50 protein-coding genes, 12 tRNA genes and 1 pseudogene (1 of these 63 only partly in view) are annotated in these 56,616 nt (G+C 49.6%); 32 read left to right on the top strand and 31 right to left on the bottom strand.

Annotated features, from left to right (window positions below; genetic code table 11):
- On the bottom strand, positions 1-1,404 hold the 5' portion of the coding sequence (gene miaB / locus EQP46_RS22875) for a tRNA (N6-isopentenyl adenosine(37)-C2)-methylthiotransferase MiaB (protein WP_129495798.1). The gene continues 21 nt to the left of window position 1, outside the view; only the first 1,404 of its 1,425 coding nucleotides appear in the window; it begins with the start codon at positions 1,402-1,404; its stop codon lies off the left edge, out of view.
- Positions 1,405-1,696: 292 nt separating this feature from the next.
- On the opposite strand from miaB, the gene EQP46_RS22870 reads away from it, so the two are divergent.
- Entirely contained in the window at positions 1,697-2,857 is a 1,161-nt protein-coding gene (locus EQP46_RS22870) for a 2-octaprenyl-3-methyl-6-methoxy-1,4-benzoquinol hydroxylase (RefSeq protein WP_129495797.1), read from the top strand.
- Positions 2,858-2,947: 90 nt separating this feature from the next.
- Here EQP46_RS22870 and EQP46_RS22865 read toward each other — a convergent pair whose 3' ends face one another.
- The 14 genes from EQP46_RS22865 to lolB all read right to left on the bottom strand — a co-directional run bounded on the left by EQP46_RS22865 (position 2,948) and on the right by lolB (position 10,197).
- Positions 2,948-4,435: a protein adenylyltransferase SelO gene (locus EQP46_RS22865; RefSeq protein WP_129495796.1), complete on the bottom strand. Its 1,488-nt coding sequence runs from the start codon at positions 4,433-4,435 to the stop codon at positions 2,948-2,950.
- 169 nt (positions 4,436-4,604) lie between these two features.
- Positions 4,605-4,679: transfer RNA gene (locus EQP46_RS22860), tRNA-Gln, on the bottom strand.
- A 36-nt stretch (positions 4,680-4,715) separates the two neighbouring features.
- Positions 4,716-4,800: transfer RNA gene (locus EQP46_RS22855), tRNA-Leu, on the bottom strand.
- A 71-nt stretch (positions 4,801-4,871) separates the two neighbouring features.
- Positions 4,872-4,956, bottom strand: a tRNA-Leu gene (locus tag EQP46_RS22850).
- A gap of 77 nt (positions 4,957-5,033) precedes the next feature.
- Positions 5,034-5,118: transfer RNA gene (locus EQP46_RS22845), tRNA-Leu, on the bottom strand.
- 80 nt (positions 5,119-5,198) lie between these two features.
- Positions 5,199-5,275 (bottom strand) — tRNA-Met (locus EQP46_RS22840).
- An 11-nt stretch (positions 5,276-5,286) separates the two neighbouring features.
- Positions 5,287-5,361: transfer RNA gene (locus EQP46_RS22835), tRNA-Gln, on the bottom strand.
- Positions 5,362-5,396: 35 nt separating this feature from the next.
- Positions 5,397-5,481: transfer RNA gene (locus tag EQP46_RS22830), tRNA-Leu, on the bottom strand.
- Between the two features lie 42 nt (positions 5,482-5,523).
- Positions 5,524-5,600 (bottom strand) — tRNA-Met (locus tag EQP46_RS22825).
- A gap of 231 nt (positions 5,601-5,831) precedes the next feature.
- Entirely contained in the window at positions 5,832-6,923 is a 1,092-nt protein-coding gene (ychF, locus tag EQP46_RS22820; RefSeq protein WP_129495795.1) for a redox-regulated ATPase YchF, read from the bottom strand.
- A gap of 26 nt (positions 6,924-6,949) precedes the next feature.
- Positions 6,950-7,540, bottom strand: a complete 591-nt coding sequence (pth, locus tag EQP46_RS22815) for an aminoacyl-tRNA hydrolase (protein WP_017009051.1) — start codon at positions 7,538-7,540, stop codon at positions 6,950-6,952.
- A gap of 201 nt (positions 7,541-7,741) precedes the next feature.
- Positions 7,742-8,686 carry a ribose-phosphate pyrophosphokinase gene (locus tag EQP46_RS22810; RefSeq protein ID WP_129495806.1) on the bottom strand — a complete coding sequence of 315 codons (945 nt, stop codon included), beginning with the start codon at positions 8,684-8,686 and terminating at the stop codon, positions 7,742-7,744.
- Between the two features lie 42 nt (positions 8,687-8,728).
- Positions 8,729-9,583, bottom strand: coding sequence for a 4-(cytidine 5'-diphospho)-2-C-methyl-D-erythritol kinase (ispE, locus tag EQP46_RS22805; RefSeq protein ID WP_129495794.1), 855 nt, complete (start codon positions 9,581-9,583; stop codon positions 8,729-8,731).
- Positions 9,580-10,197 (bottom strand): lipoprotein insertase outer membrane protein LolB, encoded by a 618-nt coding sequence (lolB, locus tag EQP46_RS22800; RefSeq protein WP_129495793.1) that lies wholly within the window; start codon positions 10,195-10,197, stop codon positions 9,580-9,582. The genes ispE and lolB overlap by 4 nt, the downstream gene beginning before the upstream one ends.
- A gap of 399 nt (positions 10,198-10,596) precedes the next feature.
- On the opposite strand from lolB, the gene hemA reads away from it, so the two are divergent.
- From hemA to kdsA, 6 genes are read left to right on the top strand one after another with little or no spacing between them, the layout of a single operon-like run.
- The gene (gene hemA, locus EQP46_RS22795; RefSeq protein WP_129495792.1) at positions 10,597-11,856 is read left to right on the top strand and encodes a glutamyl-tRNA reductase; all 1,260 of its coding nucleotides are present in this window, start codon (positions 10,597-10,599) and stop codon (positions 11,854-11,856) included.
- A 15-nt stretch (positions 11,857-11,871) separates the two neighbouring features.
- Positions 11,872-12,960 (top strand): peptide chain release factor 1, encoded by a 1,089-nt coding sequence (prfA, locus tag EQP46_RS22790; RefSeq protein WP_129495791.1) that lies wholly within the window; start codon positions 11,872-11,874, stop codon positions 12,958-12,960.
- Entirely contained in the window at positions 12,960-13,805 is an 846-nt protein-coding gene (gene prmC / locus EQP46_RS22785) for a peptide chain release factor N(5)-glutamine methyltransferase (protein ID WP_129495790.1), read from the top strand. The genes prfA and prmC overlap by 1 nt, the downstream gene beginning before the upstream one ends.
- A 36-nt stretch (positions 13,806-13,841) precedes the next feature.
- Positions 13,842-14,225 carry a SirB2 family protein gene (locus EQP46_RS22780; RefSeq protein ID WP_129495789.1) on the top strand — a complete coding sequence of 128 codons (384 nt, stop codon included), beginning with the start codon at positions 13,842-13,844 and terminating at the stop codon, positions 14,223-14,225.
- A gap of 2 nt (positions 14,226-14,227) precedes the next feature.
- Positions 14,228-15,037, top strand: a complete 810-nt coding sequence (locus tag EQP46_RS22775) for a SirB1 family protein (RefSeq protein ID WP_129495788.1) — start codon at positions 14,228-14,230, stop codon at positions 15,035-15,037.
- 13 nt (positions 15,038-15,050) lie between these two features.
- A complete protein-coding gene (kdsA, locus tag EQP46_RS22770; RefSeq protein WP_129495787.1) occupies positions 15,051-15,905 on the top strand; it encodes a 3-deoxy-8-phosphooctulonate synthase in 855 nt (284 codons plus the stop codon).
- Between the two features lie 116 nt (positions 15,906-16,021).
- On the opposite strand, the gene EQP46_RS22765 is transcribed toward kdsA, so the two are convergent.
- Positions 16,022-17,896 (bottom strand): methyl-accepting chemotaxis protein, encoded by a 1,875-nt coding sequence (locus EQP46_RS22765; protein ID WP_129495786.1) that lies wholly within the window; start codon positions 17,894-17,896, stop codon positions 16,022-16,024.
- Between the two features lie 389 nt (positions 17,897-18,285).
- Here EQP46_RS22765 and EQP46_RS22760 point away from each other — a divergent pair, with 389 nt between their 5' ends.
- The 5 genes from EQP46_RS22760 (at position 18,286) to EQP46_RS22740 (ending at position 23,247) form a co-directional block, all read left to right on the top strand.
- Entirely contained in the window at positions 18,286-19,629 is a 1,344-nt protein-coding gene (locus EQP46_RS22760) for a Na+/H+ antiporter NhaC family protein (RefSeq protein WP_129495785.1), read from the top strand.
- 222 nt (positions 19,630-19,851) lie between these two features.
- A complete protein-coding gene (ushA, locus tag EQP46_RS22755) occupies positions 19,852-21,528 on the top strand; it encodes a bifunctional UDP-sugar hydrolase/5'-nucleotidase UshA (RefSeq protein ID WP_129495805.1) in 1,677 nt (558 codons plus the stop codon).
- A 209-nt stretch (positions 21,529-21,737) separates the two neighbouring features.
- Positions 21,738-22,220, top strand: coding sequence for a Cys-tRNA(Pro) deacylase (ybaK, locus tag EQP46_RS22750; RefSeq protein WP_017012661.1), 483 nt, complete (start codon positions 21,738-21,740; stop codon positions 22,218-22,220).
- Positions 22,217-22,636: a lysozyme inhibitor LprI family protein gene (locus tag EQP46_RS22745; protein ID WP_129495784.1), complete on the top strand. Its 420-nt coding sequence runs from the start codon at positions 22,217-22,219 to the stop codon at positions 22,634-22,636. Before ybaK ends, EQP46_RS22745 begins: the two co-directional genes overlap by 4 nt.
- A complete protein-coding gene (locus tag EQP46_RS22740; protein WP_129495783.1) occupies positions 22,633-23,247 on the top strand; it encodes a LysE family translocator in 615 nt (204 codons plus the stop codon). Before EQP46_RS22745 ends, EQP46_RS22740 begins: the two co-directional genes overlap by 4 nt.
- 62 nt (positions 23,248-23,309) lie before the next feature.
- Here the strand turns inward: EQP46_RS22740 and smrA are convergent, their stop codons facing one another.
- Both smrA and EQP46_RS22730 read right to left on the bottom strand, forming a co-directional pair.
- Positions 23,310-23,894, bottom strand: a complete 585-nt coding sequence (gene smrA, locus EQP46_RS22735; RefSeq protein WP_129495782.1) for a DNA endonuclease SmrA — start codon at positions 23,892-23,894, stop codon at positions 23,310-23,312.
- A gap of 266 nt (positions 23,895-24,160) precedes the next feature.
- Positions 24,161-24,301, bottom strand: coding sequence for a DUF3149 domain-containing protein (locus tag EQP46_RS22730; RefSeq protein WP_017009034.1), 141 nt, complete (start codon positions 24,299-24,301; stop codon positions 24,161-24,163).
- A 354-nt stretch (positions 24,302-24,655) separates the two neighbouring features.
- Between EQP46_RS22730 and EQP46_RS22725 the strand changes: the two genes are divergently transcribed.
- From EQP46_RS22725 to EQP46_RS22715, 4 genes are all read left to right on the top strand, one after another.
- Positions 24,656-24,732 (top strand) — tRNA-Pro (locus EQP46_RS22725).
- 37 nt (positions 24,733-24,769) lie between these two features.
- Positions 24,770-24,875: transfer RNA gene (locus EQP46_RS24140), tRNA-OTHER, on the top strand.
- A gap of 48 nt (positions 24,876-24,923) precedes the next feature.
- A tRNA-Pro gene (locus EQP46_RS22720) sits at positions 24,924-25,000 on the top strand.
- Between the two features lie 207 nt (positions 25,001-25,207).
- Positions 25,208-25,284 (top strand) — tRNA-Pro (locus EQP46_RS22715).
- Positions 25,285-25,630: 346 nt separating this feature from the next.
- Here EQP46_RS22715 and EQP46_RS22710 read toward each other — a convergent pair.
- From EQP46_RS22710 to EQP46_RS22700, 3 genes are all read right to left on the bottom strand, one after another.
- Positions 25,631-26,497 (bottom strand): TraB/GumN family protein, encoded by an 867-nt coding sequence (locus tag EQP46_RS22710; RefSeq protein WP_129495781.1) that lies wholly within the window; start codon positions 26,495-26,497, stop codon positions 25,631-25,633.
- A gap of 55 nt (positions 26,498-26,552) precedes the next feature.
- A complete protein-coding gene (locus EQP46_RS22705) occupies positions 26,553-26,987 on the bottom strand; it encodes a DUF411 domain-containing protein (RefSeq protein WP_102389735.1) in 435 nt (144 codons plus the stop codon).
- Positions 26,988-27,195: 208 nt separating this feature from the next.
- Positions 27,196-29,856 carry a cation transporter gene (locus tag EQP46_RS22700; RefSeq protein WP_129495780.1) on the bottom strand — a complete coding sequence of 887 codons (2,661 nt, stop codon included), beginning with the start codon at positions 29,854-29,856 and terminating at the stop codon, positions 27,196-27,198.
- A gap of 222 nt (positions 29,857-30,078) precedes the next feature.
- On the opposite strand from EQP46_RS22700, the gene cueR reads away from it, so the two are divergent.
- Both cueR and EQP46_RS22685 read left to right on the top strand, forming a co-directional pair.
- Positions 30,079-30,489: a Cu(I)-responsive transcriptional regulator gene (cueR, locus tag EQP46_RS22690; protein WP_129495778.1), complete on the top strand. Its 411-nt coding sequence runs from the start codon at positions 30,079-30,081 to the stop codon at positions 30,487-30,489.
- Between the two features lie 132 nt (positions 30,490-30,621).
- Positions 30,622-31,809: an alpha/beta hydrolase family protein gene (locus tag EQP46_RS22685; RefSeq protein WP_161972885.1), complete on the top strand. Its 1,188-nt coding sequence runs from the start codon at positions 30,622-30,624 to the stop codon at positions 31,807-31,809.
- Positions 31,810-31,886: 77 nt separating this feature from the next.
- On the opposite strand, the gene EQP46_RS22680 is transcribed toward EQP46_RS22685, so the two are convergent.
- The 3 genes from EQP46_RS22680 to EQP46_RS22670 all read right to left on the bottom strand — a co-directional run bounded on the left by EQP46_RS22680 (position 31,887) and on the right by EQP46_RS22670 (position 34,651).
- Positions 31,887-32,741 carry a co-chaperone YbbN gene (locus EQP46_RS22680; RefSeq protein ID WP_129495776.1) on the bottom strand — a complete coding sequence of 285 codons (855 nt, stop codon included), beginning with the start codon at positions 32,739-32,741 and terminating at the stop codon, positions 31,887-31,889.
- 465 nt (positions 32,742-33,206) lie between these two features.
- Positions 33,207-34,034 carry an SDR family oxidoreductase gene (locus tag EQP46_RS22675; RefSeq protein WP_129495775.1) on the bottom strand — a complete coding sequence of 276 codons (828 nt, stop codon included), beginning with the start codon at positions 34,032-34,034 and terminating at the stop codon, positions 33,207-33,209.
- 20 nt (positions 34,035-34,054) lie between these two features.
- Entirely contained in the window at positions 34,055-34,651 is a 597-nt protein-coding gene (locus tag EQP46_RS22670) for an arylesterase (protein ID WP_129495774.1), read from the bottom strand.
- On the opposite strand from EQP46_RS22670, the gene EQP46_RS22665 reads away from it, so the two are divergent.
- Positions 34,650-35,327 (top strand): ABC transporter ATP-binding protein, encoded by a 678-nt coding sequence (locus EQP46_RS22665; RefSeq protein ID WP_129495773.1) that lies wholly within the window; start codon positions 34,650-34,652, stop codon positions 35,325-35,327. The two genes, EQP46_RS22670 and EQP46_RS22665, sit on opposite strands and share 2 nt — an antisense overlap.
- Positions 35,324-37,765, top strand: a complete 2,442-nt coding sequence (locus tag EQP46_RS22660) for an ABC transporter permease (protein ID WP_129495772.1) — start codon at positions 35,324-35,326, stop codon at positions 37,763-37,765. Before EQP46_RS22665 ends, EQP46_RS22660 begins: the two co-directional genes overlap by 4 nt.
- Before the next feature lie 106 nt (positions 37,766-37,871).
- Here EQP46_RS22660 and EQP46_RS22655 read toward each other — a convergent pair whose 3' ends face one another.
- Positions 37,872-38,768, bottom strand: coding sequence for a TIGR01777 family oxidoreductase (locus tag EQP46_RS22655; protein ID WP_129495771.1), 897 nt, complete (start codon positions 38,766-38,768; stop codon positions 37,872-37,874).
- A gap of 195 nt (positions 38,769-38,963) precedes the next feature.
- On the opposite strand from EQP46_RS22655, the gene EQP46_RS22650 reads away from it, so the two are divergent.
- The 4 genes from EQP46_RS22650 to EQP46_RS22635 are packed head-to-tail and all read left to right on the top strand — an operon-like array spanning position 38,964 to position 41,243.
- Positions 38,964-39,698 carry a DUF1538 domain-containing protein gene (locus EQP46_RS22650; RefSeq protein ID WP_026024399.1) on the top strand — a complete coding sequence of 245 codons (735 nt, stop codon included), beginning with the start codon at positions 38,964-38,966 and terminating at the stop codon, positions 39,696-39,698.
- Positions 39,695-40,501: a DUF1538 domain-containing protein gene (locus tag EQP46_RS22645; protein ID WP_129495770.1), complete on the top strand. Its 807-nt coding sequence runs from the start codon at positions 39,695-39,697 to the stop codon at positions 40,499-40,501. The genes EQP46_RS22650 and EQP46_RS22645 overlap by 4 nt, the downstream gene beginning before the upstream one ends.
- Positions 40,501-40,851, top strand: a complete 351-nt coding sequence (locus EQP46_RS22640; protein WP_129495769.1) for a P-II family nitrogen regulator — start codon at positions 40,501-40,503, stop codon at positions 40,849-40,851. Before EQP46_RS22645 ends, EQP46_RS22640 begins: the two co-directional genes overlap by 1 nt.
- Complete coding sequence (locus EQP46_RS22635; protein ID WP_129495768.1) at positions 40,848-41,243, top strand: CBS domain-containing protein; 396 nt, start codon at positions 40,848-40,850, stop codon at positions 41,241-41,243. Before EQP46_RS22640 ends, EQP46_RS22635 begins: the two co-directional genes overlap by 4 nt.
- A gap of 143 nt (positions 41,244-41,386) precedes the next feature.
- Here EQP46_RS22635 and EQP46_RS22630 read toward each other — a convergent pair whose 3' ends face one another.
- The 5 genes from EQP46_RS22630 to metN form a co-directional block, all read right to left on the bottom strand.
- Positions 41,387-41,659 carry an Rdx family protein gene (locus tag EQP46_RS22630; protein WP_129495767.1) on the bottom strand — a complete coding sequence of 91 codons (273 nt, stop codon included), beginning with the start codon at positions 41,657-41,659 and terminating at the stop codon, positions 41,387-41,389.
- Between the two features lie 9 nt (positions 41,660-41,668).
- Positions 41,669-42,433, bottom strand: coding sequence for a sulfite exporter TauE/SafE family protein (locus EQP46_RS22625; RefSeq protein WP_129495766.1), 765 nt, complete (start codon positions 42,431-42,433; stop codon positions 41,669-41,671).
- A 123-nt stretch (positions 42,434-42,556) separates the two neighbouring features.
- A complete protein-coding gene (metQ, locus tag EQP46_RS22620) occupies positions 42,557-43,369 on the bottom strand; it encodes a methionine ABC transporter substrate-binding lipoprotein MetQ (RefSeq protein ID WP_129495765.1) in 813 nt (270 codons plus the stop codon).
- A gap of 109 nt (positions 43,370-43,478) precedes the next feature.
- Positions 43,479-44,171 carry a methionine ABC transporter permease gene (locus EQP46_RS22615; RefSeq protein ID WP_129495764.1) on the bottom strand — a complete coding sequence of 231 codons (693 nt, stop codon included), beginning with the start codon at positions 44,169-44,171 and terminating at the stop codon, positions 43,479-43,481.
- Positions 44,161-45,195, bottom strand: a complete 1,035-nt coding sequence (gene metN / locus EQP46_RS22610; protein WP_129495763.1) for a methionine ABC transporter ATP-binding protein MetN — start codon at positions 45,193-45,195, stop codon at positions 44,161-44,163. Before metN ends, EQP46_RS22615 begins: the two co-directional genes overlap by 11 nt.
- A 373-nt stretch (positions 45,196-45,568) precedes the next feature.
- Between metN and EQP46_RS22605 the strand changes: the two genes are divergently transcribed.
- The 6 genes from EQP46_RS22605 (at position 45,569) to EQP46_RS22580 (ending at position 51,812) form a co-directional block, all read left to right on the top strand.
- Positions 45,569-45,946 carry a hypothetical protein gene (locus EQP46_RS22605; RefSeq protein ID WP_129495762.1) on the top strand — a complete coding sequence of 126 codons (378 nt, stop codon included), beginning with the start codon at positions 45,569-45,571 and terminating at the stop codon, positions 45,944-45,946.
- A gap of 130 nt (positions 45,947-46,076) precedes the next feature.
- Positions 46,077-47,540: a PepSY-associated TM helix domain-containing protein gene (locus tag EQP46_RS22600; RefSeq protein ID WP_129495761.1), complete on the top strand. Its 1,464-nt coding sequence runs from the start codon at positions 46,077-46,079 to the stop codon at positions 47,538-47,540.
- A gap of 377 nt (positions 47,541-47,917) precedes the next feature.
- Positions 47,918-49,027: a TRAP transporter substrate-binding protein gene (locus EQP46_RS22595; RefSeq protein WP_129495760.1), complete on the top strand. Its 1,110-nt coding sequence runs from the start codon at positions 47,918-47,920 to the stop codon at positions 49,025-49,027.
- Positions 49,028-49,102: 75 nt separating this feature from the next.
- Positions 49,103-49,669: a TRAP transporter small permease subunit gene (locus EQP46_RS22590; protein ID WP_129495759.1), complete on the top strand. Its 567-nt coding sequence runs from the start codon at positions 49,103-49,105 to the stop codon at positions 49,667-49,669.
- Positions 49,666-51,045 (top strand): TRAP transporter large permease, encoded by a 1,380-nt coding sequence (locus tag EQP46_RS22585; protein WP_129495758.1) that lies wholly within the window; start codon positions 49,666-49,668, stop codon positions 51,043-51,045. Before EQP46_RS22590 ends, EQP46_RS22585 begins: the two co-directional genes overlap by 4 nt.
- Positions 51,046-51,203: 158 nt before the next feature.
- A complete protein-coding gene (locus EQP46_RS22580; RefSeq protein WP_194956912.1) occupies positions 51,204-51,812 on the top strand; it encodes a LysE family translocator in 609 nt (202 codons plus the stop codon).
- 97 nt (positions 51,813-51,909) lie between these two features.
- Here EQP46_RS22580 and EQP46_RS22575 read toward each other — a convergent pair whose 3' ends face one another.
- Positions 51,910-53,010, bottom strand: a complete 1,101-nt coding sequence (locus EQP46_RS22575) for a response regulator (RefSeq protein WP_129495756.1) — start codon at positions 53,008-53,010, stop codon at positions 51,910-51,912.
- A 147-nt stretch (positions 53,011-53,157) separates the two neighbouring features.
- Here EQP46_RS22575 and EQP46_RS22570 point away from each other — a divergent pair, with 147 nt between their 5' ends.
- Positions 53,158-56,196, top strand: coding sequence for a hybrid sensor histidine kinase/response regulator (locus EQP46_RS22570; RefSeq protein ID WP_129495804.1), 3,039 nt, complete (start codon positions 53,158-53,160; stop codon positions 56,194-56,196).
- A 164-nt stretch (positions 56,197-56,360) separates the two neighbouring features.
- Positions 56,361-56,616: pseudogene (locus tag EQP46_RS22565) on the top strand (helix-turn-helix domain-containing protein); the annotation flags it as partial.

The following is a 56,616-nucleotide window of genomic DNA, read 5'->3' as shown; positions in this document are numbered from 1 at the left end:
GCCAAGATCATCTTCTTTGCGCGTCTTTGCCATCATCTCAGAAGGAGAGATAGCGATACGCAAGTTCATGTCTTTTTCAGTACGAATCAATTCACCACGTAGTGAGTTGGTCAATACGTCTGTGATCTTCACGTCTACAAATTGACCGATCAAATCTACAGAACCTTCAAAATTCACCACGCGGTTGTTTTCAGTACGGCCGCGAAGCTCCATGAGATTCTTACGAGATGGACCTTCAACCAAGATACGTTGCTCTGTGTCCAGCATTTGGCGCGCAAAGATCATGGTCTGTGCGTTGATTTGCTGTTGCAGCTCGTACAAGCGCTCTTTCTTCACTTGTTCAGGCGTGTCATCTGGCATGTCTGCCGCTGGTGTGCCTGGGCGTGGTGAGTACACGAAGCTAAAGCTCATGTCGAAGTTAATGTCGCGGATAAGCTTCATGGTCGCTTGGAAATCTGCGTCTTCTTCACCAGGGAAACCAACGATGAAGTCAGAACTCATGGCGATGTCAGGGCGCGCTTCACGCAACTTACGGATCTTCGATTTATATTCGATCGCAGTATGTGGACGCTTCATCATGGTCAGAATACGGTCTGAACCACTTTGCACTGGCAAGTGCAGGTGGCTAACCACTTCAGGTGTATCGCGGTACACGTCAATGATGTCGTCAGTAAACTCGATTGGGTGGCTGGTGGTGTAGCGAATACGGTCGATACCGTCGATCGCCGCCACATAGCGTAGCAATTCTGCAAATGAACAAATCTCACCATCGTGCATTTCGCCGCGGTAAGCATTCACGTTTTGACCCAATAGGTTAACTTCACGCACGCCTTGCTCTGCAAGCTGTGCGATTTCGTAAAGTACGTCGTCAAGTGGACGGCTGACTTCTTCACCGCGGGTGTAAGGTACAACACAGAATGTGCAGTACTTTGAACAACCTTCCATGATGGAAACGAATGCGGTTGGGCCTTCTGCACGGGGCTCTGGCAAGTTATCGAACTTTTCGATCTCTGGGAAAGAAATGTCCATCACTGGGCCATGGTCTGCGCGAGATTGTTTAATCATCTCAGGCAAACGGTGCAGCGTTTGAGGGCCAAAAATCACATCAACATAAGGTGCGCGTTCGCGAATGTGGTCGCCTTCTTGCGTTGCCACACAACCGCCAACACCGATCACAAGATCAGGGTTCTGATCTTTTAAGTTTTTCCAGCGTCCCAATTGGTGGAACACTTTCTCCTGAGCTTTCTCACGGATCGAACAGGTATTAAGCAGCAGTACGTCTGCTTCTTCCGGCTCTTCGGTCAACTCGTAGCCGCCGGCCGCATTGAGAAGATCTGCCATTTTTGATGAATCGTATTCATTCATCTGACAGCCCCAGGTTTTGATCAGCAGTTTCTTAGCCATGTAACTCATTGCTCATGTTGATGTTTCTACGTCTTTCGGCTGAGAGGTCTACACACGATGCAATTTCAGGGTGTTTAGTGTCAGCCGAAAATGTTTATTCTGTTTTTGGTTAACCCGCAGAGAAACTGCGCTGGTTAACAGCAAGCCGCGTATTGTACTGCTTTAGACATTCTGTGACCAGATCACCTTCTCCCCAAATTTAATGGTGGATTTCACGCGGAGATAAGCCCCTGAATGTCGCATTTAATCTGGTTGTCAGTAGAATGCAGGAAGGATTTAAAGAGATTGTCTTATGAAACAATTCGATATTATCGTGGTTGGCGGCGGCATGGTGGGCGCCGCAACGGCACTTGGCCTTGCTAAGCAGGGAAAGCGTGTTGCCATGGTGGAAAGAGAAGCGCCCAAGCCTTTTTCCGCTGAGCAGCCTATGGATTTGAGGGTTTCCGCGATTTCACCGTCTTCGGTTTCTTTGCTCAAATCGCTCAAAGTGTGGGATGCCGTGCTTAAGATGCGGCTTTGCCCTTACCGTCGATTGGAAACGTGGGATCACCCAGATTGTCGGATCCGCTTTAGCAGTGACAGCATGGATTTGATGGAGTTGGGTTTTATTGTCGAAAACCGCATTCTCCAATTGGCACTGTGGGAAGCGTGTGAAGCCCATGAGAATTTAACCTTGTTCTGTCCGAATACAATCAAAACCCTATGGGCGGAACAAGACGGGCATGCTGTTGAACTGGATAACGGTGAGCAGCTACTCGGTCTCTGGCTCGTCGGTGCAGACGGTGCAAACTCTCGCGTTCGTGATTATGCCAACATTGGCGTAACGGCATGGGATTATCGACAACACTGCATGCTGGTGAACGTAAGCACCGAACTGCCGCAGCAAGACATTACGTGGCAGTGGTTTACGCCAGAAGGCCCGCGCTCATTTTTGCCGCTACCGGGTCATCAAGGTTCGCTGGTGTGGTATGACAATCCCACACGCATCAAGCAGCTTGGTGCGATGTCGCCAGACGCGCTAAAACAAGAAATTGTGTCGCATTTCCCACCAGAGCTTGGCGAGATTGAGGTTATCGCGCAAGGCGCATTCCCACTCACCCGTCGTCATGCTCAGCGTTATTACAGCAAAGGCGTTGTGCTCTTGGGGGATGCAGCGCATACCATCAACCCACTTGCAGGGCAGGGGGTTAACCTCGGGTTCAAAGATGTCGATGCCTTGCTCGATGTGGTTGCGGATGCTGGCACTGAGTGGGCTGATAGCGCTGTTTTTGCTGCTTATGAGCGAAAACGTAAGCCTGATAATCTCTTGATGCAGGCGGGCATGGATGTGTTTTACGGTGGGTTCAGTAACGATATTGCGCCGTTGAAGCTGCTGCGCAATATAGGTTTAAAGGTTGCCGAAAACAGTGGGCCGATAAAAACGCAGGTGCTGAAATATGCCATGGGCCTTTAGCCCTTAAGGGTTACCGTTGTGCAATTGAAAATGGAGCGATGATGCCCCATTTTTTATGGATATGGGTTAGCGCTATGCCTCAAGGCGGTATTAGGTTCCACAGAAGGTACGCAATACACATTGCTCTGGTCGCGGTGCGTCTTGAAGGTCGGTGTTTTGATCGCTGACCACGTAAGGGTTTTTCAAAGCATGACTGAGTCGATGAAATAACGTGAAGTCATTGCGTTCTGTGGCGTCTTCAATGGCTTTCTCCACCTGGTGGTTCCTTGCAATCAATGCAGGATTAGCGTTTCTCATGGCGGATAACGTTGCTTGGTCTCGGGCGCTAAATTGTTGCCATTTCGCCAGCCATTCCTTTCCTTTTTCTGCATGATCGAAATAACGCAGCAGGGTATCTTCTGCGCTGCCTTCTGCCACTTTGGTGAGCGCATCAAAGAACAAGGTAAAGTCGATACGTTCGTCCTCGAGCATTGGCAGCACGTCATCAACAAATGCCTCTGCGGCATCTGAATCACTGGTTATCCCAAGCTTTCGCTTTAGTCCTTCTTGGAACGCCAATTGGAAGCGTGGAACGAACGCGCCAATGTGTGCCTCGGCAATGTTCACTGCCTTGTCAGTGTCTTCATCAAACAGCGGCAATAAGGTTTCTGCGAGTCGCTGTAAATTCCAATAGCCAATGGAGGCTTGTTGCTTCCACGCATAGCGACTGTCTCGGTCGATGGAGCTGAAGACTTGATTGGCTTTGAAATCATCCATAAAGGCACAGGGGCCGAAATCGATAGACTCACCAACAATGGCGGCGTTATCGGTGTTCATGACACCATGAATAAAGCCCACAAGCATCCATTGTGAAATCAAATCAGCTTGGCGAAGAGAAACGGCTTCGAGGAAAGCAGGGTATTTGTCATCTCTGTCTTTGATGTCGGGGAAATGCGCTTCAATCGCGAAATCAGCAAGTGCCTGTACGCCTTCTTTTCCCAGTTTCGAATAGGCGTATTGGAACGAACCGACACGCAAATGGCTTTCAGCTGTTCTCACCTGAATCGCACCGGGTACCATTTGGTAATCACGCATGATGCTGTCACCCGTTGTCACCAAGGCCAATGTGCGTGTCGTAGGAATGCCAAGACCTGCCATGGCTTCGCTGATGAGGTATTCGCGGATAACTGCACCGAGCGTGGCTCTACCATCACCGCCGCGAGAAAAAGGGGTTCGCCCTGAGCCTTTAAGTTGCACATCCACGCGTTTGCCGTCAGCCGTTGTCAGTTGGCCGAGCATGTGCGCGCGACCATCGCCAAGCAGGGGAGAAAAATGCCCAAACTGGTGGCCGGAATACGCCATGGCAATCGGAGAAGCACCGTCATAATCGTGATTGCCCGATAAGAAACCGAGCGCATCTTCACTGTCGAACCATTCAGTAGAAAGGCCATATTCTTCAATCAGCCCTTTGTTGAGGGTGAGCATTGTTGGGCTTTCACTACGCTTGGGTGCTAAAGCGACATACATATCGTCAGGCAGGCTGGTATAGCGCTGCGTGGAAATAGGGTTAGTGTTTGGAAAATGGGTGCGATTCGTCATACTGCTGCTTCCCTGCGTAAATGCGTAGGTCGATAAGCGTTGAGAAGTAAGACTACAGCGTATGTGAAATGATTCAACCATACGAATAAAAAGGAAAAACGAGAGAAGGAACAAGAAGAGGGGGGCTAAAACAAAAAAAGCCCACCCGAAGGTGAGCTTTTAAATGTTGTGGCTGGGGTACCTGGATTCGAACCAGGGAATGGCGGCATCAAAAGCCGCTGCCTTACCGCTTGGCGATACCCCAACAGAATTCACGCATTGAAGCATGACTCTTAAAATATGGTGCGGAAGGAGAGACTTGAACTCTCACACCTTGCGGCGCCAGAACCTAAATCTGGTGCGTCTACCAATTTCGCCACTTCCGCATTGTTATCAGAATTTTTACTTGCCTGATTTCTTTATTCTGCCAGAAAGCAGCTATAAAGAGCAAGAGGATTGGTGCGGAAGGAGAGACTTGAACTCTCACACCTCGCGGCGCCAGAACCTAAATCTGGTGCGTCTACCAATTTCGCCACTTCCGCAATCCTAGTAGTTTCAGTTTTTTAGTCTTGTCTGAAACCTTCTCTTCACCGTTGAAGGCTGAGAGGAACAAGATATATGGTGCGGAAGGAGAGACTTGAACTCTCACACCTTGCGGCGCCAGAACCTAAATCTGGTGCGTCTACCAATTTCGCCACTTCCGCAAATTTTTCAGACTAAAGCTAACGCTTCGGAACACGTGACAGTGTCAGTCTGTTTTGAAAGCCAAAGGCCTTCGAATTAATGGTGGCTACGACGGGATTCGAACCTGTGACCCCATCATTATGAGTGATGTGCTCTAACCAACTGAGCTACGTAGCCAAGCCAGAATATGGCTGGGGTACCTGGATTCGAACCAGGGAATGGCGGCATCAAAAGCCGCTGCCTTACCGCTTGGCGATACCCCAACAGCAATCACGCTATAAGCGTGATCCTTTAAATATGGTGCGGAAGGAGAGACTTGAACTCTCACACCTTGCGGCGCCAGAACCTAAATCTGGTGCGTCTACCAATTTCGCCACTTCCGCATATTGTTGCTTTCATTAAGAAAGCGTCGCACGTTGAAAAGATGGTGGCTACGACGGGATTCGAACCTGTGACCCCATCATTATGAGTGATGTGCTCTAACCAACTGAGCTACGTAGCCATCTTTTTCGTTCAGGGACATGCCCTGAGTGCGGGGCGCATTATGCGAAGAACCTCGGGTGTCGTCAACCTTTTTTCCATGCTTTTTTTATCATATTGGTGACTTCGCTGTGATTTTGAGCAGGGGGAGGTGTTTTCTTATTCATTTGGTCTGCAAATGGCGAAACTAGGGAGATCTAAAACGAAAAAAGCTGGCAAAAGCCAGCTTTTAAAATCGCGTTAACGATGGGAATTAAACGTTAAAGCGGAAGTGGATAACATCGCCATCTTTAACAATGTATTCTTTACCTTCCAAACGCCATTTACCAGCGACTTTCGCGCCAGCTTCACCGTTGTTGTCGATGAAATCGTTGTAGCCAATGATTTCAGCACGGATAAAGCCTTTTTCGAAGTCGGTGTGGATTTTACCAGCAGCTTGCGGCGCAGTCGCACCCACTGGAACAGTCCATGCACGCACTTCTTTCACGCCAGCGGTGAAGTAAGTCTGTAGCGTGAGTAGTTCATAGCCTGAACGGATAACACGGTTAAGACCTGGCTCTTCCAGACCCATTTCTTCAAGGAAAACAGCCGCTTCATCAGCATCTAGCTCTGAAAGCTCGCCTTCAATCTCCGCACAAACAGCAACAACGGTTGCGTTCTCAGCAGCAGCGATTTCGCGCACTTTGTCGAGGTATGGGTTGTTTTCAAAGCCGTCATCGTTCACGTTCGCGATGTACATGGTTGGCTTCATGGTCAAGAAGTTCAGGTAATCAACCGCTGCTTTTTCTTCTTTGGTCAGCTCAACTGAACGCAGCATGTTGCCTTCTTCCAGTACAGGAAGTAGCTTTTCAAGCACTGCAATTTCAATTTTCGCATCACGGTCGCCGCCTTTTGCCTTCTTCGCTTGGCGTTGCATTGCACGCTCACACGCTTCAAGGTCAGCCAGTGCTAGCTCTGTGTTGATGACTTCGATGTCATCTGCTGGATCAACTTTACCCGCTACGTGGATAATGTTGTCGTTTTCAAAACAACGAACAACGTGACCAATCGCATCGGTTTCACGGATGTTTGCTAGGAATTTGTTACCTAGACCTTCACCTTTTGACGCGCCTGCAACCAGACCTGCGATGTCTACGAATTCCATCGTGGTTGGCAGAATACGTTGAGGGTTAACGATTTTTGCCAGTGCATCCAAGCGAAGATCCGGCACAGGTACCACACCCGTGTTTGGTTCAATGGTACAGAACGGGAAGTTTGCCGCTTCGATACCGGCTTTCGTCAGAGCGTTGAACAGAGTTGATTTACCTACGTTTGGCAAGCCAACGATACCGCATTTAAAACCCATGAGATGGTAACCTTTCGTTTATGGCGCTATTGCGCTTTAAATGTATGAAGGCGGTTTTGCGCCTTGGCCAAATCGTCTTTGAGCAAAATGTCGATACAGCGTACCGCTTCATCAACTGCTTGTTCGATTTGGCTTTGTTCGTTTGCAGGCGCTTTGGTTAATACAAACCCTGCAACTTTGTCTTTGTGACCGGGATGCCCGATCCCAATTCGAAGACGGTAGAATTCTTTGTTGTTGCCCATTTTACTGATGATGTCGCGAAGACCATTGTGACCGCCATGGCCACCGCCTTTCTTAAATTTAGCGACACCCGGAGGCAAGTCTAGCTCGTCATGGGCAACCATAATTTCTTCTGGCTTAATCTGGAAGAATTTTGCCAGTGGTGCCACGGCCTTGCCCGATAGGTTCATAAAGGTTGTCGGGATCAACAAGCGGAGATCTTCACCACCGATGCTGATTCTGGCAGTCAGCCCAAAGTACTTTTTGTCTTCTTTGAGTTGCACGTTATGAATACGGGCTAACTCTTCGACTACCCAAGCGCCCGCATTGTGGCGGGTTTTTGCATATTCTGGCCCTGGATTAGCCAGCCCCACTAAAAGGCGAATTTGGTCGCTCACGATGAGATTCTCGTTGTTATTGTTTAACACGTCAGGCGCGAGGAAGTCCCGAGAGGCTCACTCGTCAGCGCTAAAGGCGGCATATCCTACCACTATACCCAAGCAACTTGAAGATGCAGGACATGGCGAGATGGACTGCGGATAACGCCAGAAACAAAAACGCCCTGCATGAGCAGGGCGTTTTTTCTCGTAAGTATTCGATTAATCGAACATTGCTGAGATTGATTCTTCGTTGCTGATACGGCGAATAGCTTCAGCCAGCATGCCAGACAGGGTCAGTTGAGAAACACGACCTGTTGCTTGCATTTCAGCAGTCAGTGGGATGGAGTCGGTTACGATAACTTCGTCAATCACTGATTCTTTGATGTTTTGTGGCGCGTTGCCAGAGAACACTGCGTGGGTTGCGTATGCGAATACACGCTTCGCGCCACGGTTTTTCAGTGCTTCTGCAGCTTTACACAGTGTGCCACCGGTGTCGATCATGTCATCAACGATGATGCAGTCACGGCCTTCAACGTCACCGATAAGGTGCATAACCTGAGAAACGTTCGCACGTGGACGGCGTTTGTCGATGATCGCGATGTCTGTGTCATCCAGAAGTTTTGCCGTTGCACGCGCACGTACAACACCACCGATGTCTGGAGAAACAACAACAGGATCTTCCAGTTTCTTCGCCAGCATGTCTTCCAACAGAACAGGTGTACCGAAGATGTTGTCTACTGGTACGTCGAAGAAGCCTTGGATTTGCTCTGCATGCAGGTCAACCGTCAATACGCGGTCAACACCTACGTTTGACAGGAAGTCTGCGATAACTTTAGCAGTGATTGGCACACGCGCTGAACGAACACGACGGTCCTGACGAGCGTAACCAAAGTAAGGAATAACAGCAGTGATTCGGCCAGCTGATGCTCGACGCAGTGCGTCGATCATCACAACCAATTCCATTAGGTTGTCATTGGTTGGCGCACATGTCGACTGGATAACGAATACGTCGCTACCCCGTACGTTTTCATTGATTTGTACACACACTTCTCCGTCAGAAAAACGGCTAACGGTTGCGTCACCTAGTGACATATATAGGCGATTCGCGATGCGTTGGGCGAGTACAGGCGTTGCATTACCAGCAAACAGCTTCATATCAGGCACGGTGGAAAACCTCGGGGTTGTATCCATTGATTTTTGTCTGTCTCACTGGGTTTGTTCGTTCAGCGTGGTTACAAGCGGTGATGTATTCACACCTCTCGCGACGAATCCAGAAAGCCAGTCGGGCAATTTGTTTAATGTTGAACGAGCCGCTGCTTCATTTTCGAATTCCGCGAAGACGCAGGCGCCCGTTCCGGTCAATCTTGACGGCGCGTATTCTAGCAGCCACGAAATAGCCTTATCAACCTCTGGAAACAACTCTCTCACTATCTTTTCGCAATCGTTTTCGTAATTTCCCGCCAATAGCGCATTTAGTGAGCGCTTTGGCGTGTCGCGAGTCAGGTGAGGGTGACCAAAAATTTTTGCTGTTTCGATGCTTACGTCCGGTTTAGCAACTATATACCATTTCTCTTCAGCGTAGGCAGGTTGAAGCAATTCGCCAACCCCTTCTGCGAAAGCAGTCACGCCACGAACGAACACGGGTACATCAGCGCCTAGCGCCAAGCCCATCTCTGCCAGTTCGTCAGTTGAGCGACCTGTGTTCCAAAGGTGGTTGAGTGCAACGAGGGTGGTGGCGGCATTCGATGAGCCGCCACCTAAGCCACCGCCCATTGGCAGCACTTTATTGACATGAATATGCGCACCGAGTGAGTGTGATGCGTTACTTTTCAATGCCATGGCGGCGCGGTAAATCAAATTGCTTTCTACCGGAACGCCTTCAATGTCTGGTGATAGGGTCACTTTGCCTGTTTCATTGGGCGTGATGGTGAGTGTGTCGCCGTAATCGAGGAATTGGAACAGGGTTTGCAAATCGTGGTAGCCGTTTTCTCGTTGACCCGTGATGTAGAGAAAAAGGTTGAGTTTGGCAGGTGATGGCCATACCGAACGTGTTTGACTCATTGTGTGTATTTCCAATTGGAGATCACCAGATTCACTTTTTGATCGTTCTGGTTCATTTTGATTTTTGCAGGTAGCAAGCTGTCGGTTGCCGCGTCATAAGCTTGGTAATCCAGCTGCCAACCCGGTTTATTGGTGGAGGCATCGTTTTCTGATAAGAAAGCAAGACGGTTGTCTGCACCGAGTGTGAAATCGTTCGTGTCGGCGGGCAGACCTTTAATCCACTGCGTCATGTCATTCACTGGCAACGCAATGCCCGTGAGTTTTTGTAATAGGCTTGCGGCATCGCGTCCGATATAACGTTGCCCCTCATTGTCGACCAAAATGGCGCCCTTTGGGGTGGCATCAAGTTTTAATAAGGTCGAGCCGAGAAAATTAGTGAGACGTAATGACATGGAATCACCATTTTGCTCCCAGACAAAATTCGCGGAGACACGCTGGGCAGGGCTGATGAAGGCCACTTTTCCTTTTGCGGTGAACTGGGTAATGTCCAACAGGGTTTGTTCGTGTGTTTCCCATTCCGTCATTGGCGCGGGTTTGGTCGCACATGCGGATAGCCCTAAAACGCTTACAATGAGCAATAAAGTGTGGAATAAATGCTTGACGTTTCGGGTCATAATTATGCTCCGCGTACCTTTATCATCATGAAAATAGTGGCCTAGTATATCTCAAGATGCAGTGTGTAAGCAGCTTTGCTTATAGGAAGACTTCATCATTCTTAGATGTGGGTTAGTCATGATTTAGACCAAATCTTCATAGGCTTAACGATGACGTGAGCGCAAAAAGCCAAGTATCTTTGTATAGAGGGGAATGTTAGGGTCAAACGCGCGGATTTGAAAAGCATAACTGCTGAAAAAGTCGGCAAAAAATAAACATGAATGCTAAGTATTCTCACTTGGCTAGAGATATAGTCAGGTTCGCGACGGTGAGGAAGTAATGTTATCTTTTAATCGAAGAGCCCATAAAGTAAAATCCTCGGCTCGGATTTCATCTGGTGCTGTCGGTAACCCTGCTTAATGAGCTTGTTAGTTCTCGGAATCAATCACAAGACCGCTACGGTCGACTTGCGTGAAAAAGTCGCTTTTTCACCGCAACAACTTCGCGATGCATTATCCCAGCTGAAAAATCAGCAGGTCGTGCAGAGTGGGGTCATTGTGTCTACCTGTAACCGAACCGAGATTTACTGCGAAACCGATCACCCAAGCCCAGGCAACGTTGTTGATTGGTTGCAACAATTCCACAATCTCGACAGCGAAGCACTGTTGTCTTGCCTTTATACCTATCATGACCAAGCAGCGGCACAGCATTTAATGCGGGTTGCCAGCGGCCTTGATTCTTTGGTGTTGGGGGAGCCCCAAATCCTTGGGCAAGTGAAACAAGCGTATGCCGAATCGGTCGATCTCGACGTCATTAACGGCCCACTTGAGCGCTTGTTCCACAAAACCTTTACGGTGGCTAAGCGTGTGCGTACTGAAACCGACATTGGTGGCAATGCTGTCTCTGTTGCGTTTGCAGCCTGTTCGCTGGCACGTCAGATATTTGAGTCATTGGAAACCACAACCGCCTTGCTTGTCGGTGCAGGTGAAACCATTGAGCTCGTCGCCAAACATCTTTATGAGCACAACTGCCGTAAGATTATCGTGGCAAACCGAACCCGTGAACGTGCAAAACCGTTTGCTGACGCGTTCGGCGCAGAAATTATTTCTCTGGAAGAAATCCCAGAGCACATGCACCGTGCTGACATTGTGATCAGTTCAACCGCTGCCCCTTTGCCTATTATCGGCAAAGGCATGGTTGAGAAAGCACTGAAAGCACGTCGTCATCAACCCATGTTGTTGATTGACATTGCTGTGCCACGTGACATTGAAGAAGGGGTAGGTCAGTTGAATGATGCCTACCTGTATACGGTTGATGATCTCCAATCAATCGTTGAACGCAATCGAGAACAACGAAAAGCCGCTGCCGTTCAAGCGGAGTCCATTGTTGATGAGGAAAGCCTTGGGTTCATGACCTGGATGCGTTCTCGTGATGCGGTGGACAGTATCAAGCAGTACCGTGCGGATTCTGAAGCACTCAAAGATGAATTGCTTAGCCGAAGCCTTCAAGCCCTTGCGAATGGGACTGACCCTGAAAAAGTGCTCAAAGAGCTAAGCAATAAATTGACCAATAAACTGATCCATGCGCCCACTCAGGCCATGCAAGAAGCCGCCAGAAATGGTGACGAACGCACATTAGACACGCTTCGTCAGAGCCTAGGTCTGGATCCTCAAAAGTAGTTAAAAGAATTCACTATGAAACCATCTATTCTCGCCAAATTAGAAGCGCTGAGCGAGCGCTACGAAGAAGTGCAACACCTTCTGAGTGATCCCGGCATTATTGGCGATCAGGATAAATTCCGTGCGTTGTCGAAAGAGTACAGCCAGCTTGAAGAAGTCACCAAGTGCTTCACGTCATACAAGCAAGCGGAAGATGATCTTGAAGCGGCGCTAGAAATGGCGAACGAAGACGATCCGGAAATGCGCGAAATGGCGCAAGAAGAAGTGAAAGCAGCGAAAGAAGAAATCGAACGCCTGACTGATGAACTTCAAGTGTTGTTATTGCCAAAAGATCCTAACGACGAACGTAACTGTTTCATTGAAATCCGCGCCGGTGCGGGCGGCGATGAAGCGGGTATTTTTGCCGGTGATTTGTTCCGTATGTACAGCCGTTTTGCCGAATCAAAAGGCTGGCGTGTGGAAGTGATCAACGCCAACAACTCTGAGCAAGGCGGTTACAAAGAGATGGTTGCACGCATCTCTGGTGACGGCGCTTACGGCGTATTGAAATTCGAATCAGGTGGTCACCGCGTTCAACGTGTTCCAGCAACTGAATCGCAAGGCCGCGTCCACACATCAGCGTGTACCGTTGCGATCTTGCCTGAAATTCCTGAAGCAGAAATTCCAGACATCAACCCGTCTGATCTGAAAATTGATACCTTCCGTTCATCGGGCGCGGGTGGTCAGCACGTTAACACCACCGACTCTGCTATTCGTATTACCCACTTGCCAACGGGCACTGTGGTTGAGTGTCAGGACGAGCGTTCACAGCACAAAAACAAAGCGAAAGCGATGTCAGTACTGGCTGCACGTTTGATCAAAGCCGAGGAAGAAAAACGCGCGGCTGAACAAGCAAGCACACGCCGTAACCTGCTAGGTTCTGGTGATCGCTCTGACCGTATTCGTACTTACAACTACCCACAAGGCCGTGTGTCTGACCACCGCATCACCCTGACGATTTATCGTTTGGATGAAGTGATGGAAGGTGACTTGAACTGCCTTGTTGAGCCAATCATGCAAGAGTTCCAAGCGGACCAATTGGCAGCGTTGGCAGAGCAACACTAATGCCCATCAGCATTGAAAATGCGCTGCGTGATGCAGCGCTTTTGCTAAGTGAAAATCATAGCCCTTCTCCCAAGATTGATGCGTCAGTCCTGCTTTGCCATGTGTTAGATAAGCCAAGCAGCTATCTCTATACATGGTCAGACAAGATGTTGTCTGAGGAAGAAGAAAGTGGCTTCAATACGTTACTGGCTCGCCGTGTAAAGGGCGAACCTGTGGCGTATATCATCGGCTATCGTGATTTTTGGTCGTTAAGACTCAACGTTGAGCCAAGCACGCTCATCCCTCGTCCTGATACTGAACGCTTGGTCGAACTTGCGCTCGCGCGTTTACCTGCGGGCGAAGGGCGAGTGTTGGATTTAGGTACAGGCACGGGCGCAATTGCATTGTCATTGGCAAGCGAACGCCAAGACATGCGTGTCGTGGGTGTTGATCTTCGTCCTGAAGCCGTTGCACTTGCTGTGCGTAATCAGCAAGACAATGCCATCAGTAATGCAGAGTTTCTGCAAAGCAGTTGGTTTGACAACCTTGCGGACCAAACCTTCACCATGATCGTGAGCAATCCGCCGTATATCGATCCAGAAGACCCGCATTTGTCGCAAGGCGATGTGAGGTTTGAGCCTAAAACAGCGCTGATTGCTGATGACCATGGTTTGGCGGATATTCGCCATATTTGCCAGAAAAGCCCTCAGCATTTGGTGACAGATGGCTGGCTTTTAATTGAACACGGTTATGACCAAGGCGATGTGGTTCGCACCATTTTTTCTGACGCTGGATTCTGCAATGTGGAAACGGTGCAAGATTACGCAGGACAAGATCGTGTTACGCTGGGGCGCTATTCGCGCTGACGCCACCTTATAAAACAATAAAGAGATAGACGGACTATGTACGTTGCATTGAAGCATATACACCTTTTTACCATCGCGCTTAGCGTGACGTTATTCATCATTCGTTTTGTATGGCGCATGATGGACAGCAAAATGCTCGAGAAGAAGTGGGTGAAAGTCGTTCCTCATGTTATCGACACGGCACTGTTACTAACGGGTATCTCTCTCGTGGTGATTACAGGCTTCACACCGTTTACGCCGGGTGCAGTATGGATGACCGAAAAACTGACCTGCGTTATTGCGTATATTGCCTTGGGCTTTGTGGCACTCAATTACAGCCAAGGCACCTTGTTCAGACTGTTTGCTTTCTTTGGTGCTTTAGGTTGGGTCTATGCTGCCGCTAACCTAGCTATCACCAAAACGCCGCAGTTGTTGGGGTAAGAATGAAAGCGTTTACGGATCAAGAATTAGATACGCTGACTCTGGTTGAAGGTGCATTGGCACTGAATGCCGCCATTGAGCCAGCGACATCCTTGCATTGGGTTCGTGCTGAACTTGAGCTACTAGCCAAAGAAGCGGATCACCTTTTAGCGGGTGAAACCAATGACGAACTCCGTCTTGATGGCCTACTTCGTTTGTTTTACAAAGAGTGGGGTTTCAAAGGGGATTTCGAGCAATACTTCTCTTCTGACAATGCGTTTGTCGAGAAAGTACTTCGCCGCCGAAAAGGCATTCCTGTCAGCCTTGGTGCTGTGTTTCTTTTCTTTGCGCACCGTTTAGATTTGCCTTTGCAACCGGTGGGGTATCCCACTCAGTTAATTTTGAAAGTAAACTGGCTCGACAGGGAAGCGCAATACATCAATCCTTTTGATGGTGAATACCTTTCACAGCGTGTACTTCGCGGCTGGCTGGTCGGGAAAGAAGGCCCAAGTGCTGAGGTGAAACCTGAGTATTTGGAATCGTCAGACAATGCAACCCTGATAGGCCGCTGGTTAGCGGTTGTAAAAAGTGCATTGTTACGTGAAGAAAACTACGCAATGGCGCTGCGTTGCAGCGAATTGGCGCTGACATTCAGCCCAGATGACCCTTACGAAATTCGTGACCGTGGCTATATTTTCCAACAGCTCAAATGCGATTGGGTTGCCGCGGAAGACTATGAATATTTTATTGCTCAGTGCCCTGATGATCCGGCCGCTGAGTTGCTTAAACTGCAGGTCAAAGTGTTGACCGCAGAAGCCCCAATTTTCCACTAATCAGGAAACTACCATGACAGCACAAAAAACGGTTCAGATTGGCGATATTCAAGTTGCTAACGACAAACCATTTGTTCTTTTTGCAGGAATGAATGTGTTGGAGTCTCGTGATCTGGCGATGCAGATTTGTGAGCATTACGCTGAAGTGACCCAGAGACTGGGCATTCCTTACGTTTTTAAAGCGTCTTTCGATAAAGCAAACCGCTCATCCGTGCATTCGTATCGTGGCCCTGGCCTTGATGAAGGCATGAAGATCTTTCAAGAACTGAAAGACACCTTCGGCGTAAAAATCATCACTGACATCCATAACGAAGCACAGGCTCAGCCTGTTTCTGAAGTGGTTGACGTTATCCAGTTGCCTGCGTTTTTGGCTCGTCAAACTGATTTGGTTGAAGCGATGGCAAAGACCGGCTCGGTGATCAACGTGAAGAAACCGCAATTCATGAGCCCGGGTCAAGTTGGCAACATCGTGGATAAATTCGCTGAGTGCGGTAACGACAAGATCATCCTGTGTGAGCGTGGCGCATGCATGGGTTACGACAACCTTGTGGTTGATATGCTGGGCTTTGACGTGATGAAGAAGGCGAGCAACGGCAGCCCAATCATTTTCGACGTCACGCATTCTCTACAATGTCGCGATCCTCTGGGTGCAGCATCTGGCGGTCGTCGTGAGCAAACGGTTGATTTGGCACGCGCTGGTTTGGGTACCAAGATTGCAGGTCTGTTCATTGAAGCGCACCCAGATCCAGACAACGCGCGTTGTGATGGCCCTTCTGCGTTGCCACTCGACAAACTTGAGCCGTTCTTGAAGCAAATGAAAGCGCTGGACGATCTTGTGAAGAGCTTTGAAGACTTAGATATTCGCTAAGTCTTGCTCCAACTGACGTGTTCCGTTTTGAATTAGCAAACTGAACAGCATCGAATAAAAAAGCCGGCTTATGCCGGCTTTTCTCGTTTTCATCTCGCTGGTTTTGCAGCGATGCGTTACAACCTGAAGCGTGAAATTTCCGCATTCAGTTGCTGAGACAGACCAGATAGCTCGCTGGCCTGAATGCTGGCTTGATTCGCCTCTGCTGCCAACTGATCGGACGCTGTGCGAACGGCTTCGGTATTGCGGGTGATTTCAGACGTTACCAAGGATTGCTCTTCCGCCGCTGACGCGATCTGGGTCGCCATGTCACTGATAGTGGAAACCGACGTGGTGATTTGCGACAAGCTCACGGTTGCAGAGTTAGCATCATCAACGCTGGTGGTTGCCAAATGACGGCTGTCTTCCATGATTTGAACCGCGGAATGTGTCGTGGTTTGCAGTGTCTCGATGGTCGCCTGAATCTCACGGGTTGAATCGTGCGTACGTTGACTCAATACGCGAACTTCATCCGCTACCACGGCAAAGCCGCGACCTTGTTCACCCGCACGGGCAGCTTCGATTGCCGCGTTCAATGCCAGCAAGTTGGTTTGCTCTGCAATACCTTGGATCGTAGAAAGAATCGAGTTGATGCTCTGCGTATGCGCATGCAGTTCAGCGATAACTGCCGTGGCAGATTCGACTTCTGTCGATAAATTACCGATCGACACCTGACTTTGGTTTACCTGAGAGGCACCGGTAGACGAGCAATCAACGGCTTCTTTTGACAGTTGTGCCGTGTTTTCCGCGCTGCCTGCAATTTCATGGGTGGCTGCGGTCATTTGATGGATGGCGGTTGCCACCATATTGATTTCATCCTGCTGACCACGAATTCTCGCGCTGCGTTCACTGGCTTGCTCGGCTGATGTGTTCGCCTGAACCGCGAGTGCTTCACCCACGTTTTTCAGGTGTGTCACCATGGTGTGCATGTTAGCCACGAAGGTGTTGAAGTTCTGCGCGAGCTGACCCACTTCGTCGTTGCTGTGCGGTGTGAGGCGCTGAGTCAAATCAGCATCGCCACTGGCGATTTCAGCCATCGCGGTGGAAACGCGTTTCAAATCGCGGAACAAGAAACTCACTACCCAAGCTGCCATTGCTAGCACCAACAAGGTAATGGCGACACTGGTGATGATGAGTGTTGTGACAGCGCGGTTATGGCTCGCTAACTCGGTTGCCATATCGAGTTCAATACCGATAATCCAGTTCGTGTTAGGCAGCATCGCGAAGTAATACGCTTTGTCTTCACCGTTTAGGGAAAGTGACAACATATCACCGTTGAACGCGGCGTCTTTCACGGTCGAAATATCAAGTGCTGCGTTGTATTGCGAAAGCTGTTTCCCGCGAAGTGCTGCATCCTTGTGGGCAATTAACGTACCTTTGTCGGTCAACAGCATGCCATAGGCATTGTCGCCGAAACGGAACTGGGCCAAGTCATTCACGATTTTACGAAGGCTAATATCGCCACCGATGACACCGCTCAACTTGCCATTTGTGTAGGTCGGCGTGGCAACCGTCACCATGGTGTCGCCAGTCAGTGCGTCTTGATAAGGCTCAGTGCTGATGTTGTCGCCTTTCTTAACCGCATCGACGTACCAAGGGCGTTGTCGAGGATCAATATCCACGTTTGCGCCGTTAGCGAGGTACAAGGTGCCGTCGGCCTTTGCATAGAAGGTCATGGCAAATTCACCTGCAATTTGGAGCATTTTCAATGCTTGCTCCGGGTTGCTGTGAGGTTGTGTTTTGATAAACCCAGATAATTCCGTTTCATGTGCGACGAGCCAGTCGGAAATCCCCGCCTTGGCAACGTCAGACATACTCGTGACGCGATCCTCAAGGTTGTGTTGGGTCTGTGTAGACAGTTGATTGGCGGCAAGCATAGAAAGGACCATCGCCATTGCCGTGACGGCCAAAAGACAGGTACCTATCAACTTCTGTTTGAGTGTCAGCGTCATTGTTAACTTCCTTGCATCGAACTCATGATAAAAACAGATCCCGAACAGTCAGGATCAGAGCGCTATATTTATTATTGGTACGGCGTAATGTATCGGCGCGGTGTGAAGCGGCTTTAGGGGGAATGTGCAACTATTTTACTTTACTTGAAATTCCGATAAGCACCTCAGGGGCGAGCGCACTCGCATCATAGAGTGTTTTCTTTTAACGCTATGAAATTAATTGATTTTTATGGCAGGAGTTCAAGTTTTTACATAACGAAACCTTTTCATTTTAATACGTTGTAATAAACCGTACTGAAATGATTCAGACGTTTAGACGTCTATATGTTGACGCGTTGATGGTTTCATTTTACTCTTCGTTCCAAATCACAAAAACGATGTAACACAACATGACAGAGAAGCAAATTTCCCCAACACCTTCAGCTAAAGCGCTTTTGCCGTTTGGGCTGTTTTTGTGTTTGTTCATTGGCACTGGCATCTATTTCTCGACGCAAAATGTCGATTTCGCCTTTTACCAATTACCTGCTCCGATTGCCGTTTTGCCGGCGATAGTGCTTGCGGTATTGATGAGTAAAGAAAAGCTCAACGATGCCATTGGTCAGTTTATTGAGGGCGTATCTCACCGTGATATCACGGCGATGTGCTTGATCTATCTGCTAGCCGGTGCTTTTTCCGCGGTTGCAAAAGCTACGGGCGGCGTCGATGCGACGGTAAACTTGGGCTTGGCGGTATTACCATCAAGCATGATTTTGCCAGGACTGTTCCTCATTTCAGCGTTCATCGCAACGGCGATGGGTACGTCAATGGGCACGATTGCTGCCGTTGCACCAGTTGCATTGGGCATTGCGCAAAGTACGGGTATCGATGCCACGTTGATGGCAGGTGTGGTGCTGAGCGGTGCAATGTTTGGTGACAACCTTTCTATTATTTCAGATACCACCATTGCTGCGACGCGCTCTCAAGGTTGTCACATGAAAGACAAGTTCCGAGAGAACGTGAAAATTGCAGTCCCTGCGGCGCTTGTGACGCTGGTTATTTTCTTCTTTTCAAACGAAGTGACGCAGGCGCCAGCCTCGGGCGCAATTGATTGGCTGGCAGTATTGCCGTATTTGACCATCTTAGGTCTGGCTGTTTATGGCGTGAATGTGTTCGTGGTGCTCGCGTTGGGCATCGTGTTTGCGGGTGCTGTGGGCATTGCGCGCATTGAAGATTACAGCGTGATGTCCTTCAGCCAGGATATCTACGCGGGCTTTGGCAACATGCAAGAGATCTTCTTGTTATCCTTGTTGATTGGCGGCTTGGCAGAGTTGATGCGCCAACAAGGTGGCCTTGCCTTTGTCACCGAAAAGCTGAGCCGTTTGATTCTATCCCGCGCTGACAAAGCGGCAGAGAAAGGATCATCACGCGCCAGTGAAGCCGGTATCGCTATCTTGGTGAGCATCAGCAACCTTTGTACTGCAAACAATACCGTGGCCATTATCGTGTCTGGTGGCGTAGCGAAAGAGCTGGCGACACAGCATGGCGTTGAACCTAAACGCAGTGCGAGCTTGTTGGATATCTTCTCTTGCGTCGTACAAGGTTTGTTGCCATATGGCGCTCAGGCTCTGCTATTGGGTTCGATTTTTGAGCTGTCGCCGTTGTCTGTGGTGAGCCAATCCTACTACTGTTTCCTACTGGCGTTGGCGGCGGCATTTGCCATTGCTCGCTCCAAAGGCAAGCTGCAGAAAAAATAATCGCTCGTAACTTATATGCCGTCTAAATCCTGAACGTTCACGCCCGTAAGTGTGTTTTTCAGTGATCTAGGCGGCACTTTGTTTAGAGAAGAATGTGCTGGTTAACTTATATATTTAGACTACCTCATGAAAACGACATAAATGTCGACGTTAACACAGTGCATAGGGCGCGATGTTGTGCGCCCTGACCGCAAGGTTTTCAACAAACAAATAGGTAACACCATGACGGATCGCCTTTCTCTCAAAGCAGCTATCAGCGCTGCGTTGCTTGCGTCACTCGCAGGCTGTTCTGCCACTACTGAAACAAAGGAAATTGTGCCAGGCTGGCAACCGGATACCACCTATAACGTCACCATTCTTCATACCAACGACAACCATGGCCGCTTTTGGCATAACCGCCACGGCGAGTATGGTATGGCTGCACGTAAAACACTGATCGACAAACTTCGCGCGGAAGCTGAAGCAGAGGGTGCGGCAGTACTTTTGCTTTCTGGTGGTGACATCAACACGGGTGTTCCTGAATCTGATCTGCAAGATGCAGAACCAGACTTTAAAGGCATGACCATGATCGGTTATGACGCAATGGCGCTGGGTAACCACGAGTTTGATAACCCGCTAGATGTCCTTGAAAAGCAAATGAACTGGGCTGACTTCCCAATGCTTTCTGCCAACATCTATGACAAAGCAACGGGCGAGCGTAAATACCAAGCGTACGAAATGTTTGAAAAGAACGGTTTGCGCATTGCTGTCATGGGTCTGACGACTGAAGACACAGCAAAAATTGGTAACCCAGAATTCATCGGTGGGTTGGAATTCCGTGACCCGAAAGAAGAAGCGAAGAAACTGATCGCTGAGCTGGAAAAAACTGAAAACCCAGACATCATTATTGCAGCGACGCACATGGGCCACTATGAAGACGGTCGCCGTGGCATCAATGCACCTGGCGATGTTGCACTTGCGCGCTACTTGGACGAAGGTTCACTGGACATGATTGTGGGTGGTCACTCACAAGAGCCTGTTTGTATGGAAGGCCCGAATGTTGCGAGCAAAACCTTCAAGCCTGGCGACGAGTGTAAGCCTGATAACCAAAACGGCACATACATTGTTCAAGCGCACGAGTGGGGCAAATACGTCGGTAAAGCGGACTTCGAATTCCGTAATGGCGAGCTGAACTTGGTGTCTTACGATTTGATCCCAGTGAACCTTAAAAAGAAAATTAAGGTGAATGGCGAGAAGAAACGTGTCTTTATTCAAAATGAAATTCCAAAAGACAAAGGCATTTACGACTTCCTGAAACCTTACCAAGAGAAAGGTCAGGATCAGTTGAATGTGAAGATTGCAGAAACCAACGACAAGCTCGAAGGTGATCGCAACGTGGTGCGTTTCCAACAAACCAACCTGGGTCGTATGATCGCAGCTGCGCACAAAGAGCGTGCGAAAGCAGACTTCTCTGTGATGAACTCTGGCGGTGTGCGTGATTCTATCGAAGCTGGCGAAGTCACTTACAAAGACGTGCTGACAGTTCAACCGTTTGCGAACATGGTGACTTACACCGACATGAGTGGCGCAGAAGTGTTGGATTACCTAAACGTTGTTGCAACCAAGCCAGTAGATTCAGGCGCATACGCGCAGTTCTATGGCATCTCAATGGTTGTTGACGGTGACAGTGTCAGTGATGTGAAGATCGGCGGTGAAGCCCTTGATCCAAACAAAACCTACCGTTTCACTGTACCAAGCTACAACGCTGCGGGCGGTGATGGTTACCCGAAAATCACAGACCACCCAGGCAACGTAAACACAGGTTTTGTTGACGCAGAAGTATTGAAGGACTTCCTTGAGAAGAACACGCCGATTGATGTGAACAAATATGCGCCAAATGGCGAAATGGTTTACAAATAAGGCGCGATGCTTTCGCAATTAAAACAACGTAGCGGCATGCGTATGAGCACGCTGTTACCTTGATTGCGTATAAGTAGAGAGCAAGTGATGGTTCTCTAAGACTTCTCAAAAAGGCACTGTTATCAGTGCCTTTTTTTATGTCATTATCAGGAGGTTCTCACGTTGGTTTATCAAGCGCCAACAGACCCTAATAACCAGAGATAAGAGTTATGACGCCTGCAATCACCCTCGCGGAAAAGTCCGGCATTTCTTTTCATGTACACAGCTATGAGCATGATCCGAATAACACCCATTTTGGCTTAGAAGCCGCAAGTGTGTTGGGACAAGATGCCAGTCGTGTATTCAAAACTTTGTTGTTTGCGATGAATGGCGATCCAAAAAAACTGGCAGTCGCCATTGTGCCTGTTGCAGGGCAACTTGACTTAAAAGCCGCGGCGAAAGCGGCAGGCGCAAAAAAAGCGGAAATGGCGAACCCTGTTATCGCTGAGAAAACAACAGGGTATGTGGTGGGCGGCATCAGTCCATTAGGGCAAAAGAAGCGTTTACCCACGTTATTGGATAAAAGTGCTGAACAGTTTGAAACGATATATGTCAGCGCAGGTCGAAGAGGATTAGAGATAGAACTAACGCCCTCTGATTTGCTGACTTTAACGCAAGGGAAGATGGCGGAGATAGGTAAGGAAGGTAAATGAAGTATATCGGTGTGCTGATGTTGTCGCTAATGAGCCTCCCCGCGATGGCGAGTAAAAGCAGTGACGCTGTCCTCATGCACTGTTACACGGCACATGAAACGCAGGTTGAAGTGGCTGCATGCCTTGATAACCACTGGCAGATTGCAGAAGCTGAGCTCATTGCCAAAGAAAAAGCGCTGACGGAACATTTCGCCAAGCTTGATGCCGTGTCTTCAATGAAAACGGCGGTGATGTCAGCGAAAGCCACGCAAGAAAGTTTCAATGCATGGCGTGATAAGCAATGCAAAATGGTGGAAGCGAGCTTTGCGTCAGGATCCGGTAGCGGCTTGGGGTATTTGAGCTGTAAGATTGAACTCACGAATGAACAAATCGACCGCATCAATCATTTGATGGGGGGTAAGGACAACGAAAAATGACGGTTTCTGTTTGGCTAAGCCTTGTTTTAGTCTGCATGTTGGGCGCAATGTCCCCAGGCCCAAGTCTTGTAGTGATGGTGAGGCACAGCTTAGCGGGAGGCCGTTTGCACGGTATCGTTGCCGCGTGGGCACACGCCCTGGGTGTGGGCTTATACGCCGTGATTACCTTGCTTGGGCTCGCGGTGATATTGAAAGAATCTCCGATGGCGTTTCAGATCATCGCCTATGCGGGCGCCGGTTACTTAGCGTGGCTGGGCATCAAATCTCTGCAATCAAAAGGCGGTGTTGCCGCTAAGCTTGAATCCGGGGACAAAACGACCCTACTTGAAGCGGCGCGTGACGGTGCCATGATTTCTGTACTGAACCCTAAACTCGCCCTGTTCTTCTTGGCATTGTTTAGTCAATTTGTTGCCGTGGGTACCGATGTGTTTAGTCGCTCTGTGATTGTCGCGACACCGTTGGTTATTGATGGACTTTGGTACACCCTTGTCGCGCTAGTGTTGTCGTCCAGCCGAATGCTCGACACGCTCAAACGTCGCGCGGTGTGGATTGATAAATTCTGCGGTATCGTGCTTATTGGCTTGGCGGTTCGCGTTGTCGTGACGCTCTAAAAAGCCAGTAAATAGCCAATAAAAAAGGAGCCACACAGGCTCCTTTTTACGTTTCTTTTCAGCTATGCGCGTCGGTTTAAATGACGCTCACGCGTTTCCAATTTCTTGTCTTGGCTCTTCTTCAACAGAACATATACCGCGCCTGTGCCGCCATGATGACGCTGTGCTGAGTGCACACACATTACATCGCTGATCTGTTCAAGCCACTGGCAAACAAAGCTTTTCATTCGCGCTGGTGGGTTGCTGCGCTCGCCTTTGCCATGAACAATGATGACGGTTCTTACGTCCATGCGTTGGCATTGTTTCAAAAAGGTAAGGATTTCTTCTCGTGCATCTTTAAGGGTGTACTTGTGCAAATCGAGGCGCGCGTGAATGTCATACTTGCCTAAGCGAAGCTTTCTAAACACGCCATCTTGCACGCCTGGTCGCTTAAAGGTGACGATATCGTCAGGCTTGAGCATCTCTGCGTAATCGAGAGACAGGTAATCAGGATTACTGTCCGACAACTTTTGTGCCGCAGTTTGTCTCGCAAGCTGAGCGTCAGTAGGCTTGTGTGACTGGCTGACTTTCTCCACCGTATCGTGCGCGATAGGGGCGACATCTGCCATCATTTCCCGGAATAAATCCGACTCATTATTGCCGTTCATAGTCATTACGGATTGGTGAAGCGTCGCTTGAGTATAATGACAATTTACGCAGAGATCTTGTAGGAAGCAAACTGACTGCTTAGAAAATGTTCAATCCGCACTCGTTGTCGCTCGCAAAAAGTAAGGACAAAAAAACCAGAGTACCGCATATAGCGAGTACCCTGGTGTAAGCAACTCAACCGAAGTACGTTAGTCGAACAGAGCGTTTGGCGCGCTATTTTACTGTTCGATACTCGCGTTTGGTTTAAACATATCGCTTAAGGGATTCAGTTCGTTTCCGGATCTTTGAATGCCTTATAGACAAAGAAGCCTCCCATGAAACTGATCATGCCGAGTGCGACAAAAATGACGATCATTGAGGAGAGGCCAATTGCGTTTCCGAAAAGTAGGTCTAACCAGAAGTCCATCTTTGTATTCCTTTGTCTGTTAACGTTAAAGCCAGGTTGCCAATTGGTAAAACAATCCGTGATGATCCAGATCAAGTGAAGTTCGGGTTAGTAGCACGTGCTTTTCTAACTGTGTTTGTGGTCGCAATTTGTCCGCATTTGGTGATCCTTTAAGCGATCGGTCCGTAACGAGTGAAAATCATCATAAAACACTTGAGTCTGCGGCGAGGATGAGTAATATAAGCCACCTCCGCAGCGCACAGCGTAGCGGGGATTTTCGGAGAAGAAGCGCAGTTTTGTGGCGCATCCGGATCTTGGGAATAGCGGACCAGAGGGTGACCCTCTGAGAGTATTCTGAAGAAACACAAAAAAGATCGGTGAATAGCGCAGCTTGGTAGCGCATCTGGTTTGGGACCAGAGGGTCGGGGGTTCGAATCCCTCTTCACCGACCATATTTGGGTAGACATCCACCTCTGTTAATTCAGTAAGCGGTGTGAATAGTGCAGGTTGGTAGCGCATCCATCTTTTGGTGAAAAGCGGACCAGAGGGTTGGGGGCTTGACGGCAAGTCCCATCGAATCCCTCTTCACCGACCACTATTTAGGTTAACAGCCGCCTCTGAGAAATCAGAAAGCGTTGTATCTCGGTGAATAGCGCAGCTTGGTAGCGCATCTGGTTTGGGACCAGAGGGTCGGGGGTTCGAATCCCTCTTCACCGACCACTATTTAAGTGGCGAGATGACGAGACGCGAGTTTCGAAAAGCAATCTTGTTACTAGCTGAACATAGAGTCAGCATCAGGAACTAGAGCTATAAGCTTTGGAACCAAATACTCGGTGAATAGCGCAGCTTTGTGGCGCATCCGGCTCTTGTGAGTAGCGGACCAGAGGGTGACCCTCTGAGAGCACTCTGAAGAAACACAAAGAATATCGGTGAATAGCGCAGCTTGGTAGCGCATCTGGTTTGGGACCAGAGGGTCGGGGGTTCGAATCCCTCTTCACCGACCACCTTCGAAAGGCTCTGCAGAAATGCAGAGCCTTTTTTGCGTCTGTGGGGTTGGTTATCAAAATAGAAGATAGCGAGTAAGAACAGATTCGCGTGGCGAGAAAAGCGAGAGCGTATAGACGAAAAGCGAGCTGGTGGTATTCATGTAGAGTAGGCTATTCCGAAACTCGAAATCTCACTACCACAGCCACCACATTGCGGTAAAATACCCACCATCAAAGAATCCAATCAGCACCAACAGGGTAGTTCTATGCGCAAGTCATTCATTATTTGGTTTATTTTGCTTTTCTTCGTATCAATGATTGTGACCAAAGTGGTGGTCGGCAGCTAAGGCCGACCTTTTTATCGCTAAGGTAATTCTGGCAGTTCGCAGCCCGCTTTTTGGCCTTGATTCAACTGCGTGATAGTAAACCCTTTATTTTTCAATAAGGTTAGTAGCCCCTCTTCTCCCGGCAAATGTAACGCCCCTACAATCACCACATAATCTCCGTTCGGTATTTGTGCTGAGTCGGTCAGCATTTCAATCCAGTTTAGATTTCTATCAACAAGAATCTTACGTTCAAAATTGTTCGTATCACTCATGTCATCGGCAATGGTGGCCATTTTTTCATTATCACCAAGGTGCCACGCCTCAATCATACAAGGCAGAAAACTCTTCGATAACTCCCAATGCAGCAAGGTGTCGTCGAGCAGTTCAATACCATCATCGCGGGCGTTAGCGAGCAAATCTATTTGTTCTTGCACGGATTCTAAGCTGATGACAGGAAGATTAAGGCTGTCCGTTCGGGATAGAAAATGTAGGTCGACCCCCAGCATTTGGTGAAATTGTAGCTTCTTGGTTTGCGCTATCTGCAAGACCATTGCTGTTTGCCATGGTGGCATGTTGAGAAGCAGGGAATCTTGATAGCCGAGTTCTTTCGCTATTTCAGCAAGTTGAGCGCGCTGCTTTGACGTTATCACATCGCCTGATGGTTTGCCTTTGGGAATATTTAGCTGGGTGTCGTTGATGACATCGGCTTCAACAATCAGGGCGTCAGCTGCCACAAAGCGAGATTCAATAATGTCGGGAAGTGGGTAAAACTCTGGCTTACCGACATGGACTGAGCCCATGAGGGTATAAGTGAGGTCACCTTTTTGTGCTTGCCAAACCAAAGGTTCGGCTGTCACTGCTTGCGCGAAGAAAAGTGAGAATAATGCGGGGAAAAAACGTTTCATTAAGCCTCCATAACCGTGGTTTTCAGTATGGAGGCTACGGGTGTAAAAGTCAGCTTTAGTTGTGCTTGTTATACACCATGGTCATGCCTGTATGAGAAAAGGCGACAACGTTATATGCATCTTTCTGGTTGCCATATTCCATACCTGGAGAGCCCATCGGCATGCCAGGCACGGCAAGGCCCGCCAGTTTAGGTTTCTTCTCTAAGAAGCTTTTTACGTCGCTGGCAGGAATGTGGCCTTCGAAAACATACCCATCAATAACGGTTGTGTGGCAAGACGCCAATTGAGGCTTGATGCCGAATTTTACTTTGATTGGGTCCATGTTGACGTGATCTTCAGAGACCATGTCGAAGCCATTGTCTTCCATGTGCTTTACCCACTCTTTACAACAGCCGCAGTATGGGGATTTATAGGTTGTACCTGTTGCAGCCAGTGTGCTTGTTGAAAGCAGAACTAGGGATAATGCGGCGAACTTCGGCAGGTTTTTCATTGTTTTCTCCTCAATGCGTCGAGACTTTATTGCAGCAGTACGGCGAGTGTTGCGCGCCGTCTGTCACGTTTTTATCGCTAGGTGGCACAGCCGCATTTGAAACGACTGCGACCACGAAAGCGTTTTTACTACTGGTTATCATTTTTGTCTGATAGCCAAAACCACCAGATGATTAGCCCAATCAGGCCAATGCCTATGAAGTTAATGATCATGCGTTACCTCGTTTGGGGGTAAACCAACGCAGTCGATTGGCGTTCATCACAACCGTAATGGAAGACAAAGCCATGGCTGCGCCCGCAACGACCGGACTCAGTAACGTGCCGGTGAGGGGATATAGCACACCCGCGGCAATGGGAATACCCAGTGAATTGTAAACAAATGCGCCAAACAGGTTTTCCTTCATGTTTCTGAGCGTCGCTTTGGAAAGCAAAAGACCGTCCGTTGCCGCATCAATGGAGTGGCGCATTAGCGTCATTTGCGCGCTTTCGATGGCCACGTCGCTGCCGCTACCTATTGCAATCCCCACTTCTGCTTTTGCTAACGCAGGTGCATCGTTGATGCCATCACCAATCATGGCAACACGACGCCCTTGCGCTTGAAGGCGCGTGATTTCATCGGCTTTACCGTCAGGCAGAACGCCTGCAACCACCTCTTCGATTCCTGCTAAAGCAGCAATGGCGTTCGCGGTATCGGGATGGTCTCCCGTCAGCAGCATCACCTTATAACCGAGCGCATTTAAGCGAGTAACGGCGGCTTTGGAATCATGACGCAGTGGGTCACTAATACCGATGATGCCAAGCAATTGGCCGTCCGTAGCGAGATAGACTGCCGTTTCACCTTGCATGGCGACGTTTTTGGCCGCGTTCGCATGTGCTGAGAGAACGATATGGTTCTCTTCTAACAAACGCGCATTGCCGAGTAAGTAGGATTGACCATCGATGACGGCTTTTAGCCCCTTACCGGGAATGCCTTCAAACTGGCTGACAGCCGATAGAGAGAGGGCACGGTCATTTGCAGCATCAATCACGGCCTTAGCAAGTGGATGCTCAGAGCCTTGTTCAAGGCTTGCGGCAATGCGCAGCAAATCATCATCCGTTCCGTGCATGGCAAGGATAGATGTCACCTGCGGCTTGCCTTCGGTGAGCGTGCCCGTTTTGTCGAGCACAACGGTATCGATGCGTGACGCGTGTTGAAGCGCTTCTGCATCACGGATCAGAACGCCCAGCTCTGCCGCTCGGCCAACGCCTGTTGTGACAGACATCGGTGTGGCTAATCCCAATGCGCAAGGGCAGGCGATGATGAGCACCGTGGTGGCTGTGACAAGCATGAAGCTCAGTTTTGGGTCTGGCCCAAAGTTGTACCAGCCGAGCGCCGTTAAAATCGCGATGATCATGACGGTCGGGACGAAAATGGCAGACACGGTATCCGCCATTCGCGCCAAAGCGGGTTTACTGCTTTGTGCCTGACGCACCAATTGGATGATGCGTGACAACATGGTATCGCTGCCAATGCCAGTCGCTTTAAATAACAAACTGCCATGTTGGTTAATGGTGCCCGCGTGCAAGGTATCACCTTGGGTTTTGCGCACGGCAAGCGGTTCACCCGTCAACATGGATTCATCAACAAAGGTGTCACCCTCTTCAACAATGCCATCGACGGCAATTTTGCTGCCCGGTTTAACGCGTAGCGTCATGCCAGCTTGAACATCGGCCAAGGCCACTTCGCGTTCTTGGCCATTTTCAACAATGATGGCGGTCGCAGGTTGGAGATCGAGCAAGCGATCTAACGCCTTGGACGTGGATGCGCGCGCCTTGGCTTCCAGCGCATGCCCCAATGTCACGAGGCCGAGAATCATGGCTGTTGCTTCGAAATACACATGGCGAGCCTGTTCAGGGAAAAGCGCAGGTGCGAGAACAACTGCCGTGGAGTAAAGCCACGCAGAGCCTGTCCCCAATGCGACAAGCGTGTCCATGCTGGCACGATGATGTCGTGCTGCCTTAAACGCATTCGCGAAGAAGTGTTTCCCCGCAGTGCAAAGCAACAGCAAGGTCACGACGGCAATGATGCCCCAGCCGATTTGGCTGGCGGTGCTTTCCACACTCATGGTGCCGCCGAGCATGCCCCACAACATCAAAGGCGCACCGAGGCCTAGGGCGAGCCATGTATTGCGTTTATGTTCGGCAAATTGCGCGGTATGAAGTGCCGCTTGGCGTTCTCGACGTGTCGCTTCATCTTCGCTGAGTTCAGCGCCATAGCCTGCTTGCTCAATCGCGGTAATTAACAGATTCGCATCCACATCGCCTGAGACGAGTGCAGTGCGCTCCGCTAAATTCACGTTGACGGTATTGACGCCCTCAACAGCCCTGACTGCTTTTTCTATCGAAGAAACACAACTCGCGCAGCTCATGCCGGAAAGAATCAGTTGCTGAGTGTGCGTGGAAGTACGAGGCGCTTCTTCGTATTCAGCCTTGGTTTCTGCATGGGGCTCAGATGTTGCTTCATCAGATGACGTGCCTTTGATATCGGAGGGCGCGGGGACGTGATACCCCGTCGCTTCGACAACACGAATCACCGCGTCTTTATCGAGCAACCCTGTAATGCTGGCTTCTGTTTTACTGACCGCCTGAGAAAAGACGTGTGGGTTTGATGCAAACGCACGCGTCAGTTTTGCAACGCACTTGCCACAACTCAGCCCTGTGAGTGGAACTGTAACGGTGTTACCCACTTGATAACCCAGCACATTAACGGCTTCTACAATCGCATCAAGCGGCGCATCAGCATTCACTGTGAGTGAGTGGGGGTCTGCATCAATAAACGTAACGCCTTCAATGGCTTCTGTTGCACTTTTTACTTTTCGTGCGCAACCCATGCAGCGCAATCCTAAAAGGGGAAGCGTGATCAGCGATGTGTCTGATGTCGGCGTCGATGCGACAACAGTGTTTGAATCAGCCATGAGCGGTACCTTTTACTTAGCATGCCTTGCTTGCGATGAAGCAGGTCTTTTGTTCATAATATAAAGCATAAACCTTCCAGTAGATGTAAGGTCAAGCGCGGTGTTAATGCTGTGATATTGAGTCAGTAGGAGTGAGCCATGAAGATCAATGAGGTGTCCCGCATTACGGGGTTAAACGCCAAAACCATTCGCTTTTACGAACAAAAAGGCGTGATCAGCGAACCATCGCGCAGTGAAAACGGCTATCGCGACTACAGCGAACGTCAGGTGAATGAGTTGCAAATGATCCGCCGCTCTCGCCTCGTGGGTTTTAGCCTTGATGAATGTCAGGCGTTACTCGAATTGTCGAGAAATCCAAAGCGAAGAAGTGCCGATGTAAAGAAAAAGGCACTCGAAAAAATTGAAGAAATTGATGAGAAAATCAAAGAGCTTCAAGCCATGAAAACGAGCTTGAAAACGCTGGCAAGTGCGTGTCCTGGCGATAATGGTGCTTGTTGTCCCATTATTAATGCGCTGTCTTCTTCTGATGACGAGTCAAAACCGGAATAATAACCTTCGTTTGGCGATGTGACGTATTTGTTGGAATAACATGTTTGTATTTATTTTCGGGCATTTCTGGGGTTAACCATTCTACGTGTTGGTGAGAATATGAATGGAACGTCATATTCAAACAGGTACGTAATGAAATTCTTAAAATATATTGGCTACGCCTTTTTATCTCTTCTTGCCCTTCTCGTTACCGCATTTTTTTTAATTCCGCAGCCAGATAAACCCGCACCAACAGGTGTGCACGCAGTTGGTGTCACTGAGTTCGAAGTGACCGAGGGTGGACAGTGGGTCGTCGTGACAGCGTGGTATCCTGCGCAGCCTTCCGTGAGTAATAATTTCTTGCCTTACATGGCCTCTTATATTGCTGAGGCCATCAGTGAAAAGCAGAAAATCCCCGCGTCATTGTTGGAAGATGAGCGTCCTTCTTTTGCGCATATCGACGCCGAGGTATTTTCGGGGCGTCATCCGGTTTTATTGTTTAACCATGGCTTCAGTTCACACGCCTATCAAAACCTCACTCAGATGGAAGAGTTGGCAAGTCATGGGTATGTTGTTCTCTCACTCAGTCACCCCGGCCATAGCGTGGTAACGAAGCGCGTAAACGGCGCTCTTGTTTACCAGTCAATACCTCTCGACCCTCAGCATGCCCCTGAACGGATCGCCGCGATGGATCGCGCCGCGGTGTCTATGCGAACAAGCGCGACGATCAATGATTGGATCGATGCGACGTCAACGCTTGAAGAAGGGCTGTTTCGAAATATTCCTGGCTACGTGGACGAATGGTCTGAGAACAATCGACGTGTCATCCGCGCGCTGACGCGTGTTAACTTGGGGGCTATCCCAACGCCACTACAAGGGCACCTTGACGCTGAATCTGTGGGTGTGTTCGGGCATTCTTTCGGCGGCAGTGTTGCTGCGGATCTCGCCTTTAGTGAGCCCAATATAAAGGCTGCACTGAGCTTGGACAGCTACGTGTACACAAACTCATTGCAAGAAACGATGAAGGTGCCACTTTGTGTTGCCTATGGTGATGTTGCGGAACCACCGTCTGATGAAAGCATGGCGTGGATAAATCAGACGCTGTTTGAGACGAAAGCGGTGTCAGGAAGTTGTGAAGCGTTGTTTGTCGGGGCGGCCCACCTGAATTTTTCTGACCTCAACCATCTCCCCATCGGCAAGTTTCTTGGGCTTACGGGGTCGATTGATGCGGAATTAATGCACCAATCATCGAATCAGTTGTTGCTTAGTTATTTTGGTCATCACCTAAAAGGCACGCCGGAGGTCAGTGACATAGAAGGGGTGAAAATGGTGGTGTATTGAACATGACTTCGTCGTTGGCTTTGCAATAAAAAAGGCCGTGAAATGACGGCCTTCGTTTTATCTATGATCTGCGTCGATCAGTACAGAAGAGAGTAAAGCTGACGACGGTAGCGTCCAGCAACTTCGTTGCCTTGCCCCAATGCGGCGAGAATATCCATCATGGTTTTCTTCGCTTCGCCATCTTGCGCATTCAAATCTTTACGCAGTAAACCAATCAAAAGCTCTAGCGCTTCTTCTTGTTTGTTCACTTGGCTCAATTGAATCGCAAGTTCAAACGCCAACGATGTATTGGTTGGATCTGCATCGTAAGCGTTTTGCAGTTCACGGATCTCAGGAGTATCAGCGGCTTGTTTATGAAGCTCTACTTTGGCCATCAAGGTTTTGTATTGCGCGTCTTGATCTTGCATGAGCACGGTCGCAAGCAAGGCTTCCGCAGCATCGTATTGCTGGGTGCCTACATAGCATTCCGCCATGGCCAATTTAAACAAACCCGCTTCACCCAGCACGGCTTCAAGGGGTTTTAAGATTGCCTGTGCCTCTGTGTATTGCTCGTTGGCTATTAAAGCCTGTGCCTGTTTTAAGGCCATTTCTTCTTGGCTAGGCAGGTGACGCGTCAACATCTCGCGAACGCTTTGCTCCGTCTGTGGCCCACCTAGGCCATCAACCGGTTGTCCATTGCTAAACAGTGCGATGGTGGGCAATGCGCGCACGCCAAATTGAGACGCTAGCATTTGTTGTTGTTCACAATCCAGCAAGGCAAGGGTGAATGCGCCGCCGTATTCATGAGCCAGTTTTTCAAGAACAGGCGTAATTTCAGTGCTTTCTGGGCTCATTTGTGCCCAAAAGTGGATCAGTACAGGTGCGGAGGCAGAGGCTTCCAACACTTGCTGAAAGTTCTGCTCGGTAAGTTCAACAATGTAGTTTGGGTGCATGGATAGGCCTGATCATTTAAGTAATGCTGTAAAGGTGGGGCGGCAGCGTTGAAAATTCAAGGCATTAAGCCGTGAATTTATGCCTAGATAACAAAGTTTGGGGTAATCGCCTGAATTGATGACACCGGCAGCACATTAGGCAAGATCGAAAAAGGCCACTGTAATCACAGTGGCCTTCTCTTTGGCGCTTGTCGAATAGTTCGCTGACTTAAAGCACAAGCAAAACCGCCAGCGTCACACTCAAACAGAGCCAGTTCAATTGACTTAGGGACATAGCCCGGCTCCTTTGGGGAATTTATAATTTTTTGTTGTCCCCGTTCACGGCCTGATCCGACACTCATCACATTAATTTGGTTGTAGGGGGCAGGTGTTTCACGGTACAGGAGCTATATTACCCAGCATTTATGACAAGAATGTGACGGTGAAGTCATGATCTTTCGATTTTTTTCTGGGATCAAAATCTCACTAGCCACCTTTCGCCAAGATCTTGTCGAGCATTCTTGCCGGCAATAGGCGTTTGCAGACGGCCATGTACTGCGTGGGTTTGGTGACGCGATAACGAATTTTAGGTGTCGTTGCCGTCAATGCGTGAAGCAATGGCGGTACGATCGCGTCAGCAGGCAAGGTGTATTTGTTGGTCGAATGTTCGCTTTCAAGGCGGTCTTTTTGCGAGAGATACGCGTTGGTGAAGCGGCTTGTATCAATGTTTATTGCACGATGGAAAGCCGCGAGGGCATTGGCGCGAAAACGACTTTCGATTGGGCCTGGCTCAATCAAGCTGATTTGAATGGGCGTGTCGGCAAGTTCGAGGCGGATGGTATCCGTCCAGCCTTCAATTGCAAATTTGCTGGCGTTGTATGCGCCGCGAAATTTCAACGCGATGATGCCAAGCACGGAGCTGTTTTGAATGATCCGCCCTTTGCCATTGGCACGCATCATTGGGATCACCGCTTGCGTGAGTGTGTGCCAGCCGAAGAAGTTGGCTTCAAATTGCTCGCGCAAGGCATCGGTCGGAAGATCTTCCAATGCACCGGGCTGACCATACGCCCCGTTATTGAATAACCCATACAGTTTTCCGCCAGTGTGAGCTTTTACGGTTTCAACCGCAGAAAGAATGCTGGCCGTGTCTGCAAGATCGAGTTTGATGCAATGCAACCCTTCTTGTTGGAGGCGTGCAACGTCTTCGTCTTTTCGGCAAGATGCGATGACATCAAAGCCTTCTTTTACCAATGCATGTGCACATACATAGCCAATACCCGTTGAACATCCTGTGATGAGAACCGTGTTATTCATTCTTATGTATTTCCTTGTTTTTACAGGTTTGGCGTAATGTGTTCTTGCATGAAATCAGCAATCCACGGTTGAGCAATGGCTTTAGGATGAAGGCCGTCTTGCATCATCCATCCTTCCGTCATCACGACTTTTTCCATAAAGAAGGGAATAAGTGGGATTTGCATTTCTTTACTTAACTCTGGATAGATATCTGCAAAAGCATTGCTGTATCGTTGACCATAATTAGGTGGGATTTGAATTTGCATGAGCATGACTTTAGCGCCACTTTCTTGGCTCAAAGTGATCAGTTTTGTCAGGTTCTCGCGTATTTTCTTTGGCGGAAATCCGCGTAATCCGTCGTTAGCACCAAGTTCAATCACTACCCAGGCAGGGGCATGCTGTTCCAGTAAGGCTGGGAGACGGTCAAGGCTGTTGCCGCTGGTGTCGCCTGAGATACTGGCATTGACGACCTTCGTCACTGTGCCTTGCTCGACCAATTGAGGCTCCAGCAAGCTAGGCCAGCTTTTTTCAATCGCCATTTGATAGCCTGCACTCAAGCTATCTCCAAGTACAAGCAGCGTCTGTCCGACGGCGCTTTGACTGATAATCAAAAGACAAAAAGAAAGGATGCGAATCATGACAACTCCAGTGATCAGGGCGAAGAACGTCACGAAAACAGTGACAACGAATGCACAGACTCTGACCATTCTGCAGGATGTTTCCCTTCAGGTCGAGCAGGGCGAAAGTATTGCTTTGGTTGGGGTTTCTGGCGCGGGTAAATCCACCTTGATGACATTGCTCGCCGGATTAGACACCCCAAGCACCGGAGAAATCGAGCTTCTCGGCAAGCCGCTTAGTCAACTAGATGATGATGGGCGCGCCGCGCTTCGCGCCGAATCCATTGGGTTTGTTTTCCAAAGCTTCTTGCTCGTTCCTTCTTTGAACGCACTTGAAAACGTCATGCTCCCTTGCACGATCCGCGGCGATGATGAAGACGAAGACCGTGCACTCGAACTGCTCGCTTCCGTGGGATTGAAAGGCCGTGAAACACACCTTCCTTCCCAACTTTCTGGCGGTGAGCAACAGCGTGTCGCCATTGCGCGCGCGTTCATGACTCGCCCTCGCGTGCTGTTTGCGGATGAGCCGACAGGTAACCTTGACCAACACACTGCGGCGACTGTGATTGATCTTCTGTTCTCGCTTAACCGCGATCACGGCACCACTTTGATTCTTGTTACGCACGATCCCGCGTTAGCCGATCGCTGCACGCGCACATTACACATCAATGCAGGTACGTTGGCGGGGGCGGCATGAGCGAATCTCGACATGGAAAGAAAGGCACCTTAGTTTGGCGCTGGGCGTGGCGTGAATTGTTTCATGGTCAGCTCTGGCCCGTTGTTGCGGCGCTGGCGCTGATCATCGCGTGTGTGTTTGCCTTGTCGGCATTAGCAGGGCGCATTGAGTCTGTGCTGACACAGCAAGGTCGCTCGATGCTGGCTGCTGACCTTGTGCTAAGAAGCAACCAGCCTCTCACCGAACAAACTCTCGCAAATTTCGAAACCCTTGATGTTGAAGTGTCTGATCAAACACGATTTGGCACCATGGCGTTTAGCCAAGACAACATGCAACTCATCAGCGTGAAGGCGGTTGAAAGTAACTATCCGCTGCGTGGAAACCTTGAACTGCAAGGTGATTCCAGCATGCATGACAGCGTTAAACCCGGCGAACTTTGGCTGGAAGAGCGTTTGTTTACCTTACTGGATGTGCAAGTGGGTGACAGCGTGGACGTGGGGGATGTCAGCCTGCAAGTGTCAGGCTTGATCGTGTCTGAGCCGGAACTGTCATTTAACCCATTTAGCCAAATGCCCGCCGCCATGATGCACCAAAGCGATGTGGCAGCTGCTGGGGTCGTCCGTCCGGGAAGCCGTGTTAATTATCGCTACTTTTTTAGCGGTAACAACAGCGAACTTGAAGCCGTAAAAGCCGTGTATCCGGTTGCTGAAGGGCAGCGTTGGATTGATGAAAATACCGGGGATCGCACCGGCGACATGTTGGATCGCAGCCGCGGCTATTTGTCGCTGACGGTGGTGCTGGTCATCATCATGGCAGCCGCGACCTTGCTGCTTACTTGCCAGCATTATGTGGATAGCCGCACCCAAACCCTTGCCATGGTGAAAAGCCTTGGGGCGCAGCGAAGCTGGGTCAGGCGTTGGCTGGGCCGACAGCTTGTGATGTTAATGATCATGGCGACCGTGTTGGGGTTGTCGTTCGGTGCTGCGCTGGAATATTTGCTTCGTCTGCCTCTGGCGGATGTATTGCCATCGCCGCTACCTAGTTATGGCTTGTTACCTTGGTTCTTAGGGCCATTGGTCGCTTTGCTGGTGGCGTTACCTGCGCTGGGCATTCCGCTCATTCGTTTGATCGACGCGCCTGCATTGAGCGTGTTGCAATCCCAAGGTGCGGTGAAAGCGAGAAAGAATCCTTGGAGTTGGTTGTTGGCATCTGTGCCTATCTTCGCATTGGTCGCGTGGTCTTATGACAACCGCTTGTTGTGGCTAGTGTTGGCAGCGCTGGTGGTGATGTTGAGCTTACTTGCTGCCATTGGCGTCATGGTGCTGCGTTTTGCTCAAAAACGCGTGACGCAACCTGCGTTCAAATTGGCATTGAGCCGCATTACCCGTAACCCTGCATCAAGTGGTGCGCAGCTTGGGGCGCTTGCGACCTCGTTTATGCTGCTGTCGATCATCTGGCTGCTTCGTACTGATTTGTTGGAAGATTGGCAACAAACGCTGCCGCCTAACGCACCGAATGTGTTCGCGTTAAATATCGCGAAGTCTGAATTGGACGACTATGTCGGGCGTTTGGATGAGAACAACCTTGAGCGCTCAGAAGCGTACCCCATCATTCGTGGCCGCTTGGTTGCAAACAATGGCAACCGTTACGCAGACATGGAACCAAACCGTGAAGAGCGTGACGAAGCCTTACGCCGCGAATTGAACTTCACATGGCGTGATGAACTGCCAACGCACAATGAATTGCTAGAAGGCACATGGCCCACAGAAGGTGGCGTGTCGGTAGAAAGCGGCATTGCAGAGCGACTTGGGTTACGAATGGGCGATGAGCTGACCTTTAGTGTGAACAGCCAAGAGTTCAACGCCACCATTAACTCCGTACGAGACGTGGAATGGCGAAACATGAAGCCGAATTTCTATTTCATTTTTGACCCTCAACTGGTTGAGAGTTTGCCTGCCAACTGGCTAGTGAGCTTCCGCCTCGAGAGCGAGCAGAGTGACATCGTAAATCAACTGGGGCGCGACTACCCAACGGTCACCTTATTGGATCTGCGTACCATGAGTGGACGAATCCAGGTCATGTTGCGTCAGGTGAGTTTGTCGCTATCTGTGTTGGCGGGGCTTGCTGTGGTCAGCGGTTTGTTGTTACTGCTCACGCTGCTGCGGATAACGCTCTCAGAAAGACAACGTGAAATCATGCTCTACCGCACCTTGGGCGCGAGTAAGAAACGCATCAACACCACGCTTTGGGCGGAGTACGGCATCATGGCGCTGGTATCTGGCTGCATGGCGGTAGGGGGGGCAGAACTTGCGATGGCGGCATTGCTCAAATGGGGCGTAGAACTGCCTGTTCGTTTGCACCCTGAAGTGTGGTTGAGTCTGCCTATGATTGCGGTCGGCCTCGTGTTTATGACGGTCGCGTGGATGCTGCGTGGGTTGCTGGAACCCTTGAAGCGTTAAATTCTAGGTATCATTAAAAATGACAAAGGCACGCATTTGCGTGCCTTTTTGTTTCTTGAATTGTCTGATGTGAAGCCTCTCTCGCTGCGTATGCCAGAAAGGGCGCTTACTGGCGAAGCAAGTTGTCGAGCGCTGGGCGAATTTCTGTGTAGGTAAATTCGAACCCATCTGTTTCCAATGCTTTTGGGATGGCGCGTTGTCCTTCTAACAGCAATTGCCCTGCTTCGCCCAGCATCAATTTGATGGCAAACGCGGGTGTAAACAGAATGTGTGGTCGCCCAAGAGAGGCCGCCAGACTTTGGCTGAACTCGCGGTTAGTGACGGGGTTTGGCGCTGTGAGGTTAAATGCCCCATTCGCTTCACTGTTAGTGAGAAGATGCACGATGGCATTGGCCATGTCTTCGATATGAATCCAAGGGAAGTACTGAGTCCCATCGGCGATTGGGCCACCCAAACCCAATTGATAAGGCAGAAGCATCTTCTTCAGAGCTCCACCTTCTTTGCTAAGAACAATGCCCGTTCTTAGCAAACAGACACGGGTTTTAGCGGGTTTGGCGCGTAAGGCGATTTTTTCCCAATTTGCGCACACAGCATGGGCGAAATCCGTGGCATCCACCACCAGAGACTCATCGACAATCGCGCCTTTCTGGTCGCTGTAATAGCCCACCGCCGAGCCGCTTATCAGCGTTTTAGGCGGATTGTCAGCGGTGAGAATGCGGCTAACGATTTTTTCTGTGATGCCCCATCGGCTTGAGCAAATGATGCCTTTTTGCTGATCTGACCAACGCTTATCGACAATGGGTTCGCCTGCCAAATTAATCACTGCATCGATGTTGTTGAAGTCCGTGAGTTCATCGAGATCTGCAATGGTGGTGACGGTTGAAGGCAGCACGCTTTTCGCTTTTTGAGGCGAGCGCGTAAGCACGGTGATTTCGTGGTCACCGAGTTTGCTGATCAAAGTGCGGCCAATGAGACCTGTCCCACCAGTAATTAGAATGTGCATTGTTAACCTTTTGCGCTGGGCTGTTGTATTGAGTATGCATTCAAATGGTTAAATGATCATTCCAGACGTGCCTTTCGTTCAGGTTTTAAACGAAACCTTGCTAGCTTAATCACCCTATTCAATCTGTGGTCTGGAAAACTTTGTTACATCTGGTTACGTTTGTAGACAATTAAGCGACACCAAAATGGAGCGAGTGTGAAGGGAATCACTGCATTGCTATCCGCTATGTTGGGAAGTTTTAAAGACTTGCTTCCGATTATTTTGGTGATCGGCTTCTTCCAAGTGTTTGTGCTTCAACAACCCATGCCTGATCTTGCGTCTATCCTCGTTGGCCTCGTGCTGGTGGTGATGGGGCTTACCTTCTTTGTCTTTGGCCTCGAAATGGGCCTGTTTCCGATTGGCGAATCCATGGCGCACGCACTCGCTCGAAAAGGCAGTGTTTTTTGGCTGATGGTGTTTGCGTTCCTGCTCGGTTTTGGCACGACTATCGCTGAACCTGCGCTCACTGCTGTGGCTGCGGAAGCGGCAGAAGTCGCGGCGGAAGGGGGAATGATCCCCATGGCGATGGAAGCGCAGGACAGCTACGCCAATGGCCTAAGGATCACGGTCGCGCTCTCTGTGGGTTTTGCCATCATGCTGGGTGTATTGCGTATCCTTAAAGGCTGGCCAATTCATCGCATCATCATTGGTGGTTATCTCTTGGTGGTTGCGATGACGATGATCGCGCCGCGCTATATCATCGGTATCGCCTACGATTCTGGCGGCGTCACCACATCGACCATTACCGTGCCTTTAGTGACGGCGCTGGGGGTCGGGCTCGCCACGGTGATCAAAGGGCGAAACCCCATGGTTGACGGCTTTGGCCTGATTGCGTTTGCCTCACTTTCTCCGATGATTTTCGTCATGGTTTACGGCATGGTGGCGATATGACCTTGTTGCAATCCCTTATTCCTACCTTCATTGATACCTTCCTCTCGACCGTACGCGATGTGTTTCCCATCGTGTGTATTTTGTTTGGTTTCCAATTTGCGGTGTTACGTCAGCCCATCGCCAACCTCAAACGGATCGCGTTTGGTTTTGCGTACGTGTTGTTTGGGTTAACGCTGTTTTTGATGGGGCTGGAAATGGCGCTGTTCCCGCTTGGTGAGTCCATGGCAATTCAGCTCACGGCACCCGAATTTCTCTTTGGGGAAGGCGGCATCATGCCTGCGGAAGTGCAATGGCAGCACTATTACTGGGTTTACATTTTCGCGGCAGCCATCGGCTTCAGTACCACGGTGGCAGAGCCTTCTTTGATAGCCGTCGCCATTAAAGCAGCGCAAGTCTCTGGCGGTGCTATCAGCGTCAATGGCTTGCGTTTTTCTGTCGCCCTTGGCGTATCGATGGGGATAGCGCTCGGCTGCTACCGCATCGTGGAAGGTGATCCGATTCATTACTACATCATTGCTGGCTATGTGCTGGTGGTGATCCAAACCTTTTATGCGCCGAAGTTTATTGTGCCACTGGCCTATGACTCCGGTGGCGTGACGACTTCGACAGTCACCGTACCGTTAGTGACAGCACTCGGCCTTGGCCTTGCGTCTACGGTACCAGGGAGAAATCCCATGATTGATGGTTTTGGGTTAATAGCATTCGCCAGTCTCTTTCCGATGATCACCGTCATGGGCTATGCCCAAATCACGGAGTGGGTCGCCCGGCGTCAACGCGTCAGTAACGAAACGAGGGAATCCTAATGCGGTTTAAATTGATCGTCGCTTTTATTGAAGATTCAAAAACAGATGCTGTGCTTGATGCAGCACGTAAAGCGGGGGCAACTGGGGCAACGGTCATCAACAATGCGCGCGGTGAAGGGCTGACAAAAAAGAAAACCTTCTTTGGCCTGACGCTGGATGTTCAACGCGATGTTGTCCTGTTTTTGGTTGAGGAACACCTAGCACGCAGCATTCTTGAAACCGTGAATGAAGTCGGGGAGTTTGATGCCAGTTCAGGGAAAGGGATCGCGGTACAGCTCGACGTGGAAGATGCTGTCGGCGTGGCACACCAAGTACAAGAACTCAGTACTGTGATTGAGGACGAGCTATGAAAGAGAGCAAATGCGTGAGAGAAGTGATGAAAGACGATTTCGCGCTTATTGATGGTTTAACGACGGTTGCCGAGGCCATTCGCATCGCGAGAAGCAAAGAAATCAAATGCCTGATCGTGAAAAAACGCGATGAGAATGACGAGTATGGTTTGGTATTGATGAACGACATCGCCAAGAAAGTGTTGTCACAGAACAAGTCGCCAGAACGCGTGAATGTGTATGAAATCATGACCAAACCTGCGCTGGGTGTGTCCCCAGACATGAACGTGAAATACTGCGCGCGTTTGTTCGAACGTTTTGGCATAAGCCGTGCGCCCGTGGTCGAAAATGGTGAGATTAAAGGCATCGTCAGTTATAACAGTATTGTTATGTTTGGCATGTTGGCAGACTGATTGCGCTCAGTCTGCTGGTGGCGTCTTTCTCCTGCGTTCTTCGCTTCTCTTGTAGACAAACTACAGCTTGAAGTCTTGGCCTTGCATAAAGTCGCCACACACTGGTGCAAAAATCATCACCAAAGGTCAACAGACCCTAGCCGTTAGCTGTCAACGTGGCCAAGGTTGCGTGTCGGATCGATCACGTCGCGCACCCGTTGCTTTAGCTGTTTTGCATCAGGGAAGCCACCATCACGCTTTCTTTCCCAGATCATTTCATCGTTACAATGCACTTCAAAACGCCCACCAGTGTCGGGGTGTAGGGTGAGGCTTTCAATTTCCTCACTGAACGTCGTTAGAAGCTCTTGGCTCATCCAGGTTGAGCGCAACATCCAGTTGCATTGACGACAATAGTAAATCTTAATCTGCGCTTTCATTCTTCTTCCTTAAAGCACGCCCACGAGCAATTTAATGCCGACGGCAAAGGTCAGCAGCTCAAAGGCAATTTTGATCAGTTTGTTGCTGTATTTGTCCGCCATGTAGGCACCGAGATAGCCTCCCAGCAAAGAGCCGACAAGCAGGGCGGGTATCCATGGCCAGTAAATCTCTGCACCCGCAATGGCTAAGGTGATAGCCCCTAATCCATTCCAAAATAGGCCAACACTGACCAGTGTGAGTGCGACGGCTTGTTTGTAATCCAGTCCAAACCATCGAACCAAAAAGAGGGTGACGAACAAGCCTGTGCCTGCGGTGAGCGAGCCATTCAGTATGCCGATGGCACTTAAGCCGGCACAGCCGATGATCATGCCTACAGTATCGCGATGCTTAGGGTCTGCTTCATGCCCCAAGGTTTTTCGGGCGCGGGAATACAGCCCCAACAAGATGATGAAAACACCGAGCAACCCTTCCGCCGTTGGGCCTGGAATGAACAGAATGAGGTTTGCCCCTGCAATGACACCCGCAGCGCCGGCGAGTGTGACGTAAACGGTTAAGGCGAGACTGAGATTACCGCTTCGACAGTGACGAATCGCTGCGCCTAAACCAAGCGCAACGGAGGCGACTTTATGGGTCGCGAGGGCGACAGAAAAAGCGAGCCCGAGAAAAATAAGCAGGGGGAGTTGCAGCAAGCCCGCACCGCCACCTGCAAGTGATGCAAGGGTGTTTGCGATCAGCGAGCCGACAAAAAGACCGAGTGTGGCGAGAATATCCATATGCGCCCGAAAATCATCCTTTGAGAAAACATCGCGCATGATGACATGCACAAAAAGAAAAAGCCTGTGTTTTACACAGGCTTTTGGCATTGGGGGAGAAAAAGGAATCAGGTTATGGGCAAATTACCAGCCTTTCACCACACCACCTTGGAAGGTGTCTACCGCTGCGGTGTAAACCGCATCTGACTGGTAAGCAGAAACAAACTGCTTCACGTTTTCTGCATTCACGTTATCTGCGCGCGCAACAATCAGGTTCACGTAAGGGGATTCTTTGTCTTCAACAAACACGCCATCTTTTTCTTGTGAAAGGCCAATGGTTGCAGCGTAAGTGTTGTTAATGATCGCCAGTGTTACGTCATCCAGTGAGCGAGGAAGTTGCGCTGCTTCTAGCTCAACAATGTCCAAGTTCTTCGGGTTGCCCACGATATCCAACACGGTTGCTTGAAGGCCAACACCGTCTTTCAGTGTTAGCAGACCTTGCTGTTCAAGAAGCAGCAAAGAGCGGCCTAGGTTTGTTGGGTCGTTAGGCACGGCGATTTGTGCGCCATCTTGAATTTGGTCAACCGAGGTCACTGTGTTTGAGTAGCCTGCAATTGGGTAAACCAAGGTATTGCCTGCGATTTCGAATTTGTAGCCACGGTCAGAAATTTGCTGATCCAAGTAAGGTTTGTGCTGGAAGGCGTTGGCATCAATCGAGCCTTCTTCCAATGCCGCATTGGGGGATACGTAATCTGTAAAGGTGATCAGCTCTACGTCTAGGCCGTATTTTTCTTTCGCCACTTTTACTGCGATTTCTGCAACTTGCTCTTCTGCACCTGCCATTACGCCGATTTTTACTTTGGTGAGATCAACCGCTTTTTCTTCCCCGCAACCCGTCAATGCAAGCGCGGAAGCCAGACCAAGTACCGTCGCGATTTTTTTTAGATTAAACGTCATTTGCGCATCTCCTATGAGCTTAAATTTCCATTTTTTTGATTTTCTATGGCACAGAAGGAATGGGTATATCGCCTTTCTGCGCCATCGTTTTCTTTTCTGTTGTTCTGCTTTATCTGTGGTCGACGCGTTTAACGAAGTAGTCACCCGCCGACTGAATGAGTTGAACCAAAATAACGAGCATGACAATGGTGATCATCATGACGGTGCCATCAAAGCGTTGGTATCCGTAGCGAATCCCCACATCACCCAAACCACCACCGCCAACCGCTCCCGCCATGGCGGAATAGCTCACCAGCGTGACCAAGGTAATGGTCGCGCCGTTGACGATGCCCGGTAGAGCCTCGGGTAGCAGCACCTTACGGATGATTTGTAATGGGGTAGCCCCCATGGCTTGCGCGGCTTCTACTAAGCCCGATGGCACTTCAATCAGCGCACCTTCAACAAGGCGAGCAATGAAAGGAATCGCCCCCACAATCAAAGGCACAATCGCCGCTGCTGTGCCGATCGAACTGCCCACGACGAGGCGAGTGAATGGAATGATGGCAACCAGCAAAATGATGAAAGGAATCGAGCGCCCAATGTTCACGATCGCGCCTAGGCTGCGGTTTAGAAGCTTGTTTTCAAGCAATCCGCGCGGCTTGGAAAGGTGCAGTAAAACACCCAAAGGGATACCAAATACAAAGCCAACAAAGCCAGAGACAAACACCATGGTGAGGGTTTGGCCGAGGGCATCAATCAAGAGGCTGACAAGGCGTTCGTTTTCAGCGAACCAGCCAGAAACGGCAGCAATACTAAGCGACATAACCAAGTACCTCGATGTTGACGTTGTTTTCTTTTAAATACGCTAAGGCGTTGGTGACGTCCGACGCATCGCCGAAAAACTCGGCGAGCATAAGGCCGAATTTCACGCCGCCTGCGTAATCCATGTCAGCGCTCAGAATGCTCACATCGATATTGAACTTACGGGAAACTTGGCTCACGAGCGGCGCATCCACACTGGTACCCGTAAATTCAAGGCGTACCAAAGGAGGAAGCGTACCGGTGTTTTCGGTTTGAAGGCGTTCTGCGTAATCTTGAGGAATCGACAAGTTCAAGGTGGCACGAATGAAGTCACGCGCCAGTTCCGTTTTAGGGTGGGCGAAGATGTCGCCGACCGTGCCTTTTTCCACCAATTTCCCGTCGCCAATGATCGCCACTTCATGACAAATGCGCTTCACCACATCCATTTCATGGGTGATCAGCAAAATGGTGAGCCCCAATTTCTGATTGATGGTTTGCAGCAGATTCAAAATAGAGTGGGTAGTGGCTGGGTCCAAGGCGCTGGTGGCTTCGTCGCAAAGCAGGACTTTAGGGTCACTGGCAAGTGCGCGTGCAATGGCGACGCGTTGTTTTTGTCCACCACTTAGGTTCGAAGGGTAGCTAGTATGTTTGTCTTCAAGGCCAACCAGCTCCAGTAATTCGGTGACTTTGGTTTGGATGTGTGCGTGTTCTTTGCCTGCGAGTTCGAGGGGCAACGCCACGTTATCAAACACTGTGCGAGACGAAAGAAGATTAAAGTGCTGGAAGATCATGCCGATCTTCTGACGTTCACGGGTCAGTTCTGACGCTGAAAGGGTGGTGAGTTCTACGCCATCGACGTTCACAGTCCCGCTTGTTGGGCGTTCCAACAAGTTAACAATGCGAATCAGGGTGCTCTTACCTGCGCCCGATGCGCCGATAACCCCAAAAATCCTGCCCTTTGGAATGTGAAGGTCAATATCACGCAAAGCATGAATCGTTTTCACACCTTGCTTGAATTCTTTATTAACCTGACTAATTTCGATCATAAGCCATCCTGGACAAAATCGTGTTAAATAATCGTTAAAATGTAGTGATAGTTGTTGCTTTTGTTCTTTAACCTAGAATTTGATGCTATTTATAGTCGAGCGACAAGTCAATAGATATTTTTACGGCTAGACGTCTATACGTTCGTTTGCGTTTTTTCGTGGCTTTTTGAGGAAGGGCTCAGAGGGTTTTACGAAGCGATGCGCGAGGGCCGAGCAATGATGATGTGCTCACCTATACAAATACCCAAACCCGCGCGGTTTGTAATTATATTTCTGTTGTTCGTGAACCGAATGCTTAGTTTTTGCACTGAAGCACGTCGTTAACGTCATTTTTACAGTAAAGTATCTGGTTAATTAGATACATATGGTGAATATGACATTAACTGCTTCTTTGACGTGTAATACGTTGTTCAGACATGTCATGCTTTGTGCGAGTGCCTTAAGCTGGTTGCTCGTTTCCTTGATGCCAGTGATTAATGCGCATGGCAGCAGCGCAGGCGTGTGGGCAACGCTTTGTACCGTCAATGGCTTTGAGCGGGTGCAGATAGAAGAAGGTGAGCCGTCTAAAACCCACAGCAGCAAACCTTGTCCTTTTAGTCATTTTTCTTCCTTTCACCATCACTCCCTTTCTTTGGAACCGATTTACACCCTCAACACGGATACCGTGCTTGAGCCTTATGCTTATCTCGTAAAAAGGGTTCGGTTTGAGCAACCCGTTACCCGTGCACCACCGTCATTCCTTCCTGTTTAAACACCGCATAAAAACAACAAGGGCATCGACCCAAACGTACAATCAACATGCAATGTCACTGCGTTTATCCGCGTATCTCAATGATGCCAAGGAAGCGCGGTGGGGTTGTACATGAAAAAAGGAATGATTCATGGTGAGTTCTAACCCCACCCCCCCTCTGGCAGGCACCCAGGCGACGCAAAAGTCTCGCTACTTTCTCACGTGGCGCTGGCATTTCTATGCAGGCTTATTTGTCGTCCCCTTTATGCTGATGCTCAGTATTACCGGTCTCATCATGCTGTTTGATGATGAGATTGAGTCTGCGCGGTATGGCGAGGTGCTTTCGATTAATCCCGACGCCTATTCATCGCAAGCACTTTTGCCCATTTCAGTCCAATTAAAGGCTGTGCAGCAGGCATACCCTGAGGGCACGGTGACGCAGTTTGTTCCTGCAACCTCTTCGGATGTTGCTAATCGCTTTTCTGTCACCATGGCTGATGAATCGACGCAGTTTGTGTTGGTTAACCCGTACACGGCAGACATCACTGGTACCATTGATCGCAGCGACAGTTGGTATCAGTTAGCAAACGACATTCATGGCACCTTATTGATCGGTGATGTCGGCGACTATCTGATTGAGATTGCCGCCAGTCTTACCGTTATTTTGTTGGTGTCAGGGATCTATCTTTGGTTACCGAATGACAATGCGCGCCGCGCGGGATTTTTGAAAATTCGAACAAACAGCGGAACACGGACGTTGCTTCGTGACCTTCATGCGAATATCGGTGGCGTCCTGTCTATTGTGCTTCTTTTTTTCGTGCTGAGTGGTTTGGCGTGGGCGGGTATTTGGGGCGCGAAAATCGTGCAACCTTGGGGCAGTTTCCCCGCCCAAAAATGGGATGATGTGCCTGTGTCATCCCTAAACCACAAATCGCTCAATCATGGTGCAGAAGAAGAGATACCGTGGAACCTTGAGTTGACGCCACTTCCTGAATCTAAGGGGAACGTGCATGGCGAGGAGACGGCTTCAGGTTCAGCGTCAGGGAAAGGTGAAAAAGTAGGGTTGGTGGCCCAGCCAATCGGTATCGATCGTGTTGTGAACGAAGCGAAAGCGCTGGGTTTTACGCAATACAAACTCAACTTCCCGCGTTCTGAATCGGGGGTGTTTACGGTGTCAGCCAACACCATGAGTGGCGATATTACCGACCCTACGCAGGACAGAACCACCCACATTGATCAGTATTCTGGAAAAGTGCTCGCTGATGTCACCTGGCGTGATTACAACACTGTTGCGAAAGCCATGGCGGCGGGGATTGCCTTGCATCAGGGCGATATCAGCATCATCAATAAAATCGCCAACGTACTTTTCTGTTTGGCGTTTATTTTGATTGCGGTAACGGGTGCGGTGATGTGGTGGCAACGTCGTCCTGCAGGACAGCGCAAACTCGGTGCACCGCCAAAAGCCGTGGATTCAGGGCTTTGGAAAGTGGGTGTTGTCAGCGTCGTTTTGGTGTGTGTCGCGTTCCCCATGGCAGGGTTAACCATCGTGGCTTTGATGGCGATGGATGCGTTGATTTGCCGATATATGGCGACATTCAAAGACGCCCTCAGTTAACGCAAAAGGCTTGATGACCTTGATGTGAAAACAGGATGAAACGCCTTCCTTGAGGAAGGCGTTTTTGTCTCTGCGTGAAAATTCAAACAAAAATGAAGAAGCGCGTATCGCTGCGGCGTAGCACGTTATTGGTCGGTCACAGAGGCCGTTATCTATCAGATGTTTAGATTTCTAGCGATCATTGTTTGACCAACTTCAAACAACCTCGCCCTTTCGCTATTTGCGGGTGACGATAATGGGTAAAGTTATTGCAACAAACCATTAACTCATCGAGAGCCATTGATGAGCGTCGTGTTAGTTAGGCAGTACCTACTTTTAGATGTAAACCTTCAGTACTGCTAAATCTTTCGCCTTTCCCAAGCAAGGAGATCACTCTCATGTACAAACGTCGTTCGTTTCTTGCCGCAACAGCAGTCGCACTGAGTGTGCTGTTATCTGGTTGTGGTGAAGAAAAGCAGGAAGCGAGTGCGCAGGCGCAGCCAGCAGCACAAGAAAAAATCAGTTGGAAAATGGTAACGACTTGGCCGAAAAACTTCCCAGGGCTAGGCACAGGGGCAAACAACCTTGCTGAGCTGATCACTGAGATGAGTGATGGGCGTTTGGACGTGAAAGTATACGGTGCAGGTGAGCTTGTTGGCGCACTGGATGTGTTTGATGCCGTGTCTCGTGGTACCGCCGAAATGGGCCACGGTGCAGGTTACTACTGGAAAGGTAAAGCGCCAGCGGGTCAATTCTTCGCGGCAGTGCCTTTTGGTCTGACAGCACAAGAAATGAATGGCTGGATCTACAGCGGTGGTGGTCTTGAGCTTTGGGCTGAAGCGTACGAACCGTTTGGCATTATCCCAATGCCTGCAGGTAACACTGGCGTGCAAATGGGTGGCTGGTTTAACAAAGAAATCAACACGATCAGCGACCTTGAAGGTCTGAAAATGCGTATCCCAGGTTTGGGTGGCGAAGTGTTGAAACGTGCGGGCGGTACGCCAGTACTGTTGCCGGGTGGTGAAATCTTCCCATCACTGCAATCTGGTGCCATTGACGCAACTGAGTGGGTAGGTCCTTACAACGACCTTGCTTTCGGCCTGCATAAAGCCTCGAAGTACTACTACTACCCAGGTTGGCACGAGCCAGGCACAACGCTGGAAGCGCTGATCAACAAAAAAGCTTTCGATGCGTTGCCAAAAGATCTGCAGTCTATCGTTCTAGCGGCGACCCGCGTGGCGAATGCTGACATGATTGCTGAGTTTACCGCGCGTAACAATGCAGCGTTGGAAAGCTTGGTGAACGAGCACAAGGTTGATTTGCGTCCATACCCGAAAGAAGTGCTGTCTCAGCTACAAGCGCTGTCTGATGAAGTGGTTGCCGAGCAAGCACAGGTAGACGAAATCAGTAAGAAAGTTTACGAGTCTTACAAAGGCTTCCGTGACCAAGCGATCGATTGGCATGCCATTTCTGAGCAAGCCATGTTGAACGCACGTAACCCGCAATAACCTTTTAAGAGGCGATCCTAGATCGCCTCTTTTTCTTTCCAATTTTAGCCAATAGGCTGATGTTAGAGTAGTTCTATGAATACCGCCTCGCCCCAATTGATCGCGCTTATCAAGGGCATCAACCGTTTTAGTGATTGGACGGGACGCATTGTTTCCTGGTTCGTCTTAGCCATCGTGCTTATCACCTTTGTGGTGGTCGTTATGCGCTATGTGCTCAATTCCGGATCCGTGTTTTTGCAAGAATCTGTCCTGTATTTCCATAACTACGTCATCATGCTCGGAGCTGCTTATGCCTTGTTGAAAGGCGCTCACGTTCGCGTTGATATTTTTTACCGCCCCATGTCAGAAAAGAAAAAGGCATGGGTCGATTTACTCGGCTTTATCTTTTTATTGCTTCCTACGTGCAGCTTTATTTTCTACATCGCGTGGGATTACGTCATGGCTTCTTGGCAGATCATGGAAGGCTCGCAAGAAGCGGGCGGCGTAGAAGCAAAGTACCTGTTCAAAACCAGTATCTTATTGATGCCTGTCCTTATGATCATTCAAGGCGTGGCTGAAGCCTTGAAGTCTGTGCTGACCATTACAGGTCACCAAGACATTGCCAAGCAACTTGAAGATCACGATGAGGAGCACGCGCTATGAGTGAATTCCTCGCCCTGTTCCTTTTCCTGTTTACCTTTGGCGTCTTGCTGGTTGGTTACCCTGTCGCGTTCACCCTTGGTGGTTCTGCACTTCTGTTTGCGTTGATTGGCGGTGTAACGGGCACGTTTGATCCTGCGTTTTTGGAAGCCATTCCAAACCGTATTCAAGGCACCTTGTCGAATGAGCTATTGGTGGCGATTCCCTTGTTTATCTTCATGGGGGTCATGCTTGAGAAATCGCGCATCGCGGAAGACTTGCTCGATACCATGGGGCAAGTGTTTGGCGGGCTTGCGGGCGGCTTAGGCATTTCAGTGACCATCGTGGGCATGTTGCTAGCAGCAAGTACCGGCATTGTAGGTGCAACCGTGGTGACCATGGGGTTACTGTCTTTGCCTTCAATGATGAAACGTGGCTATTGCCCAAGGCTTTCGACGGGCATCATTTGTGCGTCCGGCACGTTAGGGCAAATCATTCCGCCGTCTATCGTGTTGGTATTGCTGGGCGATGTCATCTCTTCGGCTTATCAACAAGCCCAGCTTGATCAAGGTATTTTCTCGCCAGAGAGCGTCACTGTCGGTGACCTCTTTTTAGGTGCGTTGATCCCCGGTTTTATGCTGGTGGGCATGTACATCGTTTATTTGATCGTGATTGCGATTACCCAACCACACCGTGTTCCGCCTATTCCTGCTGAAGAAAGAAAAGTCAGCAAAGAGTTGTGGATGCAGGTGCTTACCGTATTGTTCCCGCCAGTGCTGTTGATTGTGCTGGTGTTGGGCTCGATCCTTGGTGGTATAGCAACACCAACGGAAGCAGCATCTGTTGGCTCGGTTGGCGCAATTATTCTGGCTGTCAGCAAACGTATGTTTAGCCTGTCGATCTTGCGCGACGTCTTAAGAAGCACGACCGAAGTGACGGCCATGGTCTTCCTGATCTTGATTGGCGCATCCCTGTTTGCTTTGGTGTTCCGAGGGTTCGGTGGTGATGACATTGTTCGTGACTTCTTGATGAGCCTGCCGGGTGGTGTGTTCGGTGCCATGTTACTCGTGATGCTGGTGCTGTTCCTCTTGGGCTTCTTCCTCGACTTCATTGAGATCACCTTCGTGGTTATCCCGATTGTCGCGCCGATATTGCTGACCATGGGTGTTGACCCTGTGTGGCTTGGGATCATGATTGCGCTGAACTTGCAGACGTCATTCCTGACGCCGCCATTTGGCTTTTCGCTGTTTTACTTACGCGGTGTGGCGCCAGATTCCATTTCCACCATGGACATCTACCGTGGCGTACTGCCGTTTATCTTGATTCAGTTAGTGATGCTGGCGTTGCTCGCGTACTGGCCAACACTGGCGACTTGGTTGCCCGATGCAGTCTACGGATAGCGAATAAAAACAAAGCCTCCAAATTTGGGGGCTTTTTTATAGCAACATTCGGACGGGGCTAATAATTGAGCTTGACGCTTGTGCAGACTCGGTTTTTACTACACTTCTTTTGCCTCATTTTGTCCGGAGTTAACGTGGCATCTGCAGTTGATATCGCTATGCTGGCGGTATTTATTCCCACTTTCTTTTTCGTATCCGTCACGCCGGGTATGTGCATGACACTAGCGATGACGCTAGGCATGAGCATTGGCGTGCGTCGTAGCCTTCACATGATGTGGGGAGAGTTGATTGGCGTTGCGCTGGTTTCCATTTCTTCCGTGATTGGCGTGGCAGCCATCATGTTGAACTACCCGAGTCTGTTCAGCGTGCTGAAATATGTAGGCGGGGCGTATCTGTTCTATCTCGGCCTACAAATGTGGATGTCTCGTGGCAAAATGGCGATTCCGTCAGATTTGTCAGCGGGCACTGACACTTCACCGATGACACTTGCGATGCAAGGCTTCGTCACCGCTATCGCGAACCCGAAAGGGTGGGCGTTCATGATTTCGTTGCTGCCTCCTTTCATCAATCCATCACTCGCGATGCCACCGCAATTGGCCGTATTGATAGGCATCATCCTGATGACGGAATTCGGCTGTTTGCTGTTGTACGCAAGTGGTGGTCGCACACTGCGCCATTTTCTGCAGAAAAGCGGCAACGTGCGTTTGATGAATAGAATCGCGGGTACCCTAATGATGGGGGTTGGGGTTTGGTTAGCTGTGGGCTAAACGGCTTTGTTACCGCACTTTCTATGGGATATTGAAACTGAAGAAGGTGCGGTAATGCGCAGTAAGTTTAAGCGCCTGTGGATCACTGAATCGCTGATCAATCTTTGTAAGTTTCAGCGATCTTTATGAACTCGTCTTTCATATCAAACATCAAATCGACAAGCATTGGGTCAAAGTGCGAACCTTTGCCTTCTCGAATGATTTCAAACGCTTCATCATGGGACATTGCGGATTTGTACACGCGCTTACTGACTAGCGCATCGAAGACGTCGGCAACAGCCATTAAACGCGCACTGAGCGGAATGTCTTCCCCCATCAACCCTTGCGGATACCCCGAGCCATCCCACTTTTCATGGTGACCAAAGGCAATTTCTTTGGCGGCATTCAGAAACGGGTATTCAGCGTCGACTTCTTTTTCGGCCTTCATAATGGCATCGTACCCGAGCTTGGCGTGCGACTTCATGACATCAAATTCGTCGGCGGTCAGCTTGCCCGGCTTGAGCAAAATGGCGTCTGGAATCCCCACTTTGCCGATGTCGTGCAACGGCGCAGTCTTGAACACCATGGTGATGTACTCAGGGGTGACAACGTCTGGAAACTTCCCGCGCAAATAGAGCTGATCAGCCAGAATTTTCACATAGTATTGCGTTCGGAGAATGTGATTACCGGTTTCTTGGTCACGTGTTTCGGCGAGGCTCGCCAAGGCGTTAATCGTCACGTCTTGAATCACGCTGAGCTCTTTGACACGACGCTGAACTTCGGCTTCCAAGAATTCGTTCTGATTGGAAAGAAAATCTTGAGACGCCTTGTTTTCAAGATGGATTTTGATGCGCGCCATTGTAATTGGCGGGCTCATGGGTTTCATGATGTAGTCAGCAGCACCCACCGAAAAACCGTATTCCTGATCCTCTGATTTCGACTTTGACGTAAGGAAAATGACCGGAATATCGTGCGCAGACTTTTTGGCCTTAATTTGACGACAAACTTCGTAGCCATCCATGCCGGGCATTACAACGTCTAACAAAATCAGGTCGATAGAGAACTTTTCAACAATGGCGAGCGCCGTTTGTCCGTTTGTTGCTGCTTTCACTTCATATTTGTCTCGCAACATCTCACTGACAAACACGAGATTCTCCGGGGTGTCGTCGACAACCAGGACGGTAGCGCGTTTATTTGTCTTGATTTCCGGTGACAGCATCAAAGGGATCCTGAATGACTTTCCACTTATACAATCCTAGGTCTACTCTTAATAATGTTCCAATTATGAGTTATATTTATTTTAATTGAGACATGAGCTTAGCGTACAGGCGCTGCTTATTTTCTCGATTGTTTTCACCCACCATTGATGTCACTGGAGGCCAGTACGTTGAATGTGAATGCGGTGCTCGAAGACCCAAAACGTGCGATGAGAAAAATAATCAATAGGATGAGCCTCTTAACCACACGCTTCCTTGCAGCGTTCTCTGTGATGTTGATGCTCATGCATTCCACAGTGACATTGGCGAGAGAAGAGAGTGGCTACCTCTCAAGCACTGCACTTCCCCCAACCAGTGGGGGCGGTGTATTAACAGCAGTGCCGCTTTTGGTTGGTTTATTGTTGGTGCTGATCGCGCTCTTGGTCTGGGGGGCAATTACGCTTCAACAGACCAAAGATGCCCTTAAAGAGCAAAGGCAAGCCTACCTCCAAAAACTCAATGAGTTGGATACGGCGAAACGCTCCGCGCGTTCCGCATATCAAGCCAAGAAAGACTTCTTGTCCAACATGTCTCATGAATTTAGAACGCCACTCAATGCGATTTTGGGTATGTCTCAATTGGCATTGGATAGCGGGCTAGAAGGTAAGCAAAAACGCTACATTAAGCGTGTGATTTCATCGGGGCACACCTTATTAGAAGCGCTAAATACGGTATTGGCGTTTACTAACGTGAGAGCGGGTAATCTCGAAATTGAATGGGTGGAATGCAACATCGAAACCTTGCTTTCTCCCGTTGCTAAAAGTCTCGGCGAACAAGCTTATGAGAAAAACCTCCAGTTCCATGTTCTGATGGACATGGCCATACCCAAAATCATTGATGCGGATTCAGTACGCATCACGCAAGTCTTGATGGCGCTGGGTAACAATGCCGTGAAGTTTACGGAAGTGGGTGAAGTCACCCTATCTGTTGCGCTCGAATCTCGCCGTGAAGATGACGTGAACATTCGTTTCTCTGTGCATGACACCGGGTTAGGTATTCGCCGAAAAGATCTCGATGGGCTTTTTCAACCGTTTAATCAGGCTGACAACTCCACGTCGCGTCGCTATGGCGGTAAAGGGCTTGGCTTAAGTTTGTCGCGAGAATTGGTCGCGTTGATGGGCGGAGAACTGTTCGCTGACAGTCGGTGGGGAGAGGGCAGTGTGTTTTCTTTCACCTTGCCTTGTCAGTCAGGTGTGAATGAAACATCTCGCTTAGGCGATACGTGGTCAGGTGAGCTCTCTGCGAAGAACGTATTGCTCGTCTCTTCAAACATGTCTCAACTCTCTGCGATCAGCGACATCTTCATTTACGCGGGTGCAACCATCAGCCAGTGTCGGTCGATTGAAGAACTTCGAGAGAAAGAATCCAGTCTACAAAATGGCTCGTTAGATTATGTGGTGGCGGATTGGGACAGCCTAGAACATGACATGGTGTCCTTCCTGACGTCGGCATTGACCCGAAGTGGCAAAACCCCGTCCACCATCATTGTTTGTGGGCCTGATAATGGCTTTGATGTTGATGAAACACGTCCCTCGTTCTCCTTTAAGTGGGTACAGAAACCCATATTGCCATCAGCCCTCATGGATGCTGTCAGCGCGAGTGATAACAAGACTGTAGAAAGTCCAGAGAGCAAACCAGAAAGCCAGCCGAGTCACATGAGCGGAAACAGCGCAGCATCGGCGGAACTTCGCTTTTTAGGGGGGGGATCTGCACCTAAAAAGGCACCAGAACCTGAACTTGAAGTCGAAGATGTTTTCGATCAAGAAGCGATGAAAGTGGACGGCAAAGTGGTTCTCCTGGTGGAAGACAACTTGGTCAATCAGGAAGTGGCAATTGGCGCGATGGAAGTGTTACCGCTGGAGGTGCTTGTCGCCAACAACGGCGGTGAAGCGGTAGACATGCTCAAAGAGCACACTGTCGACTTAGTGTTAATGGACATGCAAATGCCTGTTGTCGACGGGGTCACGGCCACCAAAATGATCCGTCAGGATCTCCAACTCACTGAATTACCCATCCTTGCGATGACAGCAAACACAGAATCCCATGATGTTGCTGCATGCCGAGAGGCGGGCATGAACGGCCATATTGCTAAGCCCATTGATTTTAATTTACTCAAAAACACCCTGATCGAGTGGTTATCGAAACCGGCGGCGGAAAGCGCTGATGCCAATGTTTCTGAGAAAAAAGCTGTTATTGAGCAACAAGATGTCGTTGTCGCGCCAGCGTCGCTTGAAAAAGAAATGGTGTTCGCAACAGAAAATGGCGCGATAGATAACGCGAAAGCAGCGGTTGTTGAGATCGAAGAAACCCCGATAGTGGAGGCCTCGATAGTAGAAGCCCCAGGGGGGACGCCACCAGAGCCGCTAGTCGCGCACGCAGAGGTGACACCTGACACCGAGACCACGAACGACAAAGAGAGTGAACAGGCGGCGTCTTTAAGCTCTGAGGTGCCCTCAGCCGAAGCGGCTGAGTCAGCGATCTCATTGATGACGGACGAAGAAAGAACCCGAAGGAGAGTGGGAATGGAATACGATGACACCATGTTCGACATGATGCTTGATAAGATCCCAGGCATCAATCTCAGTGAAGGGGTTCAGCGCTTGGGGGGCAACAAAGCGAAATACCTCAAGATATTGTCTCTGTTCCTCACGTCTCAAGCGACGGCCATGGAGCAGCTACTCACCTCAGAAGATACGGCAGAAAAAGCCATTCTTGCCCACTCCTGCAAAGGGGCGGGAAGCAATATCGGCGCGACGGAAATTGCAGACTACGCGTGTGGCTTAGAGGAAAAATACAATACTGGTGAGGAAGTCAGTGAAAGCGACGTGTTGGCGTTGAAAAGCATGATTGTCTCTGCGATAGATGTGTTCGATGAAATCATTAGCCAGACTGCCGTGGCTGAAACGCCAGTGGTTGAAGAAGAAATTAAGCCGTTAGACGGTTACTTGATTGAACAGCTCAACTCGCTTCAAGTTAGCCTTCAAGAGTTTGATATTGAGGTGCAGGACAAGATTGGCGTACTGTCAAAAGCCTTGCCGCAATGGTGTCACCAAATGGAAGAGTTCAAGCGTCTGCAAGATGCCATCAACCAGTTTGATTTCATTACCGCGGAAGAGCACTTGAAAGATTTGAAAAAGAAAACGGGCTAACCATTTAGTAAGAGTAACTATTTAGCAATAGTAAGCACTTGGCAACAGTAAGTGCTTGGTAACAATAAGCAAACAGCAGACACAAAAAAGCCGATGCAGTTGCATCGGCTTTTTTCATCAATATGTCTCGTCCTGGAATAAGTTGACACTTTGGAGACTTATTCATGAAAGAGTCAAACTCCAAGCGTATCCGCCGAACTTCCCGTGATTATTCAATGGGCTTTAAATTGTCCGTTGTCGAACGGGTTGAAAACGGCGAACTGACATACAAACAAGCTCAGGAACGTTATGGTATCCAAGGGAGAAGCACTGTTCTGGTGTGGCTCAGAAAACATGGTAGATTAGATTGGTCCAAGCCAATGAGGCTACCCAACATGACGCAGTCGAAAGAAACACCCGCCCAAGAGATCAAACGACTCA

Source organism: Enterovibrio baiacu (assembly GCF_004120195.1).
Lineage (GTDB): Bacteria > Pseudomonadota > Gammaproteobacteria > Enterobacterales > Vibrionaceae > Enterovibrio > Enterovibrio baiacui.
Note: the sequence above shows the minus strand (reverse complement) of the source record. Positions and strands in the feature narration are given on the sequence as shown.

Excerpts from the sequence above, each read along its gene's own strand:
- EQP46_RS22870 (WP_129495797.1), top strand. The coding sequence starts at position 1,697 with ATGAAACAATTCGATATTATCGTGGTTGGCGGCGGCATGGTGGGCGCC.
- EQP46_RS22865 (WP_129495796.1), bottom strand. The coding sequence starts at position 4,435 with ATGACGAATCGCACCCATTTTCCAAACACTAACCCTATTTCCACGCAG.
- ychF (WP_129495795.1), bottom strand. The coding sequence starts at position 6,923 with ATGGGTTTTAAATGCGGTATCGTTGGCTTGCCAAACGTAGGTAAATCA.
- ispE (WP_129495794.1), bottom strand. The coding sequence starts at position 9,583 with ATGAGTCAAACACGTTCGGTATGGCCATCACCTGCCAAACTCAACCTT.
- lolB (WP_129495793.1), bottom strand. The coding sequence starts at position 10,197 with ATGACCCGAAACGTCAAGCATTTATTCCACACTTTATTGCTCATTGTA.
- hemA (WP_129495792.1), top strand. The coding sequence starts at position 10,597 with ATGAGCTTGTTAGTTCTCGGAATCAATCACAAGACCGCTACGGTCGAC.
- prfA (WP_129495791.1), top strand. The coding sequence starts at position 11,872 with ATGAAACCATCTATTCTCGCCAAATTAGAAGCGCTGAGCGAGCGCTAC.
- prmC (WP_129495790.1), top strand. The coding sequence starts at position 12,960 with ATGCCCATCAGCATTGAAAATGCGCTGCGTGATGCAGCGCTTTTGCTA.
- EQP46_RS22780 (WP_129495789.1), top strand. The coding sequence starts at position 13,842 with ATGTACGTTGCATTGAAGCATATACACCTTTTTACCATCGCGCTTAGC.
- EQP46_RS22775 (WP_129495788.1), top strand. The coding sequence starts at position 14,228 with ATGAAAGCGTTTACGGATCAAGAATTAGATACGCTGACTCTGGTTGAA.
- kdsA (WP_129495787.1), top strand. The coding sequence starts at position 15,051 with ATGACAGCACAAAAAACGGTTCAGATTGGCGATATTCAAGTTGCTAAC.
- EQP46_RS22765 (WP_129495786.1), bottom strand. The coding sequence starts at position 17,896 with ATGACGCTGACACTCAAACAGAAGTTGATAGGTACCTGTCTTTTGGCC.
- EQP46_RS22760 (WP_129495785.1), top strand. The coding sequence starts at position 18,286 with ATGACAGAGAAGCAAATTTCCCCAACACCTTCAGCTAAAGCGCTTTTG.
- ushA (WP_129495805.1), top strand. The coding sequence starts at position 19,852 with ATGACGGATCGCCTTTCTCTCAAAGCAGCTATCAGCGCTGCGTTGCTT.
- ybaK (WP_017012661.1), top strand. The coding sequence starts at position 21,738 with ATGACGCCTGCAATCACCCTCGCGGAAAAGTCCGGCATTTCTTTTCAT.
- EQP46_RS22745 (WP_129495784.1), top strand. The coding sequence starts at position 22,217 with ATGAAGTATATCGGTGTGCTGATGTTGTCGCTAATGAGCCTCCCCGCG.
- EQP46_RS22740 (WP_129495783.1), top strand. The coding sequence starts at position 22,633 with ATGACGGTTTCTGTTTGGCTAAGCCTTGTTTTAGTCTGCATGTTGGGC.
- smrA (WP_129495782.1), bottom strand. The coding sequence starts at position 23,894 with ATGAACGGCAATAATGAGTCGGATTTATTCCGGGAAATGATGGCAGAT.
- EQP46_RS22730 (WP_017009034.1), bottom strand. The coding sequence starts at position 24,301 with ATGGACTTCTGGTTAGACCTACTTTTCGGAAACGCAATTGGCCTCTCC.
- EQP46_RS22710 (WP_129495781.1), bottom strand. The coding sequence starts at position 26,497 with ATGAAACGTTTTTTCCCCGCATTATTCTCACTTTTCTTCGCGCAAGCA.
- EQP46_RS22705 (WP_102389735.1), bottom strand. The coding sequence starts at position 26,987 with ATGAAAAACCTGCCGAAGTTCGCCGCATTATCCCTAGTTCTGCTTTCA.
- EQP46_RS22700 (WP_129495780.1), bottom strand. The coding sequence starts at position 29,856 with ATGGGTTGCGCACGAAAAGTAAAAAGTGCAACAGAAGCCATTGAAGGC.
- cueR (WP_129495778.1), top strand. The coding sequence starts at position 30,079 with ATGAAGATCAATGAGGTGTCCCGCATTACGGGGTTAAACGCCAAAACC.
- EQP46_RS22685 (WP_161972885.1), top strand. The coding sequence starts at position 30,622 with ATGAAATTCTTAAAATATATTGGCTACGCCTTTTTATCTCTTCTTGCC.
- EQP46_RS22680 (WP_129495776.1), bottom strand. The coding sequence starts at position 32,741 with ATGCACCCAAACTACATTGTTGAACTTACCGAGCAGAACTTTCAGCAA.
- EQP46_RS22675 (WP_129495775.1), bottom strand. The coding sequence starts at position 34,034 with ATGAATAACACGGTTCTCATCACAGGATGTTCAACGGGTATTGGCTAT.
- EQP46_RS22665 (WP_129495773.1), top strand. The coding sequence starts at position 34,650 with ATGACAACTCCAGTGATCAGGGCGAAGAACGTCACGAAAACAGTGACA.
- EQP46_RS22670 (WP_129495774.1), bottom strand. The coding sequence starts at position 34,651 with ATGATTCGCATCCTTTCTTTTTGTCTTTTGATTATCAGTCAAAGCGCC.
- EQP46_RS22660 (WP_129495772.1), top strand. The coding sequence starts at position 35,324 with ATGAGCGAATCTCGACATGGAAAGAAAGGCACCTTAGTTTGGCGCTGG.
- EQP46_RS22655 (WP_129495771.1), bottom strand. The coding sequence starts at position 38,768 with ATGCACATTCTAATTACTGGTGGGACAGGTCTCATTGGCCGCACTTTG.
- EQP46_RS22645 (WP_129495770.1), top strand. The coding sequence starts at position 39,695 with ATGACCTTGTTGCAATCCCTTATTCCTACCTTCATTGATACCTTCCTC.
- EQP46_RS22640 (WP_129495769.1), top strand. The coding sequence starts at position 40,501 with ATGCGGTTTAAATTGATCGTCGCTTTTATTGAAGATTCAAAAACAGAT.
- EQP46_RS22635 (WP_129495768.1), top strand. The coding sequence starts at position 40,848 with ATGAAAGAGAGCAAATGCGTGAGAGAAGTGATGAAAGACGATTTCGCG.
- EQP46_RS22630 (WP_129495767.1), bottom strand. The coding sequence starts at position 41,659 with ATGAAAGCGCAGATTAAGATTTACTATTGTCGTCAATGCAACTGGATG.
- EQP46_RS22625 (WP_129495766.1), bottom strand. The coding sequence starts at position 42,433 with ATGGATATTCTCGCCACACTCGGTCTTTTTGTCGGCTCGCTGATCGCA.
- metQ (WP_129495765.1), bottom strand. The coding sequence starts at position 43,369 with ATGACGTTTAATCTAAAAAAAATCGCGACGGTACTTGGTCTGGCTTCC.
- EQP46_RS22615 (WP_129495764.1), bottom strand. The coding sequence starts at position 44,171 with ATGTCGCTTAGTATTGCTGCCGTTTCTGGCTGGTTCGCTGAAAACGAA.
- metN (WP_129495763.1), bottom strand. The coding sequence starts at position 45,195 with ATGATCGAAATTAGTCAGGTTAATAAAGAATTCAAGCAAGGTGTGAAA.
- EQP46_RS22605 (WP_129495762.1), top strand. The coding sequence starts at position 45,569 with ATGACATTAACTGCTTCTTTGACGTGTAATACGTTGTTCAGACATGTC.
- EQP46_RS22600 (WP_129495761.1), top strand. The coding sequence starts at position 46,077 with ATGGTGAGTTCTAACCCCACCCCCCCTCTGGCAGGCACCCAGGCGACG.
- EQP46_RS22595 (WP_129495760.1), top strand. The coding sequence starts at position 47,918 with ATGTACAAACGTCGTTCGTTTCTTGCCGCAACAGCAGTCGCACTGAGT.
- EQP46_RS22590 (WP_129495759.1), top strand. The coding sequence starts at position 49,103 with ATGAATACCGCCTCGCCCCAATTGATCGCGCTTATCAAGGGCATCAAC.
- EQP46_RS22585 (WP_129495758.1), top strand. The coding sequence starts at position 49,666 with ATGAGTGAATTCCTCGCCCTGTTCCTTTTCCTGTTTACCTTTGGCGTC.
- EQP46_RS22580 (WP_194956912.1), top strand. The coding sequence starts at position 51,204 with ATGCTGGCGGTATTTATTCCCACTTTCTTTTTCGTATCCGTCACGCCG.
- EQP46_RS22575 (WP_129495756.1), bottom strand. The coding sequence starts at position 53,010 with ATGCTGTCACCGGAAATCAAGACAAATAAACGCGCTACCGTCCTGGTT.
- EQP46_RS22570 (WP_129495804.1), top strand. The coding sequence starts at position 53,158 with ATGTCACTGGAGGCCAGTACGTTGAATGTGAATGCGGTGCTCGAAGAC.